Source organism: Streptomyces sp. NPDC048696 (assembly GCF_043198895.1).
GTDB lineage: Bacteria > Actinomycetota > Actinomycetes > Streptomycetales > Streptomycetaceae > Streptomyces.
Genome location: NZ_JBICVJ010000022.1, coordinates 1 through 56,229 on the forward strand (window position 1 = coordinate 1; position 56,229 = coordinate 56,229).

The following is a 56,229-nucleotide window of genomic DNA, read 5'->3' on the forward strand; positions in this document are numbered from 1 at the left end:
CATCCCCTTCCACCGCGCCGTCGTCACCGACCCCGCCTTCACCAGCGACCCCTTCACCATCCACACCCGCTGGATCGAGACCGAATTCGTCAACGAGATCAAGCCCTTCGCCGCCCCGGCCGACGCCGAGGCGGACGAGGAGGCCGGTCGCGAGACGGTCGTGGTCGAGGTCGGCGGCAAGCGCCTTGAGGTCTCGCTGCCCTCGTCGCTCGGCATGTCCCTGGCCCGTACCGGCCTCGCCGCCGGTGCCAAGCCCAAGCGCCGCGCCACCAAGAAGGCGGGCTCCGCCGTCTCCGGTGACACGCTGGCGTCGCCGATGCAGGGCACGATCGTCAAGGTCGCCGTCGAGGAGGGCCAGGAGGTCAAGGAAGGCGACCTCATCGTCGTCCTCGAAGCCATGAAGATGGAGCAGCCGCTCAACGCCCACCGCTCCGGCACCGTCAAGGGCCTGTCGGCCGAGGTCGGCGCGTCGGTCACGTCGGGTGCGACGATCTGCGAGATCAAGGACTGAGCTCCCGCGACTCCCGTACGGAGTTGACCAGTTGAGGCCCCCGCCGGTTCTTCCGAGCGGGGGTCTCGGCGTTCCGCGCGGCGGTACGCTGCGGCGGTGCCCGACCAAAACATCGATGCCACACGGCAGTTGATGGCCGGTGTCCATCTCGACGCCCGCTTCCGGGACGCGGTCATCGACGAGCTGTACGAGCATCCGGAGCGCGTCGCCGCCCCCGCCTACGACTTCGACGCGGTCCCCGTCCTCCTCGAAGCCCTACGCGCCCGCCGCACGGCCCGCCTCTGGGCGCTCCCGGTGGCGCTCCTGTGGATCGCCGGTTTCGTCCTGCTCGGCCGGCTCTTCGCGGTGTACGCGGTGGGGGCCTTGGCGCTGCTCGGCGCGGCCCGGGTGCTGGGCGACCGGGCGGCGCCGCTGCCCACGGCCGTGGTCGCCCGCCGCCCGCCGCCGACGCGCCGGGCGCGGATCTGGGGCGGGGTCCTGCGCGGCTTCGGCCGAGTGGCGCTCGTGCTGTACGCGATCCCGGTGGTGGGCTCCGTCTGGGTGGGCGATCCGGGTGCGTGGGGCGTGCCGCCCGTCGTGGTGGCGTTCCCCCTGGCCGTGCTGATGACGCTGATGACAGCGGGCCACCGGGCCTCGGTCGTGGAGCGGTTGACCGACGTCCAGTCGTCGCCCCGGCCGCGCCCGCCCGGCGCCTCTCCCACCCGGCTGGACCGGGCGCTGGGGCGGATCCCGCGTGAACAGCACTCGCGGCTCGTGGTGCACCCGCCGGGCGCCCCCTTCGTCGGGTCGGGCACGTCCCTGACCGCGGAATGCGTCACGGTCCGGCTGCGGCCGACCAACCGCCTCGACTTGGAGCGCTTCCTCGGGAACACCCTCCTGGACCGCGTCAAGGGCGCCGTCGAAGGCGTGCGCGGCCTGGCCCAACAGGTCGACCACTGCCTGTTCCTGGCGGACGACGATCTGCCGCACCCCGGCCCGGCGCACCTGCCTCTCGACCTGGACCGGCTCCTCGACAGCGCACTCGGGCGACCGGGCTCCGGCCCGGGCACCGAGATGCTGCGGATCGTCTGCCGGGGCCCCCGCTCCCAGCTGACCACCGTCTTCGTACGCCTCCGTCTCGACGCCCCGTACTTCAGTGTCGAGCTGCACACCCGCGTACTCCCGCCGGTGCGGGCCGACTTCGCGGCGGCGGGGCGGCGGAGCGGGTGGCACCCCGTCGGCCACCCGTTCCTGCCGCTCTCCCTGAACAAGTCGCTCTCCCTGGCGATCCTGCGCACGCCCTCGGCCGGTGCGGGCGTGCTCGCCGAGCCGGCCGCGTGGCCGGTGCGGCGGCTGCGGGCGGCGGCGCGCCTCGACGTGCTCCCAGCCACCGGTCCGGGCGTCTCGATCCGCGAACTCGCCGCCGAGCGGCGGCTGACGGAGCCGGAGCTCCTGGACTCCCGGCGGATCGCCGGGACCGTACGGCAGCTGGTGCTCGACACCGTACGGGAGACGCTGACCTCCGCCGGACTGTCGTCGCCCGGCCAGCACGAGCACGAGTCGTACGACATCCACGGCGGCATCCAGCTCGGCAGCATGACCGGCGGCGCCGTCGCGACCGGCTTCACCACCCGCTCGACCCGCCCGCTCGGCCACACCTCCCCCGGCCCCACCACCAACCCCGACGACGACTCCTGGGACCACGACCTTGGGTGACATCGCCAAGGGGGTGCTCGGCGGGGCCTGGACGCTGCTGGTGGGGTGGATACTGCCGACCGCCCTGAACCTCGGCGTCTTCGCGCTGGCGGTGGCGCCGAGCCTGCGCCGGACCGCCGTGGCCCGGCGGCTGTGGCCGGGCAGCGCGCCCGGCGCCATGCTGGTGCTGCTGACGGCCGCGCTCCTGTGCGGCCTGGTCCTGAGCGCGCTGCAGAACCTCCTCTACCGGTTCCTTGAGGGGTACGTGCTGTGGCCCGCGCGGGCGTACGAGGCGGGGTGCCGACGGGCGCGGGCCGCGCAGGGCGCGCTCGCCGACCGGCTGCTGCTGCTCGGCCTGGAGCGGCGCAGGCGGGACGGCACCGTACTGGCACCGCTCGCGGCCGCCGATCTCGTACGCGTGAGCACCGATCCACGGCTCGCTCGGGCCATGGGCAAGGACCGGCGGCGCACCTCCGCGCAGCGGGCGCTGCTCCAGGAGCGCCTGAGCCGGTTCCCGGTGGACTCCGCGCAGATCGCCCCGACCCGGCTCGGCAACGCGATCCGCCGCTTCGAGGAGTACGGGCACGACCGGTACCGGCTCGACACCCAGCTGCTGTGGAACGAGCTGACCGGGGCGGGGCCCGAGAGGCTGTGCCGTCAGGTCGAACTGGCCCGCACCAGCGTCGACTTCTTCGTCGCCCTGCTCACCGGGCACACGGCGGTCGCCCTGGTCGCGCTCGCCACGCTGCCCGCCGCCTCGGCGGACGTACCGCTGCTGCTGACGGCGGCGGTGGCGCTCGGCGTGCTGGTGCCGCTCTGGTACCGGGCGGCGGTGACCGCGACCGACGAGTGGGCGGCGTCGGTGCGCGCGCTGGTCAACGCGGGCCGCAAACCGCTCGCCGACGCGCTCGGCCTGGTGCTGCCCAAGGAGCTCGCCGAGGAGCGGAAGATGTGGACGATGGTGTCGCGCCTGTCCCGCATCCCGTTCCACGAGCGGGCCTCGGCCCTGGACCGGTACCGGGCGGCCCCGTGAGCGCGGCGTTCGGGCATCCTTGGAGCATGACGACGAGGCCCATGCGTGCCGACGCGCGGCGCAACTACGAGCGGCTCCTCGGCGTGGCCAGGACCGCGTTCGCGGAGCACGGGACGGACGCCTCGCTGGAGGACGTGGCCAAGCGCGCGGGCGTCGGGATCGGCACCCTGTACCGGCACTTCCCGAACCGGCACGCGCTGATGTGCGCGATCTTCCAGAGCGAGGTCGACGTACTCCTCACGCGCTCACGGGAGTTGCTGGACGCGGAGCAGCCGTGCACGGCGCTCGTGGAGTGGCTGCGCGCCATCATCACTCATACAGGTGAGTACCGAGGGGTCGCCCGCGCCCTCATGTCGGCCTCGCACGACGACAGTTCGGCCCTCGCACAGTGCAGCGTGCCGATGCGCGAGGCGGGCAGCGCGCTGCTCGTACGGGCCCAGCTGGCCGGGACCGTACGAGTCGATGTGACCATCGGCGATCTGATGCAGCTCACCAATGCCATCGCGCTGGCGGCCGAACAGGCCCCGGACGACCCGGAGTTGGCCGACCGCCTGCTCGCACTGACCCTGCGGGGCCTGAAGCCGTGACGGCCACGGCGGGCGCGGTGCGCCCCGAGCCGGAGCGCACGCGTCCGCACGTGGCCGAATAGCCACTAGCGGCGCCGCAGGTCGGCCACTCTCGCCCGGTCGCCGGGGCCCTGCTGGTCACCGAGCGCTGCCGCGCTGCGTAGCTGGGGTCCGGCACCCGGCACATGGCTGCGGCGCTGGCCGGGAAGCGGCACGTCCCGGCGGGGCTGGCGCCCCGGCGGGACGCCCTCGCTGCCCGAGCCCGTCCCGGCCACCGCGATCTGCACGCCCTGATCGGCCAGGGCCTGCAGTTCGGTGCCGGCCCGGTCGTCGTGACCGGGGGGCTCGTCGGTGACCAGGCGGGTGATCACGTCCGTCGGCACCGTCTGGAACATGGTGTCGGTGCCGAGCTTGGTGTGATCGGCCAGGACCACGACCTCGGCCGCGGCCTGGACGAGCGCGCGGTCGACGCTCGCGGAGAGCATGTTGGACGTCGAAAGGCCGCGCTCGGCGGTGAGCCCGCTCCCCGAGAGGAAGGCGCGGGAGACCCGCAGCCCCTGGAGCGACTGCTCGGCCCCGCTGCCCACCAGGGCGTAGTTGGAGCCGCGCAGGGTGCCGCCGGTCATGACGACCTCCACCCGGTTGGCATGGGCCAACGCCTGGGCCACCAGCAGGGAGTTGGTGACGACGGTCAGGCCGGGGACCCGGGCGAGCCGGCGGGCCAGCTCCTGCGTGGTCGTCCCCGCGCCGACCACGATGGCCTCGCCCTCTTCGACAAGACTTGCGGCGAGGTCGGCGATGGCCGTCTTCTCCGCGGTCGCGAGATGGGATTTCTGCGGAAAGCCGGACTCTCGCGTGAATCCGCCCGGCAGTACCGCACCGCCGTGCCGGCGGTCGAGGAGTCCTTCGGCCTCCAGTGCCCGCACGTCTCGCCGTACGGTCACTTCGGAGGTCTGGACGACGCGGGCGAGCTCCCGGAGCGATACCGCTCCGTTGGCGCGCACCATTTCGAGGATCAATTGGCGACGTTCTGCAGCGAACACGAAACTGACAGTAACCTGAGCGGCCGATTGTTTTCAGCAGTTTGCGCCGAATAACAGAAGGTGTGCACAGAGGTGTCCACGAAGTGGTATAGGCGCCCCCTCGGGCGCCTTGTCCCGCGCCGCCGCGCTCCGGCGCGCCTCTGTTACGCCTCGCCCGCCTTCTTGCGCGTGTGCAGCTGACGCGCGACCTCGGCGATCGAACCCGAGAGCGACGGGTAGACCGTGAACGCGTTCGCGATCTGCTCCACCGTGAGGTTGTTGTCGACCGCGAGCGAGATCGGGTGGATCAGCTCCGAGGCGCGCGGCGAGACGACCACGCCGCCGACCACGATCCCGGTGCCCGGGCGGCAGAAGATCTTGACGAAGCCGTCGCGGATGCCCTGCATCTTGGCGCGCGGGTTGCGCAGCAGCGGCAGCTTGACGACCCGGGCGTCGATCTTGCCGGCGTCGACGTCGGCCTGGGTGTAGCCGACGGTGGCGATCTCGGGGTCGGTGAAGACGTTCGAGGAGACCGTCTTGAGGTTCAGCGGGGCCACCGCGTCGCCCAGGAAGTGGTACATCGCGATCCGGCCCTGCATGGCCGCGACCGAGGCGAGCGCGAAGATGCCGGTGACGTCACCGGCCGCGTACACACCGGGCGAGGACGTGCGGGAGACCTTGTCGGTCCAGATGTGGCCGGACTCCAGGAGCTTGACCCCGGACTCCTCCAGGTTCATCCCGGCGGTGTTCGGGATCGCGCCGACCGCCATCAGGCAGTGCGTACCGCTGATGACCCGGCCGTCGGAGAGCGTGACCTCGACCCGGTCGCCGACGCGCTTGGCGGACTGGGCGCGGGAGCGGGCCATGACGTTCATGCCCCGGCGGCGGAACACGTCCTCCAGGACCGCGGCCGCGTCCGGGTCCTCGCCCGGCAGCACCCGGTCGCGCGACGAGACGAGGGTGACCTTGGAGCCGAGCGCCTGGTAGGCACCGGCGAACTCGGCGCCGGTCACACCGGAGCCGACCACGATCAGCTCTTCGGGCAGCTCGTCCAGGTCGTACACCTGGGTCCAGTTGAGGATCCGCTCGCCGTCCGGCAGGGCGTCGGGGATCTCGCGCGGGTGGCCGCCGGTGGCGATCAGGACCGCGTCGGCGGTGAGGATCTCCTCGCTGCCGTCGGCGGCGGTGACGATGACGTCACGGGTGCCGTCGATGCCCTGGGGTCCGCCGAGCTTGCCGCGGCCGCGCAGCACGCGTGCGCCCGCACGCGTGACGGACGCGGTGATGTCGTGGGACTGCGCCAGCGCGAGGCGCTTGACGCGTCGGTTGACCTTGCCGAGGTCGACGCCGACGACACGGGCCGACTGCTCGTTCGGCGGGGTGTCGTCGGCGACCAGGATGCCCAACTCCTCGTACGAAGAGTCGAAGGTGGTCATCACCTCGGCCGTCGCGATCAGAGTCTTCGACGGCACGCAGTCGGTGAGCACCGACGCCCCGCCCAGACCGTCGCAGTCGACGACGGTCACCTCCGCGCCGAGCTGGGCGCCCACCAGGGCCGCCTCGTATCCGCCGGGTCCGCCACCGATGATCACGATCCGGGTCACGAAATGTTCCGCCTCGCATTGTGGAAATGCAGTACGTAGCTCATTGTCCCGCACGCTTCAAGATGCTTCGTCCCCGGGGCGCCATCCGGCTGTCACACCCGTGTGCCATTCTCGCGCGAGCACCCGTGGGCCGCTGTCGTACCCTCGACACCATGTCGCTCTACGCCGCGTACGCCGGCAACATGGATCCGCGGCTGATGACGCGCCGCGCCCCGCACTCCCCGCTGCGCGGCACCGGCTGGCTCAACGGCTGGCGGCTGACCTTCGGCGGGGAGCAGATGGGCTGGGAGGGCGCCCTCGCCACGATCGTGGAGGCGCCGCGCTCCCAGGTCTTCGTCGCGCTGTACGACATCGCGTCGCTCGACGAGGACTCGATGGACCGCTGGGAGGGCGTCGGCCTCGACATCTACCGCCGCATGCGGGTACGGGTGGACACGCTGGACGGGGAGGAGCCGGCGTGGATCTACGTACTCAACGCGTACGAGGGCGGCCTGCCGTCCGCGCGCTACCTGGGCGAACTGGCCGACGCGGCGGAGTCGGCCGGGGCCCCTCATGACTACGTCATGGAGTTGCGCAAGCGCCCGTGCTGAACCTCTGCGGGCCGGTGGGGGCTGGTCGCGCAGTTCCCCGCGCCCCTGGGGGTTGGGCTCGCCGGGGTTGCGGGGATCGCCCCGCAGGGGCGCATGTAGGGGCGCGGGGAACTGCGCGACCAGCCCCCACCGCGCCGCAGACGAACCAGCAACCCACGACCACGCCGCACCCGCAGGTCCGCGCTGTCGTCGGAAACGACAAGACAACGATCCCACCCTTGTGCGCCAGTCATCTACGCGCGTAGGAATCCAGCGGTTACCCTCGTCGTCGTGAACGCATCTGTTATTCCGGACAACATCCAGGGCGACCCCCACGCCGCCGCCGACGCCGCCGCCGCGCGCCTTCGCGAGCTGACCGGCGCCGAGACCCACGACGTCGCCCTCGTGATGGGCTCCGGCTGGGCGCCGGCCGTCGACGCGCTCGGTGAGCCCGAGGCCGAGTTCCCCGTCACCGAGCTGCCCGGCTTCCCGCCGCCGGCCGTCGAGGGCCACGGCGGCAAGGTCCGCTCGTACAAGATCGGCGAGAAGCGCGCGCTGGTCTTCCTGGGCCGTACGCACTTCTACGAGAAGCGTGACGTCACCGCCGTCTCGCACGGTGTGCGCACCGCCGTCGCCGCGGGCTGCAAGACCGTCGTGCTCACCAACGGCTGCGGCGGTCTGCGCGCGGGCATGCGCCCGGGCCAGCCGGTCCTGATCAGCGACCACCTCAACCTCACGGCCGCGTCCCCGATCATCGGCGCCAACTTCGTGGACCTGACCGACCTGTACTCGCCGCGGCTGCGCGCGCTGTGCAAGGAGGTCGACCCGACCCTCGAAGAGGGCGTGTACGTCCAGTTCCCCGGCCCGCACTACGAGACCCCGGCCGAGATCAACATGGTCCGCGTGCTCGGCGGCGACCTCGTCGGCATGTCGACCGTCCTGGAGGCCATCGCCGCCCGTGAGGCCGGCGCCGAGGTGCTCGGCATCTCGCTGGTCACCAACCTGGCCGCAGGCCTGACCGGTGAGCCCCTCAACCACGAAGAGGTGCTCCAGGCCGGCCGTGACTCGGCGGCGCGCATGGGCTCGCTGCTGACCCGGGTACTCGACCGCATCTGACCCCGATCCGTACCGGAAGGGATTTCGACGTGACGCAGGACCTGATCGCGCGGGCCAAGGCCTGGCTGGCCGAGGACCCGGACGGCGAGACGCGCGAGGAGCTGGCGAAGCTCATCGACGGCGAGGACCTGACGGAGCTGGCCGCGCGCTTCGCGGGCACGCTCCAGTTCGGCACGGCCGGGCTCCGCGGCGAGCTGGGCGCCGGCCCGATGCGGATGAACCGCTCGGTCGTCATCCGCGCCGCCGCCGGCCTCGCCGCGTATCTGAAGGCGAAGGGCCAGGGCGACGGCCTGGTCGTCGTCGGCTACGACGCGCGCTACAAGTCCGCGGACTTCGCGCGCGACACGGCCGCCGTGATGACCGGCGCGGGCCTCAAGGCCGTGGTGCTGCCGCGCCCGCTGCCCACGCCCGTGCTCGCGTACGCGATAAGGCACCTGGGCGCCGTCGCGGGCGTCGAGGTGACCGCGAGCCACAACCCGCCGCGCGACAACGGCTACAAGGTCTACCTCGGCGACGGCTCGCAGATCGTGCCGCCCGCCGACGCGGAGATCGCCGCCGAGATCGACGCGGTCGCCTCGCTGCACGACGTCCCGCGCCCCGAGGACGGCTGGGAGACGCTGGGCGAGGAGGTCCTGGAGGCCTATCTGGCGCGTACGGACGCGGTGTTGACCCCCGGGTCCCCGCGCACCGCGCGCGTCGTCTACACGGCCATGCACGGCGTCGGCAAGGACGTCCTGACGGCGGCCTTCGCCCGCGCGGGCTTCCCGGCGCCGGCGCTGGTGGCCGAACAGGCCGAGCCCGACCCGGCGTTCCCGACGGTCGCGTTCCCCAACCCGGAGGAGCCGGGCGCGATGGACCTCGCCTTCGAGGCCGCGCGCGCCGTCGTCCCGGACATCGTCATCGCCAACGACCCGGACGCGGACCGCTGCGCGGTCGCCGTGCCGGACGCGTCGGTGGAGGGCGGCTGGCGGATGCTGCGCGGCGACGAGGTCGGCTCGCTGCTCGCCGCCCACCTCGTCGCCAAGGGCGTCTCGGGCGTGTTCGCCGAGTCGATCGTGTCGTCCTCGCTGCTCGGCCGGATCGCCGAGGCGGCCGGTCTGGGCTACGAGGAGACCCTGACCGGGTTCAAGTGGATCGCCCGCGTCGACGGCCTGCGCTACGGGTACGAGGAGGCGCTGGGCTACTGCGTCGACCCCGAGGGCGTCCGCGACAAGGACGGCATCACCGCCGCCCTGCTCGTCGCCGAGCTCGCGTCCGTCCTCAAGGAGCAGGGGCGTACGCTCCTGGACCTCCTCGACGACCTGGCCGTGGAGCACGGGCTGCACGCCACCGACCAGCTGTCGGTGCGCGTCGAGGACCTGACGGTCATCTCCGACGCGATGCGGCGGCTGCGCGAGAAGGCGCCGACCTCGCTCGCGGGCCTCGCGGTCACCAGGGCCGAGGACCTGACCGAGGGCACCGAGGAGCTGCCGCCGACCGACGGTCTGCGGTACTACCTCGAAGGCGCCCGCGTGATCGTCCGCCCCAGCGGCACCGAGCCCAAGCTCAAGTGCTACCTGGAGGTCGTGGTCCCGGTCGGCTCCGCCGACAGGCTGCCCGAGGCACGCGACAAGGCGGCGGTCCTGCTCGCCGGGATCAAGAAGGACCTGGCGGCGGCCGCGGGCATCTGAACGTCCTGCGGAGTCCGCCCGTACGAGTGAATCCCGTACGGCGCCCGACGCAGCTCCCGGCTCTTTCCGGATCATCCGAGAAAGGGTGGGCCGGTACCGTCCGCCGAGCCCAGGAGCAGCCGCAGTGCCCCCGATCGCCGCACCGGCGGCCCGTACGCGCACGCGTGCGGGCCGCCCTCCCGTCCCCGCCGCCCGCCGCCACCAGGCCCCGGGCGGCGGGGACGGTTTCCGTTCGCCGCCGGCCCGGTTGGGCGACGCGCTCGCCCGGGCCGCGCCCGCGCTGCTCGGCTATCTCGCGGTACGGCTGCTCGGCCTCGCGGTCCTGGCCAAGTGGGCGCACCTCAAGGGCCACGGCGTGTGGACGACGCTGGCCACCTCCTGGGACTCGCACTGGTACCTGGGCATCGCCGACCACGGCTACGACCACGTACTCGGGACCCAGCTCAACCACAACAACCTGGCGTTCTTCCCGCTCTACCCGGTCGTGGTCAAGGTGTGCGCGGCCGTCGCGCCCGGCTCTCGCGCGAGCGTCGGTCTTGTGGTCGCGGTGGTCTGTTCGGGAGCCGCCGCGTGGGGCGTGTTCGCGGTCGGCGACCGCCTTTACGGGCGGCGCGCCGCGACCGTGCTCGCGGTCCTGTGGGGCGCGCTGCCGGTGGCCGTGGTGCAGTGGATGGGCTACACCGAATCGCTCTTCACGGCGCTGGCCGCCTGGTCCCTGTACTGCGTCCTGACCGGCCGCTGGGCGGCCGCCGGGACGCTGGCCGCGCTGGCGGGCCTCACCCGGCCTACGGGGATCGCGGTGGCGGCGGCGGTGTCGCTGGCTGCCCTGGCGACGCTGTGGCGCTCGGGCTTCGCCCGCCGACCGCTCGCCGCGGCCCTGCTGGCCCCGCTGGGCTGGTTCGGATACGTGGCCTGGGTCGGGGCCCGGCTCGGCCGCTGGGACGGCTACTTCGCGGTCCAGAAGCTGTGGGGCAACCAGTGGGACGGCGGCGCCGACACCCTGCGCGAACTGCGCACGCTCCTGGTGTACGACCGCTCCCCCGCGCTCTTCCTGGTGGTGGTCTCGCTGGTGCTGATCCTGGCGGGCGTGCTGTTCCTGCTCTGCCTCGCCGACCGCCAGCCACTGGTACTGCTGATCTTCACGGGCATGCTGCTGGTGGTGGTCCTGGGCAGCGGCGGCGTCTACTTCCCCCGAGCCCGCTTCCTCATCCCCGGCTTCCCCCTGCTGCTCCCCCTGGCCCTCGCCCTGTCGAGAGCAAGACGCCACGTGGCGGTACTCCTGACGGTGGCAGCGGCCCTGTCCTCGGCCTGGCTGGGCGCGTACATGCTGCTGGTGTGGCCGGGCCCACCGTGATGTTCCGGGGCGCCGGGCCGCGCCCGACGGCGGGGGCGCGCCGGGATGCCTTCAGGGGCGCGGGGAACCGCGCGAGCAACCCAGCACGGTCCGCGGACACGAGACGGCCCGATAAGGGGCGCGGGGAACCGCGCGACCAGCCCCCACCGGCCCGCAGACGAAAGCGCACCTCCCGGGGTCAGCCAACGGCAAGCAGCACAACAAGAAGCACCGCGCCGGCGAGAGCAGGCGCAATGATCTCGTAAGCCCACCGCACCCCCACCGCACCCTGCGCCCCCTCACGCCCGCCATTGCGCTCAGCAAGCTCCCGAAGCTCACGGATGGTCCGATCCGCAGGGGCGAGCCGGGACTTCTCGTCATCGGCCCGCGTCGCGGTGGACGTACGCCCGTACGGATCGTTCGCCGCGTCCCGAACCTGCGCCCGGGCCGCCCGCTTCCGCTGCCGCAGCGAAACAGGAATGGACCAGAGCTGGTACTTGCGACCGCTCTGGTCGAAGACCTCGCTGGAGTACCCGGACCGCACGTCCGCGACGGCCGCCCAGGGCAGCGTGATCGTACGGAACGGGTTGCGGATCCGCAGCCGGTCGTCGTTGGCGTACACGGCCGGGCGCAGGGTGAACGCGAAGACCAGCGGGACCAGGCAGATCACCCCCGCCAGCGCGAGCCACGGCGCACTGCCGTGGCCGCGCACGATCGCGTCCCCGGCGAGCCACAGCCCGAGCCCGAGCAGCAGCACACCGGCGGCGATACCGCCGGATGACCGGTACACGCGGTCGGCGTAGGTGGGCTCGGCGGGCGGCGTGGGGCTCGTCATGGGGCCGATTGTGCACTACGTGTTCGAGCTCGGCCGAGAGAGGGCGCGAACGCGCCCGGCCGACCGTCCCGGAGCACGCACACGGGGGTGCCGCCACGAGCGTGGCAGCACCCCCGATGGGTGACGGACGTCAGCCGCGGGCACCCGCCCGGCGGCGCAGCGCGACGAAGCCGAGCCCGGCCGCGCCGGCCGACGCGAGGCCCGCGCCGCTCGCGACGAGCACGGTGTGGCCGTCCTTGCCGCCGTCCTCGACCTCGGCACCGGCCGCGACGGCACCCTTGGGAACGATCTGGACGCCGGTGGCGCCGGTCTGGGCGGCGGGGGCCGGGGCGGGCGTGCCCGTGCCGGTCTTGGCCGTGCTGTCCGTGCCCGTGCCGTCGGTGCTCTGGCCGCCGTGGCTCACCCAGGACGCCGTGAGCTCGCCGTAGGAGTCCAGGATCACCCGGACGCGGTCGCCGTTGGCGAGCTTGTAGACCATCTGGTGCGTTGTCGCCTGGCGGTGACCGGCCCGCAGCACGCCGAGCTGGTCGCCGTCCTTCTCCAGGATGTGGGCCGTGTAGTACACGGTCTTGCCCTCGCCGTGGGCGTAGACCTTGCCCTTCAGGCCGCCGAGGAGCAGCTGGGTGCGGATCAGCCGGCCGTCGTCGTTGCTCTCGCCCTGGCCGTCGCTGCCCCAGTCCCGCACGGAGGTGACGTCGCCGTCGGAGGTGAGGGTCACCTGGACTCCGGCGAAGACCTGCACGTCCTTCGTCCCGTAGCCGCCGCCCGCCTTGAGCTCGCCGAGCTCCTTGGCGCCCTTGAGGACGGTCGCCGTGTAGTAACGGTGCTGGTCGCCGCGGTGGTAGACCTGTGCGGTCAGGCCGTCCTTGAGCGCGACCGTACGGACGGGCTTCGCCGGGTCCTGGCCGTCGTAGACCCGCTGCGGGAAGGCGACCCGGGTGTTGATGCTGCCCTTGCCCGAGACGACCAGCTGCGGCACGTCGCCGCCGCGCTCCAGGTAGAGGCTGATGCCGTCGACCACGGCGCTCAGCTTCGTCCGGTCCAGCTCCGCCACGACCTTGACCATGTAGTCGTCGCCGGGCTTCCAGTTCGGGCCCACGGCGCGGATCCACGCCTCGGGGCCGCCGTCGCTGCTGTGGTTGCGGAGCACGGCCACGTACCCCTTGCCGATGTAGACGGGCGTGCCGGAGTAGCGGTCGTTCTTGGCGGCGGGCGCGTCCGAGGAGGCCGCCTTCGAGACGGACGGCGCGGCGAGCGCGGTGGTCGCGGCGACGACCGGGGTGAGGGCGACACCGGCGACGACTGCGGTGGCGAGGGCGGTGCGAAGGGCGTGACGCATGACGACTCCCATGGAGACAAGTGGTGTGAGTGGGAAGAGCCGCATGCCGCTGTGTTCTCGTCCGAGTGGGGCGGTTGAGGTTTCGGCGGGCTGCATCAATGAATTTAGTGATCTTGTTCTCCGGAGCTGTCCGCTCCCTGTCACGACGCCGTGACAGGGAGCGGAGGCACGCCTTCCAAAGAGACCGGAGGCATGGGTTCCAAAGGGCCCCTGGTCAGCGGGGCTGTACAGGACGCTACGCGCGTAGATATGCTCATCTGGTGACCATGCCCACCAATGCACCTGCAGCTGCCCTCGCCGACGCGACCGCGTCGGACGCGGCTCTGCGCCGCTTCCTCCACGGGCTCCCCGGCATCGATCCGGTGGGCCTGGAAGCGCGCGCCGCGTCCCTCGGCACCCGTTCGATCAAGACGACGGCCAAGGCGTACGCCATCGACCTGGCCATCTCGATGATCGACCTGACGACGCTCGAAGGCGCGGACACCCCGGGCAAGGTCCGGGCGCTCGCCGCCAAGGCCGTCCACCCCGACCCGCTGGACCGCACCACCCCGGCCACCGCCGCCGTCTGTGTCTACCCCGACATGGTGGCCACCGCCAAGGAGACCCTGAAGGGCTCGACCGTGAAGGTCGCGTCCGTCGCCACCGCCTTCCCGGCTGGCCGCGCCGCCCTCCCGGTGAAGCTCGCGGACGTCCGCGACGCCGTGGCCGCCGGGGCCGACGAGATCGACATGGTGATCGACCGGGGCGCGTTCCTGGCCGGTCACTACCTCAAGGTGTACGAGGAGATCGCGGCCGTGAAGGCCGAGTGCGGCGTCAAGGCCCGTCTCAAGGTCATCTTCGAGACCGGCGAGCTCTCCACGTACGACAACATCCGCCGCGCCTCCTGGCTCGGCATGATGGGCGGGGCCGACTTCATCAAGACGTCGACCGGCAAGGTCGCGGTGAACGCGACGCCCGCCAACACCCTGGTCCTGCTTGAGGCCGTGCGCGACTACCGCGCCCAGACCGGTGTCCAGGTCGGCGTGAAGCCCGCCGGCGGCATCCGCTCGACCAAGGACGCCATCAAGTTCCTGGTCCTGGTCAACGAGACCGTGGGCGAGGACTGGTTGGACAACCACTGGTTCCGCTTCGGCGCCTCCTCGCTGCTCAACGACCTGCTGATGCAGCGTCAGAAGCTGGCGACCGGCCGCTACTCCGGCCCCGACTACGTGACGGTGGACTGATCACCATGGCATCTTCTGTATTCGAGTACGCGCCCGCCCCCGAGTCGCGCTCGGTCGTCGACATCGCGCCCTCGTACGGCCTGTTCATCGACGGCGAGTTCGTCGACGCGGCCGACGGCAAGGTCTTCAAGACCGTCTCGCCGAGCTCCGAGGAAGTCCTCTCCGAGGTCGCCCAGGCGGGCGAGGCGGACGTGGACCGGGCCGTGAAGGCCGCCCGCAAGGCGTTCGAGAAGTGGTCGGCGCTGCCCGGCTCCGAGCGCGCCAAGTACCTGTTCCGTATCGCCCGGATCATCCAGGAGCGCTCGCGCGAGCTGGCCGTCCTGGAGACCCTGGACAACGGCAAGCCGATCAAGGAGACCCGCGACGCGGACCTCCCGCTGGTCGCCGCGCACTTCTTCTACTACGCGGGCTGGGCCGACAAGCTCGACCACGCCGGTTACGGGCCGAACCCGAAGCCGCTCGGCGTCGCGGGCCAGGTCATCCCGTGGAACTTCCCGCTCCTGATGCTGGCGTGGAAGATCGCCCCGGCGCTCGCGACCGGCAACACGGTCGTCCTCAAGCCCGCCGAGACGACCCCGCTGACCGCCCTGTTCTTCGCGGACATCTGCCGCCAGGCGGGTCTGCCCAAGGGTGTCGTCAACATCCTCACCGGGTACGGCGACGCGGGCGCGGCCCTCGTCGAGCACCCGGACGTCAACAAGGTCGCCTTCACCGGCTCGACCGCCGTCGGCAAGGCGATCGCCCGGTCGATCGCGGGCACCGACAAGAAGGTCACCCTTGAGCTGGGCGGCAAGGGCGCCAACATCGTCTTCGACGACGCCCCGATCGACCAGGCCGTCGAGGGCATCGTCAACGGCATCTTCTTCAACCAGGGCCAGGTCTGCTGCGCGGGCTCGCGCCTGCTGGTCCAGGAGTCGATCCAGGACGAACTGCTCGACGCCCTCAAGCGCCGTCTGTCCACGCTGCGCCTCGGCGACCCGCTGGACAAGAACACCGACATCGGCGCCATCAACTCGGCCGAGCAGCTGGCCCGTATCACCGCGCTCGCCGAGACCGGCGAGGCCGAGGGCGCCGAGCGCTGGTCCCCGGCGTGCGAACTGCCGGAGAACGGCTACTGGTTCGCGCCGACGCTCTTCACGAACGTGACGCAGGCGCACACCATCGCCCGCGACGAGATCTTCGGCCCGGTCCTGTCGGTGCTGTCGTTCCGTACGCCGGACGAGGCCGTCGCGAAGGCCAACAACAGCCAGTACGGCCTGTCGGCGGGCATCTGGACCGAGAAGGGCTCCCGCATCCTCGCGGTCGCGGGCAAGCTCCGGGCCGGTGTCGTCTGGGCCAACACGTTCAACAAGTTCGACCCGACCTCGCCGTTCGGCGGCTACAAGGAGTCGGGCTTCGGCCGCGAGGGCGGCCGGCACGGTCTGGAGGGCTACCTCGATGTCTGAGTCTTCGTCTGCGACGCGTCTGAGTGTCTTCAAGACCTACAAGCTGTACGTGGGCGGGAAGTTCCCGCGTTCCGAGAGCGGCCGGGTGTACGAGGTGATCGACTCCAAGGGCAACTGGCTGGCGAACGCCCCGCTGTCCTCCCGCAAGGACGCCCGTGACGCGGTCGTCGCCGCGCGCAAGGCGTTCGGCGGCTGGTCGGGCGCGACCGCGTACAACCGCGGTCAGGTCCTGTACCGCGTCGCGGAGATGCTGGAGGGCCGCCGCGAGCAGTTCGTGCGCGAGGTGGGCGAGGCCGAGGGCCTGTCCAAGTCGAAGGCCGCCGCGGTCGTCGACGCCGCGATCGACCGCTGGGTCTGGTACGCGGGGTGGACCGACAAGATCGGCCAGATCGTGGGCGGGGCGAACCCGGTCGCGGGGCCGTACTTCAACCTGTCCACGCCCGAGCCGACCGGCGTCGTGACCGTCGTCGCGCCCCAGGAGTCGTCGTTCCTCGGCCTGGTGTCGGTGATCGCCCCGGTGATCGCCACCGGCAACACGGCCGTCGTGATCGCCAGCGAGAAGTCCCCGCTTCCGGCGCTGTCCCTCGGCGAGGTGCTGGCCACGTCCGACGTCCCGGGCGGTGTGGTCAACATCCTTTCGGGCCGGACCGCGGAGCTGGCGGTGCCGCTGGCCTCGCACCAGGATGTGAACGCGCTGGATCTGGCCGGGGCGGACGCCGCTCTCGCGCGGGATCTTGAGATCGCCGCGGCGGACAATCTGAAGCGGGTGCTTCGGCCTGCCGCCGTGGACTGGTCGGCGGACCAGGGGACGGGGCGGATGACCGCGTTCCTGGAGACGAAGACCGTGTGGCACCCGACGGGGTCGCTGGGCGCGTCTGGCTCCGCGTACTAGGTCGGCCACGCACGAGAACCCTGCCCCGGGCTCAGCCCGGGAGCAGTCGTGAAGCGGCGCCCAGGACCGGTAGGTCCTTCAGGGCGCCGCTTTCGTGCAGGGGGGCCGTGGCGATCGCCGTGGAGATCGGCTTGAAGTCGGCGACCTGGGTGCCCACCGCGTTGTCCAGCGGGTCCACCGAGGTCTTGGCGAACGGGTTGAGGCTGAGCGTCTTCGCCGGGGCGAGCCCGTTCGTCACGCCCGCCGACAGGTCGCCCATCACGGAGCGTGTCGGCCCGTCCTGCGCGGCCGGGCCGGCGGCCGGGAGGCCCACCGGTCCCGGTCCCGGGACCGCCTCGGCCAGCGCGGCCGCGCCCACGAGAGCCGCTCCGGCCATCGTCACGGTGAGCCCGGCGCGCAGCAGTACGCGGCCCCGGCCGGCCCCTCCGGTGTGATTTCGTGCCATGGTCGTCCACTCTCCTCCGTATCGGTGCGAGCACGCAGCGTAGTTGAGGTGTGATGCTCGATACCAACGGGCTCCCCGAGGGGTCCACCTCCCGGGTGGATGCCTCAGACTGGTGTCCCGTGACCGCACACGCCATCCCGACCCGCGTCGTTCTGCTCGCCGGCCCCTCCGGTTCCGGAAAGTCGTCCCTCGCCGCCCGCACGGGCCTGCCCGTCCTGCGCCTCGACGACTTCTACAAGGAGGGCGACGACCCGACCCTGCCGCGTGTGCCCGGATCCACGGACATCGACTGGGACTCCCCGCTCTCCTGGGACGCCGACGCGGCCGTGGCGGCCGTCGTCGAGCTGTGCGGTACGGGGCGGACGGCGGTGCCCGAGTACGACATCGCCACCAGCTCGCGGACCGGGACGAGCCTGTTCGCCATCGACCGCACCCCGCTGTTCGTCGCCGAGGGGATCTTCGCGGCCGACATCGTGGCCCGCTGCCGTGAGCTCGGCGTCCTGGCCGACGCGCTCTGTCTGCGCGGGCGCCCCTCGACCACGTTCCGCCGCCGCCTCGCCCGCGACCTCAAGGAGGGGCGCAAGTCGGTGCCGTTCCTGTTGCGGCGCGGCTGGCGGCTGATGCGCGCCGAACGCGGCATCGTGGCGCGGCAGTCGGCGCTGGGCGCGTACGCGTGCGGCAAGGAGGAGGCACTGGGCCGCCTCGCCGCGGCGGCCGCGGGGCGGTGTGCGGCCGCGCCCAGGGCGCGGGTCTGAGCTCGTCAGCCCCCCGTAACAACACGAAAAGCGGGACCGTGGCCCCCCGGCCCCCGGTCCCGCTTTCCCGTTTCCCCCGTACCCGTACGCCCGACGTATCCCCCGAAGACGCCGGCCCCCGTACGTTCCCCCTGATCCCCGCACTCCGGTGGCTGCCACCACCGGCCAGACCTTCAGGCCACCAGCTCGCCGAAGGACTCTTCCTCGTCACGGCCGAAGGCGAGGACCTCGTCCTCGCGCAGCCGGCGGAGCGACCGCCAGATGCTCGACTTCACCGTGCCGACACTGATGTCGAGTATGTCCGCGATCTCCGGGTCGGTGCGGCCCTCGTAGTACCGCAGGACCAGCATCGTGCGCTGGAGTTCGGGCAGCCGCGCCAGCGCCTGCCACAGGACCGCGCGCAGCTCCGTGCCGCGCATCGCGTCCGTGTCGCCCGCCGTCTCCGGCAGCTCCTCGGTCGGGTACTCGTTCAGCTTGCGGCGGCGCCACGCGCTGATGTGCAGATTCGTCATGGTGCGGCGGAGGTAACCCCCGACCGCGGCCTTGTCGCTGATCCGGTCCCAGGCCCGGTAGGTCGAGAACAGCGCGCTCTGCAGCAGGTCCTCGGCCTCGTACCGGTCGCCGGTCAGGTGGTAGGCGGTGGCGTACAGGGAGGCCCGGCGCTCCTGCACATAGGCCGTGAACTCGGCCTCGGAGGCGGAACGCTCCCCCGTGGTCTCCCCGTACGCCGCATCCCCGCCGGTCGCCACGCCGCGCAGCGGCGTGACGGGCACCGTGTCGAGCACCGTCATGTACGTCTGGTGCTGACGCCCGGTGCCGCGAGCGCACCCCCGTCCGCTCACGGCACCGGACTTCTCGCTCCGCACGACGTCGTGGAGACGCGTGACAACTGCGCTTGAGGTGGTGCTGTGCAGTGCGTTCATCTCGCGCCCCCCGTCGGTGGAGTCTTGTTTCGGTCGGTACGAGGAAGACTCTGCCCGGCCAGTTTCATGGCGGTGTCTGTCGACTGTCACAGGCGCGTCACAGCGCGCGCCACAGCGGGCGGCGGGCGTCCTGCTGGGGGTCCGGGGGTCGCCCCCCGGATGGCAACAGCATGGCGGTGTCCGACGACTGTCACAGGCCTGTCACAGCGGTCTGTGAACGGCGTAGTACGAGCGATGTCCGGGGGAGGTCGAACTCCGGTCCCCCATGGGCCAGAATGACCTCCGTGCCTTTCCTGTTGCTGATCGAGGACGACGACGCCATCCGCACGGCGCTCGAACTCTCCCTGTCCCGCCAGGGCCACCGTGTGGCCACCGCGGCGACGGGAGAGGACGGCCTGAAGCTGCTCCGTGAGCAGCGGCCGGACCTTGTCGTGCTGGACGTGATGCTGCCCGGCATCGACGGCTTCGAGGTGTGCCGCCGTATCCGGCGCACCGACCAGCTGCCGATCATCCTGCTGACCGCGCGCAGCGACGACATCGACGTGGTGGTGGGCCTGGAGTCCGGCGCCGACGACTATGTGGTCAAGCCGGTCCAGGGCCGGGTGCTCGACGCCCGTATCCGCGCGGTACTGCGCCGGGGCGAGCGCGAGGCGACGGACTCGGCGACGTTCGGCAGTGTGGTGATCGACCGCGCCGCGATGACGGTCACCAAGAACGGCGAGGACCTGCAACTGACGCCCACCGAGCTGCGGTTGCTGCTCGAACTGAGCCGGCGGCCCGGTCAGGCGCTCTCCCGCCAGCAGCTGCTGCGCCTGGTCTGGGAGCACGACTACCTCGGCGACTCACGCCTGGTCGACGCGTGTGTGCAGCGGCTGCGCGCCAAGGTCGAGGACGTGCCCTCGTCCCCGACGCTGATCCGTACGGTGCGCGGGGTCGGCTACCGCCTCGACACCCCCTCGTAACCGCTCCCGGCCGACCCCAAGAAAGCAGCGTCTCGGAACGTGAAGAAGGCGATACTCGCCGGCCTCCGCTGGACCAGCCTGCGCCTGCGTCTGGTCGTCGTGTTCGCGCTCGTCGCGCTGACCGCCGCCGTCTCCGCGTCGGGGATCGCGTACTGGCTCAACCGCGAGGCCGTCCTGGTGCGTACGCAGGACGCGGCGCTCGGCGACTTCCGGCAGGAGATGCAGAACCGGGCGGCCTCGCTGCCGCTCCAGCCCACCGAGCACGACCTCCAGGTGACGGCCCAGCAGATGGCGGCGAGCAGCCGCTCCGGCTACCACGTCAGCTCCGGCTACCAGGTGCTCCTGGTGGACCAGCGCGACCCGGGCAAGCCGATCATCGGGGCGTCCGACGTGGACCGCTTCACGCTCGACGACGTACCGGCCTCGCTCCAGGAGGCGGTGGACAAGAAGCAGAAGGTCACCGACAGCAACGCGTATCCGTACCACCTGTTCTGGCAGCGCAGGACCCTGCGCGGCAAGCCGTACCTGGTGGGCGGCACGAAGATCATCGGGGGCGGCGCGACCGGCTACATGCTGGCCTCGCTCGACCAGGAGCGCCAGGACCTCAACTCGCTGGCCTGGTCGCTCGGCATCGCCACCGCCCTCGCGCTGCTCGGCTCCGCGCTGCTCGCGCAGGCCGCCGCGACGACCGTGCTGCGGCCGGTGCAGCGGCTCGGCGACGCGGCCCGCCAGCTCGGCGAGGGCAAGCTCGACACCAGGCTGCGGGTCTCGGGCACGGACGAACTGGCCGATCTGTCACGCACGTTCAACAAGACCGCCGAGAGCCTGGAGAAGAAGGTCAGCGACATGAGCGCGCGCGAGGAGGCGAGCCGCCGGTTCGTCGCCGACATGTCGCACGAGCTGCGTACGCCGCTGACCGCGCTCACCGCCGTCACGGAGGTCCTGGAGGACGAGGCGGACAGCCTCGACCCGATGATCGCGCCGGCCGTGCAGCTGGTCGTGTCGGAGACCCGGCGGCTCAACGTCCTGGTCGAGAACCTGATGGAGGTCACCCGCTTCGACGCCGGCACCGCCAGACTGGTCCTCGACAACGTCGACATCGCCGACCAGATCACCGCGTGCATCGACGCGCGCGCGTGGCTGGACGCGGTGGACCTGGACGCCGAACGCGGCATCATGGCGCGGCTCGACCCGCGCCGCCTGGACGTGATCCTGGCCAACCTCATCGGGAACGCGCTGAAGCACGGCGGCTCCCCGGTGCGGGTCTCGGTGCGGGTGGAGGGCGAGGAACTGGTGATCTCCGTACGGGACCACGGCCCGGGCATCCCCGAGGACGTGCTGCCGCACGTCTTCGACCGGTTCTACAAGGCGAGCGCGTCCCGGCCGCGCTCCGAGGGCAGCGGTCTGGGCCTCTCCATCGCCATGGAGAACGCCCACATCCACGGTGGCGACATCACCGCCGCGAACTCGCCCGAGGGCGGCGCGGTGTTCGTGCTGCGGCTGCCGCGCGGTGGGGGTGAGGAGGCGTGAGGAGACTGCTCAGACCGGCGCCGCCGTCCCGGCGCGCCCGGCTGCTCGGCGGGGCGCTCGCGCTGCTCGCGCTCGGCGGCGCCGCCACGGGCTGCGGCATCCGTCCCACGGCCGTTCCGGTGGACGCCGGGCCGGCCCCCTCCCGGGTCCCCTGCGAGCTCCCGGGCAACGCGGTGACGCCGCAGTTCGAGGGCGTGACCGTACGGGTCTATCTGGTCTGCGGGGCCCAGCTGGTCGCCGCCGAGCGGTCGGTGCGGATCCCGGAGGGCCGGGCCTCGGCGGACCGGCTGCGCTTCGCCGAGGCGCTGCTGGGCGAGCTGGAGGTCACCCCGGCCGGCGACGAGAAGGCCGCCGGGTACACGACGGACGTGCGGGGCCCGCTGACGGTCACCGGCGCGCGCAAGGGCGACCCGGCGGGCGCGCTGCGCCTGAGCCGCCGCCCCGAGGACCTGCCGGCCCTCGCGCTCTCGCAGATCGTGTGCACGTACGCGGAGAACACCCCGACGTCGTCGGGCACCCAGCAGGTGGTCCTGGGCGGCCCCGGTGAGGACCCCGCGCGCGGCTACGCCTGCACGGCGGAGATGAAGACCCGCCCGGACGCCTCCCCGACCCTGGGCGACGCGCTGCACACCTGAGCGGGGCGGGACGGAGTCCCGGGCCAGGGCTCGGCTCCGGCGGCCCCCAGCAGCCGCCGCGCCCCCTTCCAGGGATCGGAAAGGGGCTCCGGGAACGCCGTACCCCGGAACGCGGAACCGATCGCGCGACCCGGCGCGTCTTGGGGGGCGTGCAACAGCGTCATGGTCTCGGCGGCAGCGCCGCCATCCAATTCCGCGTGGTGGGATGCGCTCTCCTGCTCGCGCATCTGGTGCTCGTGGCGTGGCTCACGCTGCGGCCCCGCGACGTCATGTGGGTGACCGCTCCCAATCTCACCCCGCTCGCCGGGATCCGGGCCGATCTGGCGCTCGGGCCCCTGGAGGCCGCGCGGCAGCTCGGCGAGGGGCTGCTGCTGCTCGCGCCGCTGGGCGTGCTGCTGCCGCTGGTGGGCGGGCGCCTGGACGTCTCCCCGGTCGCCTCCCTGCTCCGTACGACCGCCGCGGGCGCGCTCGTCTCGCTCGGCATCGCGCTGCTGCAGACCGGGGTGCCGGGCCAGGTCGCGGACGTGGACGCGCTGCTCCTGAACACCGCCGGGGTCGCCTTCGCGCACATCGCCGTGGTGCCGTTCGGGCGCATCGCGCTGCGGCACCGGCAGGAACGGGACGCTCCCGTCCCCGTCCCCGTACCGGCTCAGGGTCGGACCCCGACGATTCCCAGGGTCGGGATCGCCCCCTAGTCCGAGGCTTTTGCCCGGTTCGGGCCCCAGGATTGAGGCATCGCACCACACCACCTCACTCCTGAAGGAGCCCCACGATGACCACCCTCGCCCGACCCCGTGACGGACGGATGATCGGCGGGGTGTGCGCGGCGCTGGCCCGGCGCTTCGGCACCTCGGCGACCACGATGCGCGTGATCTTCCTGCTGTCGTGCCTGCTGCCCGGCCCGCAGTTCGTGCTCTACATAGCGCTGTGGATCCTCTTCCCGGCCGAGAAGCGCCCCAGCGCCGCCTGGTGAGCCCCGGGGTGCGGGCGGGCTCTCAGCCCAGTACCTCGCGCACCTTCGCCAGCTGCTTGTCGGCCACGTCCCTGGGCACCTCGACCAGCTCCTGCGCCTTGCCGCGCACGGGCGCCCCGAGGTTGATCGTCATGAACCGCACGATGACGGGGCCCTGGCGGACGACGACGATGTGCACCGGCGTCGTGACGTTCACCTGCGTGGACGCCGCGGACCAGCTGACCGACTCGTCGCCGCCGATCCGGTACGGCCGCGCCTTCACCTGTGCGTACGTACTGCTGGCGCCGCCGAGCGCGGCGGTGAAGCCCGGGCATCCGGCGACGGCCGTGCGCAGGTCCTTGATCAGGCGCTGCGCGTCGCTCTCGTTGTACGAGCTGAGCGAGGCGGCGACGGCGAGGCCGAGCGCGCGCTGCGAGCCGAGGCCCCGGTTGACGGTCTCGCGTGCCTGCGGGTTGGGCTCGTCGCCCATGATGTCGGCGAGCGGCTGACAGGCTTTCCTGTCGGCCTGCGGCCGGGCCCGGTCGGTCGCCGCGGAGTCGGCGGAGACCTGGTAGCCGGGGACGTCGCCCTGTTCGAGGGCGGCCATCTGGAGTCTGGTGCGGGTCTTGGCCGAGGACGAGGCGCCGTTCGGCCTGGCGGTGGCGCCCCGGTTGTCGGAGCCGCCGCCGGACGAGCCGCCGCAGGCGGCGGTGAACAGCAGCGCCGACACCGTCAGTACGGCAAGTCCAGTCGCCTTCACACGCATCGTCGCAACCCTACTCACCTGTCAATTCCCCGCGTACGAGCCGCGATCCTGACACATACGCGGTGGGGCGCACACCCGGAACCGGATGTGCGCCCCACCACAACGCCTCAACACGCCGCGAAACAGCGCGATTCGGCCATCGGGCCGTCAGCCGCCGAGAGGCAGCCCACCGCCCAGCGCGCCGCCGACCGGCAGCCCGCCGAGGAGACCGCCCACCGGGTCGGCGCCACCGGTCGGCAGCGCGGACGCGCCCTTGGCCAGGGCGTTCTGACCGGCCGCCAGGGACTGGGGAGCCCCGGGCGAGAGCTTGTTGGTGACGGCCTGGAGGGGCAGCCCATTGGTGAGCCCGGACACGGCCGGGAGGTCGGGGACTCCGGCCACGGCGGGGGCGGCCGAGGCCGTACCCGCGGCGGCGGCGGCGAAGGCGACACCGAGGGCGGCGGCACCGAGAGTCTTGACGGCAGACTGCTTCATCTGGAATTCATCCTAGGGAAGGGGATGTGAGCGGCTATGCAAGCTAGTCACGGCGCCGCGCGCCCCGCAAACCCGCGAATATGACAGAAACGGCCGGGAAAGGTGATTCCCGGCCGCTTCGGCGGTTTACCAGATCAGCCCATGGATGCGGAGGATCCGCTGGTCGCAGAGGTCTGCTGGAACAGCCATTCGGATTTCAATTCGGCGTAACCCGGCTTGATCACGTCATTGATCATGGCGAGGCGTTCGTCGAAAGGAATGAACGCTGATTTCATCGCATTGACAGTGAACCACTGCATGTCGTCGAGCGTGTAGCCGAACGCCTCGGTCAACCGCTCGAATTCCTCGCTCATGCTGGTGCCGCTCATCAGCCGGTTGTCGGTGTTCACGGTCGCCCGGAAGTGCAGCTTGCGCAGCAGTCCGATGGGGTGCTCGGCGTACGAGGAGGCGGCGCCGGTCTGGAGGTTGGAGGTCGGGCACATCTCCAGCGGGATGCGCTTGTCCCGGACGTACGCGGCGAGCCGCCCCAGCTTCACCGAGCCGTCCTCGGCGACCTCGATGTCGTCGATGATGCGCACGCCGTGGCCCAGCCGGTCGGCGCCGCACCACTGGAGCGCCTGCCAGATGGACGGCAGGCCGAACGCCTCGCCGGCGTGGATGGTGAAGTGGTTGTTCTCCCGCTTCAGATACTCGAACGCGTCGAGGTGGCGGGTGGGCGGGAAGCCCGCCTCGGCGCCCGCGATGTCGAAGCCGACCACGCCCGAGTCCCGGTAGGAGTTGGCCAGTTCGGCGATCTCCAGGGCGCGGGCGGCGTGCCGCATGGCGGTCAGGAGCGCCCCCACGCGGATGCGGTGGCCGTTGGCGCGGGCCCGCCGCTCGCCCTCGCGGAAGCCCTCGTTGACGGCCTCCACGACCTCCTGGAGGGTCAGCCCCGCCTCCAGGTGCTGCTCCGGCGCGTAGCGCACCTCGGCGTAGACGACCCCGTCCTCGGCCAGGTCCTCGGCGCACTCGGCGGCGACGCGGAAGAGCGCGTCGCGGGTCTGCATGACGGCGCAGGTGTGCGCGAACGTCTCCAGATACCGCTCCAGGGAACCGGAGTCGGCGGCTTCGCGGAACCAGATGCCGAGCTTGTCGGCCTCGGTCTCCGGGAGACCTGAATACCCGGTCTCTTGGGCGATGTCGATGATGGTTCCCGGACGCAGACCGCCGTCGAGGTGGTCGTGGAGCAGCACCTTCGGGGCACGGCGGATCTGGTCCGGGGTCGGTACGTCGGTGGTCTGGCTCGTCATCTGCGCATGCTAGCCCCTACGCGCGTAGATCACCGGGAGTCCACGGGTTGCCGATACGTAACAGTGACCGTGCGGACGGGTGGCGTACACCTCGCCTTCTGAGACTGTTCTGCCATGGCTCAGCTTGCGATCCCCCAGCCTGCCGCCAGGCTCGGACGGGCCGTCAGCGCCGCTGGCGCCGGCTCGTCGGTCGACGGCGTGGCGCTGGTGCTGCCCGACGGCGATCCCGTCTCGGCGCGCCGCCCTTCGCGTCTTTCGTACGCCTCGGCACTGCCGTTGGCCCGCCGACTGGCCCGCGCGGGCCGCGACGACGGCCTGGTGGCGCACCTCGTCCACTACCGGGGCCGGGGCTGGAACGGCGGCGACGCACGGCTGGCGGCGGACGCCGAGTGGGCGCTGGACGAGGTGGTCCGGCGCTACGGAGACGTGCCGGTGTGCCTCGTCGGGCAGGGGATGGGCGGCCGGGCGGCGCTGCGCGCGGCGGGCCACCCGGCGGTCAACTGCGTGCTCTCCCTTGCCCCTTGGCTCCCGGAGGACGATCTGGCGGCGACGTCGGAGCCGGTGAAACAGCTGGTGGGGCGGCGGGTGATGATCGTGCACGGCACCAACGACCGGCGCAGCGACCCGGAGTTGTCGTTCCGGCTCGCGGCGCGCGCGAAGAAGACGAACCGCGACACCTGCCGCTTCGAGGTCCACTCCGACGGACACGCGTTACGTCAGCACCGCTTCGAAGTCCTCAATCTGGCGGCCGACTTCGTCGCCGGTTCGCTCTTCGCGCACCCGTACGCGCGCCCGGTGGCCGACGCGCTCGCCGCGCCACCGCCGCTGGGCCTGCGGATGCCGCTGGCGGCGGGGTTCGGCAAGTCGCTGCGGGCGTGAGGGCCGAGGCGCCCCCTACGCGCGCGTGAAGGGCCGTACGACCGCCACGCGCGCGTACGTACGCGTAGGCGCTCACTCCGGCAGCAACTGCCCCCGCCGCGACAGCAGGAACGCCTTGAAGGCGGCCACCGGTGGGGTGTCCGGGTGCCCGTCCAGCCAGGCCACGCCGATCTCGCGGACCGCGCGCGGCGCCGTCACCGTCAGCTCGACGACGCCCGGGCGGGCCACGGCGGGCGGCGGCAGCAGGGCCACCCCGAGTCCGGCGGCCACCAGACCGCGCAGGGTCTCCGCCTCCTCCCCCTCGAACGCGACCCTCGGCGTGAACCCCGCCTCGGCGCACAGGTCGTCCGTGATGCGACGCAGCCCGTAGCCGGGCTCCAGGGTCACGAACGTCTCGTCGGCGGCCTCGGCGAGCCGGACGCGCTTGCGGGCCGCCAGGCGGTGGTCGTCGGGGACGACGAGCCGCAGCCGCTGCTCGTCCAGGCGCCGGGCCACGAGGTCGGGCGCGTCCGGGACGGGCGAGGTCAGACAGAGGTCCAGCTCGCCCGCGCGCAGCCGCTCGATCATCGCCTCGCCGTAGTTCTGCACGAGCGTGAAGCGCACCCGGGGGTGGTCGACGCGGAAGGCGCGGATGAGGCCCGGGACGGTCTCCGAGCCCATGGTGTGCAGAAAGCCGAAGGCGACCTTGCCGGTGGCCGGGTCCGCGTCGGCCCGCACCGACTCGGCGGCCCGTTCGACCTCGGCAAGCGCGCGCTCGGCCGAGCCGAGGAAGGTGCGGCCGGCCGGGGTGAGCGAGACGGTGCGGCCCTTGCGGGCGAACAGCGCGACCCCCAGGTCCTCTTCGAGGCGCACCATCGCGCGCGAGAGCGTCGACTGCGGCACGCCGAGCTCGTGCGCCGCGCGCGTGACGTGCTCGTGCCGGGCCACCCCGGCGAAGTACGCGAGGCGGGGCGCGAGCACCGTGACAATGTCTTCTTCGTTACTGTTCAATGACAGACACCCGCCTGAGCTGTGCTTATGCGTACGTGAATCGATTATGGCCACTTTTCGCATTGGACGCATAAATACCGGCGGGCCTACGGTCGAGACATGCCTCCTGCCAGTACCGGGGCACCCACCACCGTGGGTGCCTCCACCGCGCCGTCCCCCGTTCAGCTCGCCCCGGGCGCCCCCGGCTACCGCCGGATGAGCTTCGCGCTCTTCGCCGCCGGGGTCGCCACCTTCGCCCTCCTCTACTCCACCCAGGCCCTGCTCCCGCTGATCTCCGGCGACTTGGGGGTCTCCGCGTCGGCGGCGAGCTGGACCGTGTCGGCGGCGACCGGCGCGCTGGCCCTGTGTGTGCTGCCGCTGAGCGCGCTGTCCGAGCGGTTCGGGCGGTCCCGGATGATGACGGTGTCGCTGGTGGTCGCGGTGGCGGTGGGGCTGCTCGTCCCGTTCGCGCCGAACGTCGGCTGGCTGGTGGCGCTGCGCGCGGTCCAGGGCGCGGCGCTCGCGGGGCTGCCCGCCTCCGCCATGGCCTATCTCGCCGAGGAGGTGCGGCCCAAGGCGCTGGTCGCGGCGATCGGCCTGTTCGTCGCGGGCAACTCCATCGGCGGCATGAGCGGCCGCATCCTGACCGGCTGGGTGGCCCAGGCGTGGGGCTGGCGCGCGGCGCTGCTCGCGGTGGGCGCGCTCGCCGCCGTGTGCGCGGTGACCTTCCGGCTGCTGCTCCCCAAGTCCCGTAACTTCACGGCGGTCCCGCTCGACCCGCGCGCCCTCGCGGCGACGGTGCGGGGACACCTCGCCAACCCGCTGCTGGTCCGGCTGTACGCGATCGGCGCGCTCTTCATGACCGTCTTCGGCGCCGTCTACACGGTGATCGGCTACCGGCTCACCGCCGCGCCCTTCCACCTCCCGCAGGGCGTCGTCGGCTCGATCTTCCTGGTCTATCTGGTCGGTACGGTCTCGTCGGCCGCCGCCGGTCAGCTGGTCGCACGCCTCGGCCGCCGGGGCGCGCTGTACCTGGCCGTCTCGACGACGGCCGCCGGGCTGATGCTGAGCCTGCTCGACGCGCTGGCCGCGATCCTGGCGGGCCTGGTCCTGATCACCGCCGGGTTCTTCGCGGGCCACGCGGTGGCCTCCTCCTCGGTGAGCCGCACCGCCGAGCGCGGCCGCGCGCAGGCCTCCGCGCTCTACCAGAGCGCGTACTACCTGGGCAGCAGCGCGGGCGGCACGCTCGGGGCGATCGCCTTCCACGCGGGCGGCTGGCCCGCCACGGTCCTGCTCGGCCTGCTCGCGGTCCTCGGCGTGGTCTCGGTGACGCTGTACGGCAGCCACGCGGCCAGGGTCGAGCGCCGACTCGCCACGCCTCATGTGACCTGCTGAAACGTCCGCCCGAGGCGCGATTGTCAGTGGGCTCCTGTAGCTTCCGAAGAGCTGGAGCACATGGGCGACCTGGGGTGGACGCGATGAGTGATCTGTCAACGACGACGGACCTGGACGCACGCTTGGAGAGGCACCGGGTCGAGCTGACGGGGTACTGCTACCGGATGCTCGGCTCGGCCTTCGAGGCGGAGGACGCGGTACAGGACACGCTGGTACGGGCGTGGCGCAGTTACGACAAGTTCGAGGGCCGCTCGTCCCTGCGGTCCTGGCTCTACCGGATCGCCACCAACGTCTGCCTCGACATGCTGAGCGCGAGCGGCAAGCGGGCCCGCCCGATGGACCTCACGGCCCCGCAGACGGCGTCCTCGGCGGTGCTGAACTCGCGGCCGGAGGTGACCTGGCTGGAGCCGGTGCCGGACGCGCGCGTGCTGCCGACGGCGGTCGACGACCCGGCCGAGACGGCGGTCGCGCGCGAGAGCGTGCGGCTCGCCTTCGTCGCGGCCCTCCAGCATCTGCCGCCCCGGCAGCGGGCGGTGCTGATCCTGCGCGAGGTGCTGGCCTGGAAGGCGAGCGAGGTCGCGGAGCTGCTCGGGACGACGGTCGCGTCGGTCAACAGCGCGCTCCAGCGGGCGCGTTCGACCCTGGCGGAGTCGGAGCCGCGCGCCTCGGACGCGGCGGACCCGCTCGACGAGGACCAGCAGCGGCTGCTCGCCCGCTATGTGGCGGCGTTCGAGGGGTACGACATGACGGCCCTGACCGCCCTGCTCCACGAGGACGCGACGCTGTCCATGCCGCCGTACGACCTGTGGCTGCGGGGACAGGAGGACATCGTGGCGTGGCATCTGGGGTGCGGTAGCGGCTGCCGGGGGTCGCGGCTGGTGCCGACCGTCGCCAACGGCACCCCGGCGTTCGGGCAGTACCGGCCCAGTGGCCCCGGCGGGCGGCATGAGCCGTGGGCGCTTCAGGTGGTGGAGATCGCGGACGGGAAGATATCCGGGCTCAACGCGTTCCTGGACACGGCCCGGTGGTTCCCGCTGTTCGGGTTGCCGGAGCGGCTGGATGACGAGCGGTAGGTCGTTGTTCGCCTGCGGTACGGCTACTCCACCAACCCCACAAGGGTCAGCAACGCCACAAGCCCCGGTCCCGCGTTGCGTATCGTGAGCCGCCCACCCGCCCTCGCGGCGGTCAGGCGCAGCCGGGCGACCGTCTCCACCGCCGTCAGGTCGGCCCGGATCAGCGCGCCCAGGTCGCAGACCACCTCGGCCGATCCCGCCGCGTACAGCGCCTCCAACTGGGCGCACAGCGGCGGGACATCGATGAAGGCCAGCCGGGCCGGCATGACCAGCACGGGGGCGGGATCGGTGGGGTGCACACGAGTCAGACCCGGCGCCGTCGGAAAACTCATCGGCCGGACCCGGTGGACGGACCGGATCCGGCCGAGGGCCGGGCCCGGCGGCGGGGAGGCGCGCCGGGCTCGTGGAGGGTGGTACGGGGGTGTCAGGCGATCCGGTCGAGCACGATCGGGTTCGCGGTGAACGCGGTGCCCGCCGGGGCGATGTCGTACGACGCGCCCAGCGTCTGAAGCGCGTAGTCGAACTTCTCGGGGGTGTCCGTGTGCAGGGTGAGCAGCGGCTGGCCGGCCGTGACCGTGTCGCCGGGCTTGGCGTGCAGCTCGATGCCCGCGCCCGCCTGCACCGGGTCCTCCTTGCGGGCCCGGCCCGCGCCCAGGCGCCAGGCGGCGACGCCGATGTCGTACGCGTCGAGGCGGGTCAGGACGCCCGAGCTCGGGGCGGTCACGACGTGCTGCTCGCGGGCGACCGGCAGGGTCGCGTCCGGGTCGCCGCCCTGGGCCGCGATCATCCGGCGCCAGACGTCCATCGCCGAGCCGTCCGCGAGGGCCTTCTCGGGGTCGGCGTCCTTGATCCCGGCCGCGTCCAGCATCTCGCGGGCCAGCGACAGGGTGAGGTCGACGACGTCCTGCGGGCCGCCGCCGGCCAGCACCTCGACGGACTCGCGCACTTCGAGGGCGTTGCCGGCCGTGAGGCCGAGCGGGGTGGACATGTCGGTGAGCAGGGCGACCGTCTTCACACCGCTGTCGGTGCCGAGCGCGACCATGGTGGAGGCCAGTTCACGGGCGTCCTCGATGGTCTTCATGAAGGCGCCGGTGCCGACCTTGACGTCCAGGACCAGCGAGCCGGTGCCCTCGGCGATCTTCTTCGACATGATCGAGGAGGCGATGAGCGGGATCGCCTCGACGGTGCCGGTCACATCGCGCAGCGCGTACAGCTTCTTGTCGGCGGGGGCCAGGCCGTCGCCCGCCGCGCAGATGACCGCGCCGGTGGTGTCCAGGACGTTCAGCATCTCCTCGTTGGAGAGCAGCGCGCGCCAGCCGGGGATGGACTCCAGCTTGTCCAGGGTGCCGCCGGTGTGGCCCAGGCCCCGGCCCGACAGCTGCGGCACGGCCGCGCCGCACGCGGCGACCAGCGGGGCGAGCGGCAGCGTGATCTTGTCGCCGACGCCGCCGGTGGAGTGCTTGTCGGCGGTGGGCCGCGAGAGGGCGTCGAAGTTCATCCGCTCGCCGGAGGCGATCATCGCGGCGGTCCAACGGGCGATCTCGGTGCGGTTCATGCCGTTGAGCAGGATCGCCATCGCCAGCGCCGACATCTGCTCGTCGGCCACGACACCGCGCGTGTACGCGTCGATGACCCAGTCGATCTGCTCGGGGCTCAGCTCGCCCCGGTCTCGCTTGGTGCGGATGACGGAGATGACGTCCATGACATTCCTTCCGGCAAGTGCGGTTCGTCCGTACGGTACACGCGACTCTACGCGCATAGAGAGGGGTGACGAGGGCGGCCCCTCCATCGCCGATCGGCAACGAAGGGGCCGCCGTGGTCAGTTGAGCGGGCCCGTCCTGAGATGGTCCGGGCCGAAGGCCTGCGGGAGCATCGCGGAGAGCGGCAGGATCCCTTCCGGGGTCTCCACCAGCAGCTCCGGCCCGCCGTGCTCGAACAGGAGCTGGCGGCAGCGGCCGCAGGGCACCAGGGCGGCGCCCTGGCCGTCGACGCAGACGAAGTGCGTCAGCCGGCCGCCGCCGCCCAGGCGCAGCGCCGAGACCAGGCCGCACTCGGCGCACAGCGCGAGTCCGTACGAGGCGTTCTCGACGTTGCAGCCGGTGACGGTGCGGCCGTCGTCGACCAGCGCCGCCGCGCCGACCGGGTAGCCCGAGTACGGGGCGTACGCGCGGGACATGGCGTCCCGGGCGGCCTCGCGCAGGGCTTCCCAGTCGACGGCGGGCGTACTCACTTGCCCTGGCCCTTGCGGTAGCGCATGCCGTCGGCCTTGGGCATCCGCAGGCGCTGCGCGGACAGCGAGAGCACGAGCAGCGTGACGACGTACGGCGTGGCGCCGACGAAGTCGCCGGGGACCGTGTCGGTCATCAGGTACCAGACCAGGATGACCACGGCGACGACCGCGCTCACACCGGCCTGGACCAGGGCCTTCTTGTACGCCTTCCAGGCCGCCAGGAGGCCCAGCAGGACCACCAGGAGCAGCAGCAGCGCGTGGACGGTCTCGCCGCCGTTGCGCAGCTGGAGGGCGTCGGAGAAGCCGAACAGGCCGGCGCCCATGGCGAGTCCGCCCGGCCGCCAGTTGCCGAAGATCATCGCGGCGAGACCGATGTAGCCGCGGCCGCCGGTCTGGCCCTCCAGGTAGATGTGCGAGGTGACGAGCGCGAGGAACGCGCCGCCGAGCCCGGCGAGACCGCCGGAGACGGCGACCGCCGCGTACTTGTACGAGTAGACGTTGACGCCGAGGGACTCGGCGGCCACCGGGTTCTCACCGCAGGAGCGCAGCCGCAGACCGAACGCGGTCTTCCACAGCAGCCACCAGGTGCCGACGAAGAGTGCCACCGCGAGGACGGTGACCCAGGAGACGTCGGTGACCAGGCCGCCGAGGATGCCGGCGAGGTCCGAGACCAGGAACCAGTGGTGCTTCTCGATCGAGTGGAGACCGGACGACAGACCCGGGATCGTGAAGCTGGGCAGCGCGTCGGCGGGCGGCGACTGCTTGGGGTTGCCGCCCTTGGTCGCCGCGTCGCCCTCGTTGAAGAAGAGCTTGGCCATGTACTGCGTGGCGCCGAGCGCCAGCAGGTTGACGGCCACACCGGAGACGATGTGGTCGACGCCGAAGGTGATCGTGGCGACCGCGTGGACGAGACCGCCGAGCACGCCGAAGCCGACACCGGCGAGCAGGCCGAGCCAGGGGCTGGTCTGCCAGCCGACCCAGCCGGCGCCGAACGTGCCGAGGATCATCATGCCTTCGAGGCCGATGTTGACCACACCGGCCCGCTCGGACCACAGGCCCGCGAGGCCCGCGAGGCCGATCGGCACGGCGAGGCCGAGGGCGGCGCTGATCTGGCCGCCGGAGGTGAGCTGGTCGGCGCCGGTGATGATGCGCACGGCGGAGACCAGGAGCAGGGCGCCCGCGACGATCAGCAGGATCTGCGCGAGGGACGCCTTGCGCTTCATGTTGCCGCGCTTGACCCCGGCCGGAGGCGGGGTCGTGGTCGTGTCGGTCGTGACGCTCATGCCGTCACCTCCTGCTGGTCGGACTTGGCGGCCTGGGCCGCGAGCTCGGCGCCGACGCGCTGCTGCTGGCGCTTCAGGCCGTAGCGGCGGACGACTTCGTAGGCGATGACGACGCACAGGACGATGACGCCCTGGATCACGCCGAGGATCTCCTTGTCGAAGCCGATGAACTCAAGGTGGCTGGTGGTGCGCTCAAGGAAGCCCCACAGGAGCGCGCCGAGCGCGATGCCGAGCGGGTGGTTGCGGCCGAGCAGCGCGATCGCGATACCGGTGAAGCCGAGGCCGACCGGGAAGCTGTTGTCGTACTGGTGGCTGTCGTTGAGCAGGGTCGGCAGACCGACCAGACCCGCGACGGCACCCGAGATGACCATGCTGGTGGCGACCATCTTCTTGACGCTGACGCCGCTCGCGGCGGCCGCCGACTCGGACTGGCCCACCGCCCGCAGGTCGAAGCCGAAGCGGGTGCGGCCGAGCACGAACCAGTAGGCGACGCCCGCGAGGGCGGCCACGAAGATGAAGCCCCAGAGCGTGCCGGCGGCGCCGGTGTCGATGGTGAAGAACCAGGAGTCCTTCGGCAGCGGCTTGGTGGAGACCAGGGTCCCCGCCGAGTCGAGCTGGCCGAGGCGGTCCGGCTGGAGCAGATACGCGATGACGGCGGTCGCGATCGCGTTGAGCATGATGGTCGAGATGACCTCGCTGACGCCCCGGGTCACCTTGAGGATGCCCGCGACGCCCGCCCACATGGCGCCGACCAGCATCGCCACGATGATCATCAGCGGGATGGCGAGGAAGCCCGGCAGGGACATGGCACCGCCGGCGACGGCCGCGAAGAACGCCGCCATACGGTACTGACCGTCCACACCGATGTTGAACAGGTTCATCCGGAAGCCGATGGCCACCGCGATGCCCGCCAGGTAGTACGTGGTCGCCTTGTTCAGGATGTAGATCTGGCTGTCACTGGCCGAGCCGTACGACAGCATGTCGTTGAAGGCCGTGAACGGGTTCTTGCCGGTGATCAGGATGACCACGGCCGTCACGACGAGCGCGGCGACCACCGCGAGCACCGGGGCCGCGATCGCGAGGAGCAGGCGCTCCTTGTCGATCCTGGAGGTGAGCTTCTTCATCGGTCCTCTCCCCCGTCCGTACCGGACTCTTCGCCCTCAACGTGCTCCAGGTGGCCGGAGGCCGCACCCGTCATCGCGGAGCCGAGTTCCTCGGGGGTGATCGTGGCGGGGTCGGCGTCGGCGACCAGGCGGCCGCGGTACATCACCCGCAGGGTGTCGGACAGGCCGATCAGCTCGTCCAGGTCGGCGGAGATCAGCAGCACCGCGAGGCCCTCGCGGCGGGCCTCCCGGATCTGGTCCCAGATCTGCGCCTGCGCGCCGACGTCCACGCCCCGGGTGGGGTGCGCGGCGATCAGCAGCTTGGGGGTGTGGCTCATCTCGCGGCCGACGATCAGCTTCTGCTGGTTGCCGCCGGAGAGCGAGGCCGCGGTGACGTCGATGCCGGGGGTGCGCACGTCGTACTCGCGCACGATCCGCTCGGTGTCGACGCGGGCCGCCCGGTTGTCGAGCAGGCCGCCCTTGGAGTTGGGGCGCTCGGTGACATGGCCGAGGATCCGGTTCTCCCACAGCGGCGCTTCCAGGAGCAGGCCGTGGCGGTGGCGGTCCTCGGGGATGTAGCCGACGCCGCTCTCGCGGCGCTTGCGGGTCGGCGCGTGCGAGATGTCGATGTCGTCGAGGGTGATGACACCGCCGTCCGGGTCGCGCATGCCCATGATGGCCTCGACGAGCTCGGCCTGGCCGTTGCCCTCGACACCGGCGACGCCCAGCACCTCACCCTTGTGGATGGTGAACGAGACGTTGGAGAGAACATCGCGCACGACCCCGTCGGGGTCGGTCGCGGCCAGCTGGAGCCCGGCCACCTTCAGCATCGCCACATCGGTGACGGTCGACTCGCGGGTCTCCGGGGACGGGAGCTCGCTGCCGACCATCAGCTCGGCGAGCTGCTTGGAGGTGGTGGTCCTCGGGTCGGCGGTGCCCACCGTCGTACCGCGCCGGATGACGGTGATCTCGTCGGCGACCTTGAGGACCTCGCCCAGCTTGTGCGAGATGAAGATGACGGTCAGGCCCTCGGCCTTGAGCTCGCGCAGGTTGTCGAAGAGCGCCTCGACCTCCTGGGGCACCAGGACGGCGGTCGGCTCGTCGAGGATCAGCGTGCGGGCGCCGCGGTAGAGGACCTTGAGGATCTCGACGCGCTGGCGGTCGGCGACACCCAGGTCCTCGACGAGCGCGTCGGGGCGCACGCCGAGGCCGTACGCGTCCGAGATCTCCTTGATCTTGTTACGGGCCTTGGCACCGATGCCGTACAGCTTCTCGCCGCCGAGAACCACGTTCTCCAGGACGGTGAGGTTGTCGGCGAGCATGAAGTGCTGGTGCACCATGCCGATTCCGCGCGCGATGGCGTCGGCGGGGCTGTGGAAGACCGCCTGCTCGCCGTCGACGGTGATGGTTCCCTCGTCCGGCTTCTGCATGCCGTAGAGGATCTTCATCAGGGTCGACTTGCCGGCACCGTTCTCACCGCACAGCGCGTGGACGGTGCCCTTGGCGACGGTGATGTCGATGTCCTTGTTGGCGACGACGCCGGGGAATCGTTTGGTGATGCCGCGCAGTTCGACGGCGGGAGGGCTGGACGCGTTGATGGCGCACTCTCCTACGAGAAGGAGGGGGGTGGGGGCAGAGGGCGTGGTGACGCTAGCGCGCCAACTCCCGCCTACGCGCGTAGAGTTGACACATCGTTATGGGCTCGGCGGGGAGGGGGCTCACCCTCCCCGCCGAGCCCGTGCACTACAGGTGCCGTGACCGGAGCCGGCCCCCGCGAGGAGGCCGGGTCACGGACCGGGTCACGGGGTGGTCTTGACCTTGACCGTGCCGTCGACGATCTTCTTCTGGGCCGCGTCGAGCTGGGCCTTGATGTCGTCGATGAAGCCGCCGCTGGTGGCGAGCGAAACGCCGCCCTTGGCCAGCGAGTAGCTGTTGGTGCCGGTCAGCGGCTTGCCGTCCTTGACGGACTTGACCAGGTCGTAGACGCCGACGTCGACGTTCTTGACGACCGAGGTCAGGATCGACGCCTTGTACTTGCCGAGCGACGCCTGGTTGTACTGGTCGGAGTCGACGCCGATCGCCCAGGCGCCCTTCTTGCCCGCGACGGCCTCGATGGCGCCGGTGCCGGAGGAGCCGGCGGCGGTGTAGATGACGTCCGTGCCCTTGTCGAGCATGCCCTGGGCGGCTTCCTTGCCCTTGTCGGGGCTGGCGAAGCCGGAGGTGTCCGAACCGTGCGACAGGTACTGGACCTGGACGTCGTCGGACGGCTTGGTGTCCTTGACGCCCTGGACGAAGCCCGCCTCGAACTTCTTGATGAGCGGGACGTCCACACCGCCGATGAAGCCGACGTGGCCGGACTTCGACTTCAGCGCCGCGGCGACACCCGCGAGGTAGGAGCCCTGCTCCTCGGTGAAGGTGATGCTGTCGACGTTCGGCGCGTCCACGACGGAGTCGACGATGCCGAAGGTGACCTTCGGGAACTTGCCGGCGACCTGCTTCATCGAGTTGGCGTAGGCGTAGCCGATGCCGATGACCGGGTTGTAGCCCGCCTGGGCCAGGTCGGTGAGGCGCTGGATGCGGTCGGCCTCGGTGTCCGTGGTCTTGGCGGTCAGCTCCTTGATGTCACCGCCGAACTCACCCTTGGCCTTGTCGATGCCGCGCGCGGCGGAGTCGTTGAACGAGTGGTCGCCACGGCCGCCGACGTCGTACGCGACACCGACCTTGACACCCTTGCCGCCCGCGCTGGACGACGCGGAGGAGCCCTTGTCCTTCTCGGAGGACGTGCTGCCACACGCGGTGGCGGAAAGCGCGAGCGCGGCGGTGGCGATACCGGCCGCAGCGATCTTGGATACCCGGCGCACGAGGAGGTCCCTTCAAAACGAACCGAGAGCGCCCCTACCGGCGCTGGTTTCGCGTCGGATCGTAACGCGCGTAGATGTCGCGTAAAGACCTGTTCGGAAGCCGTTATCGGATCGTCGCGAACAGGGGATGAAGTGTCCGGTTACGAACGGTGTCCTTCCAGCAGCGCAGCGGCAGTGAACAGCTCGACTCCGACCTCGATGGCCGCCTCATCGGCGTCGAAATCACCCCTATGCAGGTCAAGGCGGGCATTGGAGCCCGGGGTCCGCACGCCGAGGCGGGCCATCGCACCCGGCACATGCTCCAGGTACCAGGAAAAGTCCTCGCCACCCAGACTCTGCTCGGTGTCCTCGATCGCGAACGCCCCTCGGCGCGCCGTCTGAGCCTCGCGCAGGAGTTCGGTCACCGCCGCGTCGTTGACGACCGGCGGCACCCCTCGTACGTACGTGATCTCCGACTTGGCCCGGTGCAGGGTGGCGATCTCGTCGATGGCGGCGTGTACCAGGTCGGGCGCGTCGCGCCAGGCGTCAAGGTCCAGGCACCGAACAGTTCCGGCCAGCTCGGCACGCATCGGGATGACGTTGCAGGCGTGGCCCGCGTCGATCCGGCCCCAGGTCACCGCGAGCCCGGCGCGCGCGTCGATCCGGCGGGCCAGCAGCGCGGGGACGTCGGTGACCACGCGGGCGGCGGCGGTGACCAGGTCGGTGGTCAGATGCGGCCGGGCGGTGTGGCCGCCGGGCCCGGCCAGGGCGATCTCCAGGCGGTCGCAGGCGGAGGTGATCGCCCCGACCCGCAGCCCGATCCGGCCCGCGTCCACGCGCGGGTCGCAGTGCACCGCGATGATCTTCCCCACGCCGTCGAGCACGCCGCCCAGGATCGCGTCGGCGGCGCCGCCGGGCAGCACCTCCTCGGCGGGCTGGAAGATCAGCCGGACCGGGTGCGGCAGCAGGCCCTGCCGCTCCAGCGCGGCGAGCACCAGACCGGTGCCGAGCACCACGGTGGTGTGGATGTCGTGGCCGCAGGCATGCGCCCGATCGGGGACGGTCGAGCGGTACGGCGTGTTGACTTTGGCGTCCGGGATCGGCAGCGCGTCGATGTCCGCCCGGATGGCGAGCATGGGCCGCACACCGCCCGCCCGTCGCCCGCCACCACCCTTATCCGAGCTTCGCGCCCCTTCCGTGCCGATGTCGCACACGAGTCCGGTCCCGGTCGGCAGCACCCGTGGCTTGAGCCCGTCCGCCTCAAGGCGCTTCTTGATCGCCGCAGTGGTCCGGAACTCCTGGTTCCCGAGCTCGGGGTGCATGTGCAAGTCCCGGCGGAATGCGATGAGTTCGGCGCGCAGCGACTCGGGCAGCACGCCGGGAAGCGGAGCTTCCCCGGGCAGATCGGCTTCGGACTCGTCGGAGGCGCGCGACATCAACTGGTTCACCTGTTGAAGGGTAGGCCCCTTCAGGGGCCAACTAACCGGCGATCAACAAAAGTTCAGCCCGATAGGGGAAAGAATCCTGGCCACCGGACGCATATCGCCCGCGCGGGCTGGGTAAACTCGGCGCCCGGTTCTCAGCTCCGTGCCAGCCATGTCGCAGCCCCCTCTCAGCGGGCTCTCAGCGCCGTCTCAGGCCCCGGCCGCACCCGGTTCGCACAGGCGTTCACGCTGTACGGGTGTTCAGGCGGTCAGGCAGTCCGGCGGCCGGGCCGCCACCATGCGCAGGCCATGGGCGTCGCGGGCCGTGCCGGTCACGTCCGCGAGGAAGCCCTGAGCGCGCGGGGACGCCTTCTCGGTGAGCCATTCGGGGTCGATGTCGCAGACGAGCAGGCGCACGCCGGTGCCGGCGAGCGCGGGCGGCAGGGTGTGGACGACGGTGGACGGGAAGCTCAGGACGGTGCCGCCCACCGGGCCCCGGCGGGCGATGAGTTCGAGCGGCAGGTCCGGTCGTACGATCTCCAGACCGGTACGGGCGTGCAGCGTGCGCAGCTTCTCGGTGGACTCGCGGCGGTGGGCGAAGTAGCGGGTCACGCCATGGGTGCGGGCCAGCGACGCGACCGCCTCCAGATAGCGCTCGGGGTCGACCACGCCCGTCTCCACCAGCGAGGTGCCCACCAGGTCGGCGCCCTTGGTGATGCGCGGCGGGCCGAACCGGGCGCGGGTCCAGCCGAAGGTGTTGCGGGTGACCGTGACCGCCTCGGGGGCCTGAACGGGCATCGCGCTGAACACCTCGACCGTACGGCTGCGCGACGGGGTGAGGCGGCGGCGCGCGGAGGCCGCCACCGGTGCGAAGAGCAGATCGCGCGCCCCGGCCCGGCTGCCGCGCCGGTGCCAGCGCACCAGCCGCTCGCCACTGGCCAGTTGGGAGACGAACTCCATGGTGGCCGTGCCGTCGTCGACGACGACCAGGTCGCGCGAGCGCGCCACGGTCAGCAGCAGCTGCACATAGCGCGAGAACGGGTCGCCGATGACGATCCGCTCGGCGCCGCGCAGCAGCGAGGAGAGCCCGCCGATGGTGCGCAGCGGCGCGAGCGCCCCGTCGCGCGCCTCCTCCCAGCGCACCCGCATGCCCTCGTCACGGGCCAGCTCCGCCATCCGGCGCAGCTGGCCGCGCGACATCGGGTCGGTGGGCGACAGGACGACCACGGTGAGGTCGTCGTGGACGGCCGCCGTGTCCTCGGGGCCGGTCCGCTGGGCCGGCACACCGTTCAGGAGCGGGCGCGTCGAATGGGCCCACTCCAGCACGTTGAGCAGCTGGACCGGGCTCTCCACGAAGGCGATCGTGGCGCAGGTGTCCCGAGGAGGCACGGCGGCCGGCCCGGCTCAGACCGCGACCGGCGCGCGGTCGGCCTCGGCGGCCTCGGCCTCGGCGACGACGCCCGCGACCCGGCGCAGCTTCTTCATCGGGGCGCGCTCCGACTCGTACACCTTCTTGACGCCGTCGCCGAGCGCGGCCTCGATGGTGCGGATGTCGCGGACCAGGCGCTGCAGGCCGCCCGGCTCGACGGAGGCGGCCTGGTCCGAGCCCCACATCGCGCGGTCCAGGGTGATGTGGCGCTCGACGAAGGCGGCGCCGAGGGCGACCGCGGCCAGCGTGGTCTGCAGGCCCGTCTCGTGGCCGCTGTAGCCGATCGGGACGTTGGGGTACTCGGCCATCAGGCTGTTGATGACCCGCAGGTTGAGCTCCTCGGCCTTCGCCGGGTACGTGGAGGTGGCGTGACAGAGCAGGATGTTGTCGCTGCCCAGGACCTCGACGGCGTGGCGGATCTGCTTCGGGGTGGACATGCCGGTGGAGAGGATGACCGTGCGGCCGGTGGCACGCAGGGCGCGCAGCAGCTCGTCGTCGGTGAGCGAGGCGGAGGCGACCTTGTGGGCCGGCAGGTCGAACTTCTCCAGGAACGCGACAGCCTCGGTGTCCCACGGGGAGGCGAACCAGTCGATCCCGCGCTTCTTGCAGTGCTCGTCGATGGCGCGGTACTCCGACTCGCCGAACTCCACCCGGTGGCGGTAGTCGATGTAGGTCATCCGGCCCCACGGGGTGTCGCGCTCGATGTCCCACTGGTCGCGCGGGGTGCAGATCTCCGGCGTGCGCTTCTGGAACTTGACGGCGTCGCAGCCCGCGTCGGCGGCGGCGTCGATCAGGGCGAGGGCGTTGCCCAGGTCACCGTTGTGGTTGATGCCGATCTCACCGGTGACGTACACCGGCTGACCCGGTCCGGCGGTGCGGCTGCCGAAGGTGCGCAGACGGTTGCTCATGAGGGTGATTCCTTACTGGGCGGGGGAGTTGTGGAGCTGCGAGGAGGGGGTGGGGTGGTGCTGAGGGGTGTGGTGGAGCTCGGGTCCGAGGAGCCAGGCGGCGATCTCGCGGATCGCGCCCTCGCCGCCGGGGGTGGCGGTGACCGCGCGCGCCGCGGCGCGTACGGAGTCATGGGCGTCGGCGACCGCGACCGGCCAGCCGACGAGGGAGAAGCAGGGCAGGTCGTTGACGTCGTTGCCCGCGTAGAGCACCCGCGCCGGGTCGATCCCCGCCTCCTCGCACCACTGCTTGAGCGCGAGGTCCTTGCGGTCGATGCCGTGCAGCACGGGGATCTTGAGCTTGCGGGCGCGGGCGGCGACCACCGGGTTCTGCTCGGTGGACAGGATCAGCAGCTTCAGACCGGCGCGGCGCAGGGCCGCGATCCCGAGCCCGTCACCCCGGTGCACGGCGACCAGTTCGCGGCCGTCGGCGTCGATGAGCACCCGGTCGTCGGTCTGGGTGCCGTCGAAGTCCAGGACGACCGCGTCGACGTCCTCGCGGACCGGGGTGCGGACCGGGTCGAGCAGCGGCGCGAGCGCCCGCGCGCGGGCCAGGTCGTGCGGGTCGTCGATCTCCAGGACCCGCGCGGGGTCGGTGCGTACGAGCGCGGTGCGGCCGAAGAAGCGGTGCTTGTGGGTGCGGAATCCGGCCGCGTCCATGGCGTACGCGGCGCCGGTCTCCAGGAAGTCCTGCGGGCGGTCCTGGCGGCGCGGGCGGAACGCCTTGTCGTGGCCCAGGCCCTCGCCGCCCCGGCCGCCCTCCTGTGCCGACTCGCGCCAGACGAAGCCGTGGAAGGGGGCGACGGTGACCGCCGTGTCGGCGCCGTCCACGACGACGGCCTCGGCGACGCCCTCGACGTCCTCGTGGCTGAGGAACGGGCTGGTGCACTGGACGAGCAGGACGACTTCGGCGTCCGCGTGGCCCTCAAGCGCGTGCAGCACGGCCGCCTCGCTGGAGGCGGTGTCCCCCGCGATGGCGGCGGGCCGCACCACGACGTGCGCCCCGGCGGCGGCGGCCGCGGCCGCGATGCCCGGGTCGTCCGTGGAGACGGCGACGTCCGTGACATACCGCGCGGCGAGGCAGGCCTGTACGGCCCGGACGACCAGCGGGACGCCGCCGACCGGGGCGAGGTTCTTGCCGGGGACGCCCTTGGAGCCGCCGCGGGCGGGGATGACGGCGAGGACCTTGCGGCGCGCGGGCGTTGCCTGCCGCGGCGCGGCCGTGGTCGGGGTCGTGACGGGCGAGGTCTCGTAAGGCGGGGTCACAGTTCTCCCATCCGGCGGATGACCGGGGCCACGCGCTGGACGCCGTGGCGGTAGGCCCCGCGGGCCGCGTCCCGTACCGCGTCGCGCACCAGACGGCGTACGCCGGTGGCCTCCGCTTCGGGCGCGGCGCCCGGCAGCGGGGTGCCGTCGGGGGCGAGGTGGTGGCGGGCGAGAAGGCCCGGGAGGTATCCGGGCGCGGTGGCGGGTGTGTAGTAGGGCTGTACGGGCGGGAGTCGGTGCCGGGACACCAGGTCAGCGATCCGCTCGCGCACGCCGTCGAAGGCGGTCGCGTACGCGGCGCCCGGGGCCACTCCCTGCGCCGCGAGCCAGCGGGCGTCGGGGGCGGGGCGGTGTCCGGCGTCCAGCTGGTCCCAGGAGGCGAGGCAGCCGGAGCCGATGAAGTGGTGGTTGCCCAGGTTCTCGCGGACGCCCAGATCGGTGAGGACGGCGGTCGGCACCGAGCGGTGCAGGGATTCCAGGGCGGCGGTCGAGGAGACGGTGACCAGCAGGTCGGTGCGGTCCAGGACCTCGCCCATGTTCCCGTACACCAGACGGAAGTTGGGCGGCAGGTCGAGGGACCGGGCCAGCTTCTGGTACGGCTGCTCCTCGATGTGCGTGGTGTGCTCGCCGGGCTTGGAGCGCAGCTTGAGCAGCACCTCGCGGCCGGGGTGGCGGCGGGCGTGCCCGACCAGGCGCCGCAGCAGATACATCCGGTCGGCGCGGCTCTCCGGCACCGACGGCTGGGCGGCGAACACGACGGTCTCGCGGCCGGGTTCGGGACGGTAGGGCGCGCCGCCCAGGAACGGCAGCGCGGCCTCGGTCACCGCCGACGCGTCGGCGCCCACGCCCTCGTACACCGCCCGGAAACGCTCCGCGTCATGGCGGGAGTTGGCGAGGACGACGTCGGCGCCGTGCCGCAGCAGCAGCCCGTCCGCCAGCTTCTCGTAGACGACGCCCACATAGCCGGTGACCAGGACGGGTCTGGAGGTGTGGCCCGGCCATAGCCGGGCGAGGCCGTGCAGTGCCGCCTGGGCCGCGCCGCCGACCAGCGCGAGGACCACCACGTCGTACGGCTCCCGCTCGACGGCCCGCAGGAACGCGGCCATCGTCACCTCGCGCAGCGCGTCGGCGGCGACCCCGACCTCACCCACCTCGGCGAGCTGCCGGGCGGTGGGCGTGGCCCGGCCGCGCAGCAGGAAGCCGCTGAGCTCGGGTGCGCGCTCGGCTATCCGGCGGGCGGTGAGGGCGCCCCATTTCCACCGGGTGTCGGAATCCGCGACAACGGCGATCCGGAGCGGGGCGTCGGCGGGACGGGTACGTGATGGCACGTCGACGAAACTAGGAATCCATTCCGTTTGATGGCCCAACTGGACCGCAACAGATGGTTAACAGCGCGACTACTCAAGGGGAAAGAGCCCGCAATGCGAACCGGTTAACAATCCGGCCGCCCAGTGTTCACCCACCGTCCCTCGCCCGGCCAGGGCGAATGACGCGGCGGCACTTAGCGTCACGCGGGTGGTCAAGCTCTCCGTGGTAGTGCCGTTCTACAATGTGCGGACATATGCCCCCGACACCCTGAGAAGTCTGCGCGACAACGCGCGCGACGACTTCGAGTTCCTTCTGGTCGACGACTGCTCGTCGGACGGGACGGCCGAACTGCTCGCCCGCGCCGAGCGCGAGCTGCCGGGGGCGGTGGTCCTCAGACACGAGAGGAACGGCGGCCTCGCCACGGCGCGCAACACCGGCATCGACGCGGCGCGCGGCGAGTACGTCACGTTCCTCGACGGCGACGACTGGCTCGCGCCCGGCCACTACTCCCAACTGGTCGCCATCATCGATGAGTTGGGCTGCGACTTCCTGCGCACCGACCATGTGCAGTGCACCGGCAAGGAGCGCACGGTGCAGCGGGTGCCGCACGGGCGGCGCGGCGAGGTGCTGAACCCGCGCGAGGCGATCCTGCCCACCACCCGCTCCACCTCGGTGGACTACGCGTTCGCCTGGGCCGGGATCTACCACCGCCGCCTGGTCGAGCGGGGCCTGCTGCACTTCACGGACGGGCTGCGCACCGCCGAGGACCGGCCGTGGATCTGGCGGCTGCACCGCGAGGCGGAATCGTTCGCGGTGGTGGGTCTGCTCGGTGTCTTCTACCGCCGCGGAGTGGCGACTTCCCTGACGCAGATCGGTGACGTACGCCAGCTCGATTTCATCAGGGCATTCGACCAGGTAATCGAGGAAACAGCTCAAGATCCAAATTCCGCGGAACTGCTCCCGAAGGCGGTACGGACGTACTGCGCCATTATTTCCCATCACCTGGGGAACAGCGAAAGGTTCGAACCCGCCGTGGCACGGAAACTGCGGACGATGAGCGCGGGTGCGCTGAAAAGGATGCCGCAGGACGTACTGAACGAGGCGCTGGGCGCGATGGACGCGGCGCGCGCCTCCCGGCTGCGGCGGCTGCGCGGCCGCGCCGCCTCGACGCCGTCCGCCGCCGCCGTCCGGACCGCGGGGGCCGCGGCCTGATGCGTACGACGCAGATCTTCCTCGCGACCACGCTGTACGGGATGGCGACGCTGGCCGCCGCGATCGACAGCGACTGCTTCGCCCCGGCGGACCGGCGACTGCTGCTGATCAGCAACAACGCCCCGATCCCGGAGACTTCGCCCGCGCTCGACACCATGCCGGGCTTCGCGCTGCTGCGGGAGCGCTTCGACGGGGTGCTGTCGTGGAACGCCACGATCGCGCCGCTGCACCCGGGCGGCTGGGCGCCGCGCGCCGACGACGTACCGCTGTGGGAGCGGCAGCTGCGGCGCGAGTGGCACCTCGGGGACGACCGGATCGAGCTGGCCGTGGAGTCCATCCAGGTCAACCCGGCGGGCGCGGTCGCCCAGCTCTTCCCGGACGCGCCGCTGCACGTGTACGCGGACGGCCTGATGAGCTACGGCCCCACCCGCAACAAACTGGACCCGCTGGTGGGTTCGCGGGTCCGCCGGGTGCTCCACCTGGACCTGGTGCCGGGCCTCGAACCCTTACTCCTGGGCGAGTTCGACACCCCGGCGGAGGTGATCCCGACGGCGGCGTTCACGAAGGTGGTGAACGAACTGGCGGCGGAATCAGGTGAGTTGGACGTCCCCGAGGGCGCGGCCCTGCTCCTCGGCCAGTACCTGGCGGCCCTCTCCATCCTCACCGAGGCGGAGGAGGAGGAGCTCCACCTCAGCATGCTGAAGGGGGCGGCCGGGCGGGGCCACCGCCGGATCGTCTTCAAGCCGCACCCGTCGGCCCCGCCCGCCTGGTCGCACTCGCTGCGCGCGGAGGCGGCGAAGCTGGACGTCGAACTGACGGTCCTGGAGAGCCCGTTGCTGGCCGAGGTGCTGTACGAGCGGATCGGCCCCGAGCTGGTGGTGGGCTGCTTCTCGACCGCGCTGCTCACGGCGTCGGCGTTCTACGGCATCCCGGCGGCCCGCACCGGCACCGAGCTGCTGCTCGACCGGCTCACGCCGTACCAGAACAGCAACCGGGTGCCGGTGACGCTGGTGGACGCGCTGCTGCCACCGCTCACGGGCCCGGCCCCCGAGCCGCCGGCGGATCTCGCGGCCCTGGTGTCGGCGGTCGGCTACGCGATGCAGTCCGAGATCCGCCCGGACCTGCGCACCCCGGCGGAGCGCTACCTCTCCCACCACCTCACCGACCACACCTGGCGCTACTTCAAGCGCCGCCGCCTGACCACCCTGGCCCTCCCGGGCGCGATCCCGTCCCAGCTGTCCTTCATCCCGAGAAACGCGACGGTACGCAGGCTGGCCCGCCGGGCCCGGTCGGTGGCACGGCGGGCACGGCGGGCACGGCGGGCACGGGCGATGTAGCCGGATTACACACCCCACATACCCGCAGGTGTGTACAGTTTTGCCATGGAGACCTATCCGCTCGTAGAGGCGCGCAATCAGCTCGGCCAGCTCGTGGGCCGAGTCCGGCACGGTGGCGAACACATCCTGATCAGCGAGTACGGCAAGCCGGCGGCGGCCCTGGTCCCCATAGAGGAACTGGAAGAGCTCGAACGCCTCCGGGACCAGGCCGACCTGGCCGAAGCGCGAGCCCGCGACGCGGCCCCGACCGGACCCCCCATGGGCCATGACGAGTTCATGACCCAGCTGGAGGCCGAGGACCGGCAGGCCGGACTGTGACGTACGCGGTGGTGTGGGAGGCCAGGGCGATGGACGAGTTCCGCCGCCTGCGCCAGGCCGAGCCGGTGGGCGCGAAGGCCTGTGCGGCGGCGGTACGGGAGTTAGCCGAGTCCCCTCGACCAGCGGCCGCCCGAGCCCTCGGCGGCTCGGGCTACTACCGGCTGCCCGTGGGCACCTGGCGGGTGCTCTACCGGCTGGAGGAAGCCGCCATGTCCGTTCACGTCGTCAAGGTCGGGCAGGTCACGTGAGCGCGACACCGCACCGCGCCAGATAGTCGGCCAGCCCCTCGGCCGTCTGACCCGCCCAGCCGATGTAGCCGTCCGGGCGGATGAGGAACAGGCCGCGCCCGTACGTCTCGTACGCGCTCAGGGTGTGCACGTGGACCAGCTCGTTCGCGATCTGCGGGGCTTCGGTGCCGATGGCCAGCAGGGTGAAGTGCGGGCCGCTGAAGAGGTCGAAGAGGCGGCCCTCGGGCAGTACGCCGTCGGGGGCGCGGTCGCCTGCCTCCAGCGTGCCGGCCCGGCCCGAGGAGAGCGGGCCGCCCCGGTAGCCGATGCCGAGCTGCTTGACCACGTTGCCGCGCTGGCTGTCCCCGCCGAGCAGGGCCTGGCGGTGCAGCCGGGTACTCATGCCGAGGACGTCGGCGGCGACCGGCTGCCGCTCCTGCTCGTAGGTGTCGAGCAGCGCGGCCGGGGCGCCGTGCCGCAGCACCTGGCCGAGCTTCCAGCCGAGGTTGTAGGCGTCCTGGACACTGGTGTTGAGGCCCTGGGCACCGGCCGGCGAGTGCACATGCGCGGCGTCCCCGGCGAGGAAGACCCGGCCCACCCGGAACCGCTCGGCCATCGCGGCCCGCGGCCGGAACTCCGAGGCCCAGACGACCTCGCTGATCTCGTCGGCGGCGACCGGCGTACGCGTGGCGATCAGCTTCCGTACACCCTCGGGGGTGGCGTCCGGCACCGCGGTCACGTCCTCGTACTGGGCGACCAGCTGGAACAGCCGGGGGGCGCCCGGCAGCGGGCAGAGCACCACGGCGCCACCGCTCGCGCCCGTCCACGCATGCCAGTTGTTCGCGTCGACGAACGCGTCCGGCGCGACGATCACATCGGCCACCAGCATCGGCTTGGGGTCGACCGACTCGCCGTTCATGGCGACGCCGAGCAGTCGGCGCACGACGGACTTGCCGCCGTCGGCGGCGACGAGATAGCGGGCGCGGAGCTCGCGGCCGTCCGCGAACCGGGCCGTGACCGCGTCGGCGTCGGCGTCGGCGGCCTGGTCGAGCCCGGTCAGCTCGGCGTCGAAGACGACCTCGCCGCCGAGGGCGCGCAGCTCGTCGTGGAGCAGCGCCTGGAGGTCCGCCTGCCCGATGATCAGGCCGTTCGCGTACGGGGTCTGCTCGGTGGGCTCGGAGCGCTCCATCATGTCCCACTCGCGCCCGCGCGTCCTGCCGTCCGGGCCCTCCCAGGCGAGCATCCGGGGGTACTCGCTCCCGGCCGCGCGGACCCTGTCCAGGATCCCGAAGTCGTGCAGCACCTCCTGGGTGCGCGGCTGGAGGCCCTTGCCGCGCGAACCGGGGAAGAGCCGGTCGCCCTTCTCGACGAGCAGCGCGGAGACGCCGCGGCGGGCGAGGTCCATGGCGAGCACCAGGCCGGTGGGGCCGGCGCCGCAGATGAGTACGTCGGCGTCGAAGGCTTCCTTAACGCTGTTAAGTTCCATGCCGCCGAGAATGCGCTTAACGGTGTTAAGTTGTCAAGGTGGCTACGACGAGAATCGACCGCGCGCTGGTCGCCGAGACCGCGCTGCGGCTCCTGAACGAGGTGGGCCTCGACGGCCTCACCCTCCGCGCGATCGCCAAGGAGCTCCAGGTCCAGGCGCCCGCGCTGTACTGGCACTTCAAGAACAAGCAGGAGCTGCTTGACGAGATGGCGACGGTGATGCAGCGCCGGATGACGCTGCCCGGGGGCGGTGTTCCGGGGGTGTCCCCCGACGCCCCCTGGCAGCAGCAACTGGCCGGATTCAACCGGGCGTTGCGGGCCATGCTGCTGAGCTATCGCGACGGGGCGAAGGTGTACGGGGGCGCGCGCTTCACCGGCACCGACCACGCCGGGTCGCTGGAGCAGCTGCTCGGCGCGATGCGCGCGGCGGGCATCTCACCGTACGACGCGGCGCTGGCCGGGACGACGGCGTACGCGTACACGATGGGCTTCGTGGCCGAGGAGCAGGGCATGGGGCCCGAGCCCTTCGACGTCTCCGCACGCGCGGAGCGGCTGTCGGAGTACCCGCTGGCCGCGGCGGCGGGCCCGGCGCTGTTCGAGGGGTACGAGGAGCGGTTCGAGGCGGGGTTGCGGGTGGTGATCGCGGGAATCGAGACGGTGTACGGGTCGCCTGCGGCGGGCTGAGCCGGTTTTCGCCCGCGGGTGGGTGGGGGTTGCTCGCGCCCACGCGGCGGAGGGGGCGACCAGCGAGGGGCGCCCGCAGGGCGCATTCAGGGGCGCGGGGAACTGCGCGACCAGCCACGCACGGTCCGCAGACGACCAACTCGCGCCGCAAGGCGCTTTAGGGGCGCGGGGAACTGCGCGAGCAACCCAGCACGGTCCGCAGACGAAGAGATCGCCCCGCAGGGGCGCATTCAGGGGCGCGGGGAACTGCGCGACCAGCCACGCACGGTCCGCGGACAACCGACCCGCTCAGAACACCTCGTCCGGGACATACGACCCCCACACCTCCCGCAGCGCCCCGCACACCTCCCCCACCGTCGCGCGAGCGGACAGCGCCGACTTCATCGGGTACAGGACGTTGTCCGTGCCCGCCGCCGCCCGGCGCAGGTCGGCGAGGGCCGCCGACACCGCCCGGGCGTCGCGCGAGGCCCGCAGCCGCTCCAGCCGGGCCGCCTGCCGCGCCTCGATCGCCGGGTCGACCCGCAGCGGCGCATACGGCTCCTCCGCATCCATCCGGAAGCGGTTGACCCCGACCACCACCCGCTCACCGTCGTCCGTCTCGCGCGCGATCCGGTACGCCGACCGCTCGATCTCGCCCTTCTGGAAGCCCTGTTCGATCGCGGCGACCGCCCCGCCCAGATCCTCGACCCGCCGCATCAGCGCGAGGGCCGCCGCCTCCACGTCGTCCGTCATGCTCTCGACCGCGTACGAGCCCGCGAACGGGTCGACGGTCGCCGTCACGTCCGTCTCGTACGCGAGCACCTGCTGCGTACGCAGGGCCAGGCGCGCGGACTTGTCCGTGGGCAGCGCGATGGCCTCGTCGAAGGAGTTGGTGTGCAGGGACTGGGTGCCGCCGAGGACCGCCGCGAGGCCCTGGACGGCGACCCGGACGAGGTTCACCTCGGGCTGCTGGGCGGTGAGCTGCACCCCGGCCGTCTGCGTGTGGAAGCGCAGCATCAGCGACTTCGGGTTCCGCGCGCCGAAGTCCTCCCTCATCACCCGCGCCCAGATCCGGCGCGCGGCCCGGAACTTGGCGACTTCCTCAAGCAGCGTCGTGCGCGCGACGAAGAAGAACGACAGGCGCGGGGCGAAGTCGTCGACGTCCATCCCGGCCGCGACGGCGGTGCGTACGTACTCGATCCCGTCCGCGAGCGTGAACGCGATCTCCTGCGCGGGCGAGGCACCGGCCTCCGCCATGTGGTAGCCGGAGATCGAGATCGTGTTCCACTTCGGGATCTCGGCCCCGCAGTAGCGGAAGATGTCGGCGGTCAGCCGCAGCGACGGCTTCGGCGGGAAGATGTACGTGCCCCGGGCGATGTACTCCTTGAGCACGTCGTTCTGGATGGTCCCGGTCAACTGCCCGGCCGATACGCCCTGTTCCTCCGCCACCAGCTGGTACATCAGCAGCAGCAGCGCGGCCGGCGCGTTGATCGTCATCGAGGTGGAGACCCGGTCCAGCGGGATGCCGTCGAAGAGCACCCGCATGTCGTCGACCGAGTCGATCGCCACGCCCACCTTGCCGACCTCGCCGTGCGCCAGCGGCGCGTCGCTGTCGTGGCCCATCTGGGTGGGCAGGTCGAAGGCGACGGACAGGCCCGTCGTGCCGTGGGCGATCAGCTGCCGGTAGCGCGCGTTGGACTCGGCCGCCGTGCCGAACCCGGCGTACTGGCGCATCGTCCAGGGCCGCCCGGTGTACATCGTCGGGTACACGCCCCGCGTGAACGGGTACGCCCCCGGCTCGCCGAGCCGGTCCCGCGGGTCCCAGCCCGCCAGGGCGTCCGGCCCGTACACCGGGTCGATGGGCAGCCCGCTCTCGGTGCGCCGGGCATCCTCCGCGTCACGCGCCATGTGCGCCTCGCTTTCCTCGCGGCTTCTCTGCAACCGTTCGGCCCGCGAAACAGTCTCTGGGTGCACCAGAGACTCATCAGGGGGGCGACGATGCGCCGGATCCATCTCACCACTGTCATAGCCAGGACGCTCGCCGCGGCGACCGTGCTCACGGTCACAGCCGCGTGCGGCGCCGGGTCGGACAAGGCCGCGGTGGGGGTCGCTCCGGCCACACCGGCGGCGGCCGCGGCCAACTCGGCGGCGGCCGACAGCGCCGCCGACGACAACCAGGCCGACGGCTCCGCGAGCCCGGCCGCCTCCGCCGACCAGGCCGTCGCCAAGACGCCCGGCAAGGTCCTGCTGGCGGCCGGCGCCAAGGGCGACCAGGTCAAGGACCTGCAGGCCCGGCTCGCCCAGGTCGGCTGGTTCGACGACACGCCGTCCGGTACGTACGGCAGTGTCACCTCGGCCGCCGTCAAGGGCTTCCAGGACAAGCGCCAGCTGCCCGCCACCGGCTCCATGGACACCGCGACCTGGCAGAAGCTGTCCGCCATGACGACCAAGCCGACCCGCGAAGAACTCGCCGGGACGGCGGTCAACAAGCCGAAGACCAAGCTGGACAAGCGCTGTATGACCGGCCGCGTGCTGTGCATCAGCAAGACCACCCGCACGCTCAACTGGGTGGTGAACGGCAAGGTCCTGTCGTCCATGGACGTGCGGTTCGGCGCGCAGTACACACCGACCCGCGAGGGCACCTTCAAGGTCTTCCTGAAGAGCAAGAACCACGTCTCGTCGATCTACCACACGCCGATGCCGTACGCGATGTTCTTCAGCGGCGGCCAGGCCGTGCACTACTCCTCGGACTTCGCCAAGCGCGGTTACGCGGGCGCCTCGCACGGCTGCGTCAACGTGCGCGACAAGAAGAAGATCGCCGCGCTCTTCGACCAGGTGCGGATCGACGACAAGGTCGTCATCTACTGGTGAGCGGGGCCGCCCACCCCTGAACACGACAGTGCCCCCACCGGATCACCGGTGGGGGCACTGCCGTACGGGAGAGGGCGCGGGCGGGATCGGGGGAACGTGTCCCGCCCGCGCCATTCGCGCCGAGCCGTGGGTACGGGGGGAACCCCGGCTCTGTGCGCCGCCGATGACCAGTCGGCTCACTTCTTACTGCGCCACCGGGCCGAAAAGTGTCACACCCACCGGTCGAGGCCGCTGTCGAGCCGCCGGTCGGCCGTCCGCGCGGCCGTGTCCGGCGTCGCCGTCGGGTACGCGGCGAGGGTCGTCCGGGACGCCGGCGGGATCAGCGGGACCTCCACCGGAAGGCTCGGCGAGGCGTCCGCGCCGCCCGGCGTGACGGGCAGCCAGGGGTTCGCCGAGGGCGCGCCCGCAGGCGGCCTGCTCCAGCTCACGGTGGGCAGCTTCAGGACCGAACCGTCACGTCCGCCCAGGCCGCCGGGGGCCCCATGGCCGTCCCCCTTGTCGTCGCCGGAGCCGCCCTTGCCGCCGGAGTCCTTGCCGCCCGAGTCGCCGTCGCCACCCGAGCCGCCCTTGCCGCCGGAGCCGTTCTTGCCGCCCTTGTCCACCTCGTCGATCACGCGGTCGCACAGCCGTTTCACATTGGCGGCGCCCTGAGCGGCGTTTTCCAGCCAGTGCCGACGCGTCTGGTCGAGCCGCCCCGAGGTGTAGTCGCGGCACGCCTCGACGGTCTTGCCGGCCCAGTCGGTGCCGGGCGCATCGCCCTTGGTCGTCGGGTCGGGCGTGGCCGACGGGTGCTGTTCCGTCCCGCCGGACGCGGTGGCGCTCGGCGAGCCGGGCCCGCCCGAGGGCGTACGGCTCGGCGTCGGCGACTTCGGCGGCTTCGACCCGCCCGTGCTCGCGGGCGAGTCCGAGGAGATCGGCCCGGGGGTCGCGGGCGACACCGAGGAGACGGGCTCGGGGTCGGCGGTGCCGAGGCCGGGCAGCACCCCGGTCCCGGCGGCCACGGCCACCCCGCCCAGCGCGCACCCGGCCAGGGCCGCGGCCAGACCGAAGCGGACGGGCCGCAGGCGGCGGCCGCGCGCGGGCTCGCGGGACTTCTTCGGGCCGCGGCCGACCCGTACGACGTTGTCCGCCGTGACGGCGGTGGGCGCGGCACCGCGCTGGGCGCGCGCCTGCCGGAAGGCGGCCAGCGCGGCGGCCTCACCGGGGAGTTCACGGGTGGCGGAGGCGGCCGGGGCGGGCGCGGCGTCCTGCCGCGCGATCGCGCGCAGCACCGCGGAGAGCCGTTCGGCCTGCTCGCGTGCGTGACCGTCGGCGGGTACGACCGGTTCGCCGCGGAGCAGCCGCTCCGCGGCGTCCTCGTCCAGCCACTCGTGGCGCTCGTCGGCCATCACATGTCCTTCTGCGTCGGCGCGCCCGATTGCGTCACACCGCACGACCGATTGCGTTGCGGCGGCACACCACCGAGATCCGGGCCGTTCTCCGAGCCGAGCAGCTCGGCCAGCCTCTTGAGGCCGCGGTGGGCGGCCGTGCGCACCGCGCCGGGCCGCTTGCCCAGCGTCTCGGCCGCGCTCTTCGCGTCGAGGCCGACCACCACGCGCAGCACCACGGCCTCGGCCTGGTCCTGCGGCAGTTGCGCGATGAGCGCCATCGTACGTCCCGTGGCGAGGGACTCCATCGCCTCGCCCGCGGTGTCCGAGTCGGCGGCGCGGCCGGTCAGCTCGCTCTCGTCGCCGCCGACGGCGGGGCGCCTGCCCCGCATCCGTATGTGGTCCAGCGCCCGGTTGCGCGCGATGGTGGCGGCCCAGCCCCGGAAGCGGTCCGCGTCGCCGCTGAACCGCTCGATGTCGCGCGCTATCTGGAGCCACGCCTCGGAGGCCACGTCCTCGGCGTCGGCCTCGCCCACGAGTGTGCGGGTGTAGCCGAGCAGCCTCGGGTGCACCGCGCGGTACACGGCACGGAACGCGTTCTCGTCGCCGTCCTGTGCCGCGAGTATCGCGGTGGTCAGCTCCGCGTCTTCCCCCTGCACTCTCCGCACCCTGCCCTGGTGTCGCAGCCGGTCCCGCTGCCGCGCCGAGCGGCGCGAAGGAGCACGCTACGGCCTGTACGGCGGTTAAGTCCATTACTTGTACAACCCGCAACAATCCACTGACTCAGCGCGGTGTGACAGAAAACGCAGCCATGGCGCTGAGAGGAGTACGGGGTCGCCACACGGCCCCGACGGAAGGCGACCGGGGCCTCTCCTGTGGGGGGTGGCGGCCCCGGTCGTCCTCCCGCTCCCGACCCCCGCTCCCCGCGCGCCCGTCACGGCGCCGCACCCGACGGCGGTCACGGGTCCCCCTCCGGCGACAGGCGCGCCCCGAGACGGCGCAGCCCCCGGTGCGCGGCGGTGCGGACCGAACCCGGGCGCTTGCCGAGCACCCTTCCCGCCGCGGCGCCGTCGAGCCCGGCCACCACCCGCAGCAGCACCGCCTGGGCCTGGTCGCGCGGCAGGGTGGCGATCACCTCCAGGACCCAGCGGGTCGCCAGCGCCTCCAGGGCCGCCTCGGCCGTGTCCTGGCCGCCGGGCAGCTCCAGCGCCTCCTGGTCGAGCGGCACGCCCCGAGGTCTTCGGCGCTGGCGGCGCAGATGGTCCATGGCGCGATGGCGGGCGATGGTCGCGCTCCAGCCCCGGAACCCGGCCCCGTCACCCCGGAACCGCGCCAGATCACGGGCTATCTCCAGCCACGCCTCGGACATCACGTCCTCGGCGTCGGCCCCCACCAGAGAACGTACGTAGGCGAGCAGCCCCGGGTGAACGAGCCGGTAGGCGACCGCGAAGGCCCGCTCGTCCCCTTCCTGGGCACGCGCGACGGCCGCTCCGAGCTCGGCGTCGTCGCTCCGGTTCCGGCCACGGCGCTGGTCCCCACCCCTGCCCATGGTCTGTTCTGCGCACGGGCGCGCGGAAGTGTCACTTCCGGGTACGGAACGGGATCACTTCCGGGTCCGGACGGGCCCACATCGAGCTCCCGGACGGGGCTCGCGGGGTACGGGCTCACGGGCTCACGGGCTCACGAGCTCAGCCCAGCTTGTCCGCGAGCTCCTTGAACGCCTCCCACTCCAGGGCGGGCGTACGCGGGTCCCACAGCTTCTGGGCGAGGGCCCGCAGCGGCATCCGGATGCCCTTGGCCACCTGGTCCGGGGTCTGCGCGTCGGCCCGGTCGCACCACACCGCGAGCCGGGCGCCCAGGATCTGCTCCGAGTAACGGGCGGGCACCGGCGCGGTGCCGCGCAGCACCAGCGGGGTCCACTCCTGGTAGATGCGGCGGCCGGTGGGGTACTTGAAGTCGTTGGGCTCGCCGAGCACGTAGTACAGGTACTCGTCGTTGAGGTTGACCGTCTTGCGGCCCTCGGCCAGGTATTCCTCCGGCGGGCGCGCGCCGAGCTCCTTGCCGGTCCAGTACTCGACCTGGCGGGCCGGGTCGGGGGCGACGTGGGTGCCCTTGAAGTAGCCGTCGTTCCACGCCTTGAACGTCTTGCCGAACGGCCGCAGCGTCGCCGCCCGGTCGTTGAGCCAGCCGGTCGCCAGGTCCGCTATGCCGCCCTCGGGCCCGTACTTGGCGCGCGCCGCGGCGGCCAGGCCCGGGTAGGCGGCCGCCGGGTCCTTCGCCATCAGCGCCAGGTACTCGTCACCGCCGAGGTGCCAGTAGGCGCCCGGGAAGAGGTCCGCGTACTCGCGCAGCAGATCGTCCACGAGCTTCGCCGCGTCGGGATTGGCGATGTCGACCGCGCCCTTGGTGACCTTGCCCGTCGCGTCCCGCAGCTGCAGATCGGGGTGCGCCGCGAGGACCGCGCCCAGGTGCCCCGGCGAGTCGATCTCCGGGACCACCTCGATGTGCAGCCGGCGGGCGAGCGCCACGATCCGCTCCACCTCGCGCTTGCTGAGGTGGTCGCGCGAGACGACCTCGGGGTGCGAGGCGGACTCGATGCGGAAGCCCTGGTCGTCGGAGAAGTGCAGCCCCAGCTGGTTCAGCTTGAGGTCGGCCATCTCGCGCAGCCGGGCCTCTATCCAGGCCGCGGTGAAGGGCTTGCGCGCGATGTCGAGGTTGAGCCCCCGCTGCGGGCGGTCGGGCTTGTCCTCGACGGTGCCCTCGGGCATCACCCCGCCGCCGCGCAGCGCCTGCTTGAGGGTGCGGGTGCCGTAGAAGACCCCGGCCTCGTCGGGCCCGGTGATCTTCACCGTACGGTCGCGGGCGGTCAGCGTGTACGACTCGGGGGCGGCCTGCGGGGTGGGGGTGAGCGCCAGCTCTATGTCCCCGGCGCGCGGCGCCTGGCCCTGCGCGTACTGCGCGTCCAGCTCCCCGGCGAGCAGCTGCCCCTCGTCGGACAGGGCCTCGCTGCCGGTGGCCACGACCACCCGGGTGGAGGCGA

Annotated in this window: 54 protein-coding genes (1 of these 54 only partly in view); 26 read left to right on the plus strand and 28 right to left on the minus strand. The window is 72.1% G+C overall.

Going from position 1 to position 56,229, the window contains the following annotated elements:
• The 4 genes from ACGFRG_RS32445 to ACGFRG_RS32460 form a co-directional block, all read left to right on the plus strand.
• Positions 1-511: biotin/lipoyl-containing protein (locus ACGFRG_RS32445; protein ID WP_393269753.1), on the plus strand; the 511-nt coding region annotated here is incomplete at its 5' end.
• Positions 512-607: 96 nt separating this feature from the next.
• Positions 608-2,206 (plus strand): hypothetical protein, encoded by a 1,599-nt coding sequence (locus ACGFRG_RS32450; RefSeq protein ID WP_393269756.1) that lies wholly within the window; start codon positions 608-610, stop codon positions 2,204-2,206.
• Entirely contained in the window at positions 2,199-3,218 is a 1,020-nt protein-coding gene (locus tag ACGFRG_RS32455) for a hypothetical protein (protein WP_393269759.1), read from the plus strand. Before ACGFRG_RS32450 ends, ACGFRG_RS32455 begins: the two co-directional genes overlap by 8 nt.
• A 41-nt stretch (positions 3,219-3,259) precedes the next feature.
• A complete protein-coding gene (locus tag ACGFRG_RS32460) occupies positions 3,260-3,805 on the plus strand; it encodes a helix-turn-helix domain-containing protein (protein ID WP_361429789.1) in 546 nt (181 codons plus the stop codon).
• A 65-nt stretch (positions 3,806-3,870) separates the two neighbouring features.
• Here the strand turns inward: ACGFRG_RS32460 and ACGFRG_RS32465 are convergent, their stop codons facing one another.
• On the minus strand, positions 3,871-4,827 hold the full coding sequence (locus ACGFRG_RS32465) for a DeoR/GlpR family DNA-binding transcription regulator (protein WP_393269761.1): 957 nt from the start codon (positions 4,825-4,827) through the stop codon (positions 3,871-3,873).
• 143 nt (positions 4,828-4,970) lie between these two features.
• The gene (locus tag ACGFRG_RS32470; protein ID WP_361429761.1) at positions 4,971-6,410 is read right to left on the minus strand and encodes an NAD(P)H-quinone dehydrogenase; all 1,440 of its coding nucleotides are present in this window, start codon (positions 6,408-6,410) and stop codon (positions 4,971-4,973) included.
• 152 nt (positions 6,411-6,562) lie between these two features.
• Between ACGFRG_RS32470 and ACGFRG_RS32475 the strand changes: the two genes are divergently transcribed.
• The 4 genes from ACGFRG_RS32475 (at position 6,563) to ACGFRG_RS32490 (ending at position 11,119) form a co-directional block, all read left to right on the plus strand.
• A complete protein-coding gene (locus tag ACGFRG_RS32475; protein ID WP_361429759.1) occupies positions 6,563-7,000 on the plus strand; it encodes a gamma-glutamylcyclotransferase in 438 nt (145 codons plus the stop codon).
• A 270-nt stretch (positions 7,001-7,270) separates the two neighbouring features.
• Complete coding sequence (locus ACGFRG_RS32480; protein ID WP_361429757.1) at positions 7,271-8,095, plus strand: purine-nucleoside phosphorylase; 825 nt, start codon at positions 7,271-7,273, stop codon at positions 8,093-8,095.
• 29 nt (positions 8,096-8,124) lie between these two features.
• Complete coding sequence (locus tag ACGFRG_RS32485; RefSeq protein ID WP_361429755.1) at positions 8,125-9,765, plus strand: phospho-sugar mutase; 1,641 nt, start codon at positions 8,125-8,127, stop codon at positions 9,763-9,765.
• Between the two features lie 124 nt (positions 9,766-9,889).
• Positions 9,890-11,119 (plus strand): mannosyltransferase family protein, encoded by a 1,230-nt coding sequence (locus ACGFRG_RS32490; protein ID WP_393269767.1) that lies wholly within the window; start codon positions 9,890-9,892, stop codon positions 11,117-11,119.
• Positions 11,120-11,297: 178 nt separating this feature from the next.
• On the opposite strand, the gene ACGFRG_RS32495 is transcribed toward ACGFRG_RS32490, so the two are convergent.
• Positions 11,298-11,933 (minus strand): PH domain-containing protein, encoded by a 636-nt coding sequence (locus ACGFRG_RS32495; protein WP_361429751.1) that lies wholly within the window; start codon positions 11,931-11,933, stop codon positions 11,298-11,300.
• Between the two features lie 130 nt (positions 11,934-12,063).
• Complete coding sequence (locus ACGFRG_RS32500) at positions 12,064-13,272, minus strand: hypothetical protein (RefSeq protein ID WP_393269771.1); 1,209 nt, start codon at positions 13,270-13,272, stop codon at positions 12,064-12,066.
• Positions 13,273-13,532: 260 nt separating this feature from the next.
• Between ACGFRG_RS32500 and deoC the strand changes: the two genes are divergently transcribed.
• The 3 genes from deoC to ACGFRG_RS32515 are packed head-to-tail and all read left to right on the plus strand — an operon-like array spanning position 13,533 to position 16,832.
• Positions 13,533-14,495: a deoxyribose-phosphate aldolase gene (gene deoC / locus ACGFRG_RS32505; protein ID WP_361429747.1), complete on the plus strand. Its 963-nt coding sequence runs from the start codon at positions 13,533-13,535 to the stop codon at positions 14,493-14,495.
• A 5-nt stretch (positions 14,496-14,500) separates the two neighbouring features.
• A complete protein-coding gene (locus tag ACGFRG_RS32510) occupies positions 14,501-15,940 on the plus strand; it encodes an aldehyde dehydrogenase family protein (RefSeq protein ID WP_361429745.1) in 1,440 nt (479 codons plus the stop codon).
• Complete coding sequence (locus ACGFRG_RS32515) at positions 15,933-16,832, plus strand: aldehyde dehydrogenase family protein (RefSeq protein ID WP_361429743.1); 900 nt, start codon at positions 15,933-15,935, stop codon at positions 16,830-16,832. The genes ACGFRG_RS32510 and ACGFRG_RS32515 overlap by 8 nt, the downstream gene beginning before the upstream one ends.
• Positions 16,833-16,863: 31 nt before the next feature.
• Here ACGFRG_RS32515 and ACGFRG_RS32520 read toward each other — a convergent pair whose 3' ends face one another.
• Positions 16,864-17,277, minus strand: coding sequence for a hypothetical protein (locus tag ACGFRG_RS32520; RefSeq protein ID WP_361429741.1), 414 nt, complete (start codon positions 17,275-17,277; stop codon positions 16,864-16,866).
• Positions 17,278-17,330: 53 nt separating this feature from the next.
• On the opposite strand from ACGFRG_RS32520, the gene ACGFRG_RS32525 reads away from it, so the two are divergent.
• On the plus strand, positions 17,331-18,032 hold the full coding sequence (locus ACGFRG_RS32525; protein WP_361429739.1) for a uridine kinase: 702 nt from the start codon (positions 17,331-17,333) through the stop codon (positions 18,030-18,032).
• 173 nt (positions 18,033-18,205) lie between these two features.
• Here ACGFRG_RS32525 and ACGFRG_RS32530 read toward each other — a convergent pair whose 3' ends face one another.
• Positions 18,206-18,955 (minus strand): SigE family RNA polymerase sigma factor, encoded by a 750-nt coding sequence (locus ACGFRG_RS32530; protein ID WP_361429737.1) that lies wholly within the window; start codon positions 18,953-18,955, stop codon positions 18,206-18,208.
• A 284-nt stretch (positions 18,956-19,239) separates the two neighbouring features.
• On the opposite strand from ACGFRG_RS32530, the gene afsQ1 reads away from it, so the two are divergent.
• The 5 genes from afsQ1 to ACGFRG_RS32555 all read left to right on the plus strand — a co-directional run bounded on the left by afsQ1 (position 19,240) and on the right by ACGFRG_RS32555 (position 23,055).
• A complete protein-coding gene (gene afsQ1 / locus ACGFRG_RS32535) occupies positions 19,240-19,917 on the plus strand; it encodes a two-component system response regulator AfsQ1 (RefSeq protein WP_188276234.1) in 678 nt (225 codons plus the stop codon).
• Between the two features lie 39 nt (positions 19,918-19,956).
• Complete coding sequence (locus tag ACGFRG_RS32540; RefSeq protein WP_361429735.1) at positions 19,957-21,447, plus strand: HAMP domain-containing sensor histidine kinase; 1,491 nt, start codon at positions 19,957-19,959, stop codon at positions 21,445-21,447.
• Positions 21,444-22,082, plus strand: coding sequence for a hypothetical protein (locus ACGFRG_RS32545; protein WP_361429734.1), 639 nt, complete (start codon positions 21,444-21,446; stop codon positions 22,080-22,082). Before ACGFRG_RS32540 ends, ACGFRG_RS32545 begins: the two co-directional genes overlap by 4 nt.
• A 200-nt stretch (positions 22,083-22,282) precedes the next feature.
• Positions 22,283-22,777, plus strand: a complete 495-nt coding sequence (locus tag ACGFRG_RS32550; protein WP_393269778.1) for a VanZ family protein — start codon at positions 22,283-22,285, stop codon at positions 22,775-22,777.
• Positions 22,778-22,854: 77 nt separating this feature from the next.
• Positions 22,855-23,055, plus strand: coding sequence for a PspC domain-containing protein (locus ACGFRG_RS32555; RefSeq protein ID WP_361429730.1), 201 nt, complete (start codon positions 22,855-22,857; stop codon positions 23,053-23,055).
• A 22-nt stretch (positions 23,056-23,077) separates the two neighbouring features.
• Here ACGFRG_RS32555 and ACGFRG_RS32560 read toward each other — a convergent pair whose 3' ends face one another.
• From ACGFRG_RS32560 to ACGFRG_RS32570, 3 genes are all read right to left on the minus strand, one after another.
• Positions 23,078-23,800: a hypothetical protein gene (locus ACGFRG_RS32560; RefSeq protein ID WP_393269781.1), complete on the minus strand. Its 723-nt coding sequence runs from the start codon at positions 23,798-23,800 to the stop codon at positions 23,078-23,080.
• Between the two features lie 147 nt (positions 23,801-23,947).
• Entirely contained in the window at positions 23,948-24,274 is a 327-nt protein-coding gene (locus tag ACGFRG_RS32565) for an ATP-binding protein (protein WP_361429726.1), read from the minus strand.
• Positions 24,275-24,408: 134 nt separating this feature from the next.
• Complete coding sequence (locus ACGFRG_RS32570) at positions 24,409-25,563, minus strand: adenosine deaminase (protein WP_361429724.1); 1,155 nt, start codon at positions 25,561-25,563, stop codon at positions 24,409-24,411.
• A 114-nt stretch (positions 25,564-25,677) separates the two neighbouring features.
• Here ACGFRG_RS32570 and ACGFRG_RS32575 point away from each other — a divergent pair, with 114 nt between their 5' ends.
• A complete protein-coding gene (locus ACGFRG_RS32575; protein ID WP_361429722.1) occupies positions 25,678-26,442 on the plus strand; it encodes an alpha/beta hydrolase in 765 nt (254 codons plus the stop codon).
• Between the two features lie 72 nt (positions 26,443-26,514).
• On the opposite strand, the gene ACGFRG_RS32580 is transcribed toward ACGFRG_RS32575, so the two are convergent.
• Positions 26,515-27,495 carry a LysR family transcriptional regulator gene (locus ACGFRG_RS32580; protein ID WP_393269786.1) on the minus strand — a complete coding sequence of 327 codons (981 nt, stop codon included), beginning with the start codon at positions 27,493-27,495 and terminating at the stop codon, positions 26,515-26,517.
• Between the two features lie 36 nt (positions 27,496-27,531).
• On the opposite strand from ACGFRG_RS32580, the gene ACGFRG_RS32585 reads away from it, so the two are divergent.
• Together ACGFRG_RS32585 and ACGFRG_RS32590 are read left to right on the plus strand one after the other, a co-directional pair.
• Positions 27,532-28,806 carry an MFS transporter gene (locus tag ACGFRG_RS32585; RefSeq protein ID WP_361429718.1) on the plus strand — a complete coding sequence of 425 codons (1,275 nt, stop codon included), beginning with the start codon at positions 27,532-27,534 and terminating at the stop codon, positions 28,804-28,806.
• An 83-nt stretch (positions 28,807-28,889) separates the two neighbouring features.
• Positions 28,890-29,879 (plus strand): sigma-70 family RNA polymerase sigma factor, encoded by a 990-nt coding sequence (locus ACGFRG_RS32590; protein ID WP_393269789.1) that lies wholly within the window; start codon positions 28,890-28,892, stop codon positions 29,877-29,879.
• A 23-nt stretch (positions 29,880-29,902) separates the two neighbouring features.
• On the opposite strand, the gene ACGFRG_RS32595 is transcribed toward ACGFRG_RS32590, so the two are convergent.
• The 12 genes from ACGFRG_RS32595 to ACGFRG_RS32650 form a co-directional block, all read right to left on the minus strand.
• A complete protein-coding gene (locus ACGFRG_RS32595; protein WP_393269792.1) occupies positions 29,903-30,211 on the minus strand; it encodes an STAS domain-containing protein in 309 nt (102 codons plus the stop codon).
• Between the two features lie 92 nt (positions 30,212-30,303).
• Positions 30,304-31,581 (minus strand): thymidine phosphorylase, encoded by a 1,278-nt coding sequence (locus tag ACGFRG_RS32600; protein WP_393269795.1) that lies wholly within the window; start codon positions 31,579-31,581, stop codon positions 30,304-30,306.
• Positions 31,582-31,698: 117 nt separating this feature from the next.
• On the minus strand, positions 31,699-32,109 hold the full coding sequence (locus tag ACGFRG_RS32605) for a cytidine deaminase (RefSeq protein WP_393269798.1): 411 nt from the start codon (positions 32,107-32,109) through the stop codon (positions 31,699-31,701).
• Positions 32,106-33,392 carry an ABC transporter permease gene (locus ACGFRG_RS32610; protein WP_393269801.1) on the minus strand — a complete coding sequence of 429 codons (1,287 nt, stop codon included), beginning with the start codon at positions 33,390-33,392 and terminating at the stop codon, positions 32,106-32,108. Before ACGFRG_RS32610 ends, ACGFRG_RS32605 begins: the two co-directional genes overlap by 4 nt.
• Positions 33,389-34,516: an ABC transporter permease gene (locus ACGFRG_RS32615; RefSeq protein ID WP_361429708.1), complete on the minus strand. Its 1,128-nt coding sequence runs from the start codon at positions 34,514-34,516 to the stop codon at positions 33,389-33,391. Before ACGFRG_RS32615 ends, ACGFRG_RS32610 begins: the two co-directional genes overlap by 4 nt.
• The gene (locus ACGFRG_RS32620; RefSeq protein WP_361429785.1) at positions 34,513-36,063 is read right to left on the minus strand and encodes an ABC transporter ATP-binding protein; all 1,551 of its coding nucleotides are present in this window, start codon (positions 36,061-36,063) and stop codon (positions 34,513-34,515) included. Before ACGFRG_RS32620 ends, ACGFRG_RS32615 begins: the two co-directional genes overlap by 4 nt.
• A gap of 231 nt (positions 36,064-36,294) precedes the next feature.
• A complete protein-coding gene (locus ACGFRG_RS32625; RefSeq protein WP_361429706.1) occupies positions 36,295-37,356 on the minus strand; it encodes a BMP family ABC transporter substrate-binding protein in 1,062 nt (353 codons plus the stop codon).
• Between the two features lie 140 nt (positions 37,357-37,496).
• Positions 37,497-38,771 (minus strand): amidohydrolase, encoded by a 1,275-nt coding sequence (locus ACGFRG_RS32630; RefSeq protein ID WP_361429783.1) that lies wholly within the window; start codon positions 38,769-38,771, stop codon positions 37,497-37,499.
• A 249-nt stretch (positions 38,772-39,020) separates the two neighbouring features.
• Positions 39,021-40,112 (minus strand): hypothetical protein, encoded by a 1,092-nt coding sequence (locus ACGFRG_RS32635; RefSeq protein WP_393269805.1) that lies wholly within the window; start codon positions 40,110-40,112, stop codon positions 39,021-39,023.
• Between the two features lie 51 nt (positions 40,113-40,163).
• Positions 40,164-41,096, minus strand: coding sequence for an N-acetylneuraminate synthase family protein (locus tag ACGFRG_RS32640; protein WP_361429702.1), 933 nt, complete (start codon positions 41,094-41,096; stop codon positions 40,164-40,166).
• Between the two features lie 12 nt (positions 41,097-41,108).
• Complete coding sequence (locus ACGFRG_RS32645) at positions 41,109-42,308, minus strand: acylneuraminate cytidylyltransferase (protein WP_361429781.1); 1,200 nt, start codon at positions 42,306-42,308, stop codon at positions 41,109-41,111.
• Positions 42,309-42,397: 89 nt separating this feature from the next.
• Positions 42,398-43,729: a DUF6716 putative glycosyltransferase gene (locus tag ACGFRG_RS32650; RefSeq protein WP_393269809.1), complete on the minus strand. Its 1,332-nt coding sequence runs from the start codon at positions 43,727-43,729 to the stop codon at positions 42,398-42,400.
• 187 nt (positions 43,730-43,916) lie between these two features.
• Here ACGFRG_RS32650 and ACGFRG_RS32655 point away from each other — a divergent pair, with 187 nt between their 5' ends.
• The 4 genes from ACGFRG_RS32655 to ACGFRG_RS32670 are packed head-to-tail and all read left to right on the plus strand — an operon-like array spanning position 43,917 to position 46,824.
• The gene (locus tag ACGFRG_RS32655) at positions 43,917-44,921 is read left to right on the plus strand and encodes a glycosyltransferase family 2 protein (RefSeq protein WP_393269812.1); all 1,005 of its coding nucleotides are present in this window, start codon (positions 43,917-43,919) and stop codon (positions 44,919-44,921) included.
• Entirely contained in the window at positions 44,921-46,258 is a 1,338-nt protein-coding gene (locus tag ACGFRG_RS32660) for an alpha-2,8-polysialyltransferase family protein (protein WP_393269815.1), read from the plus strand. The genes ACGFRG_RS32655 and ACGFRG_RS32660 overlap by 1 nt, the downstream gene beginning before the upstream one ends.
• 45 nt (positions 46,259-46,303) lie before the next feature.
• Complete coding sequence (locus tag ACGFRG_RS32665; RefSeq protein WP_361429694.1) at positions 46,304-46,576, plus strand: type II toxin-antitoxin system Phd/YefM family antitoxin; 273 nt, start codon at positions 46,304-46,306, stop codon at positions 46,574-46,576.
• Entirely contained in the window at positions 46,573-46,824 is a 252-nt protein-coding gene (locus tag ACGFRG_RS32670; protein WP_393269818.1) for a type II toxin-antitoxin system RelE/ParE family toxin, read from the plus strand. Before ACGFRG_RS32665 ends, ACGFRG_RS32670 begins: the two co-directional genes overlap by 4 nt.
• Here ACGFRG_RS32670 and ACGFRG_RS32675 read toward each other — a convergent pair.
• Positions 46,817-48,289 carry an FAD-dependent monooxygenase gene (locus ACGFRG_RS32675; RefSeq protein ID WP_393269821.1) on the minus strand — a complete coding sequence of 491 codons (1,473 nt, stop codon included), beginning with the start codon at positions 48,287-48,289 and terminating at the stop codon, positions 46,817-46,819. The two genes, ACGFRG_RS32670 and ACGFRG_RS32675, sit on opposite strands and share 8 nt — an antisense overlap.
• 38 nt (positions 48,290-48,327) lie before the next feature.
• Between ACGFRG_RS32675 and ACGFRG_RS32680 the strand changes: the two genes are divergently transcribed.
• Positions 48,328-48,972 carry a TetR/AcrR family transcriptional regulator C-terminal domain-containing protein gene (locus ACGFRG_RS32680; RefSeq protein ID WP_393269823.1) on the plus strand — a complete coding sequence of 215 codons (645 nt, stop codon included), beginning with the start codon at positions 48,328-48,330 and terminating at the stop codon, positions 48,970-48,972.
• Positions 48,973-49,260: 288 nt separating this feature from the next.
• On the opposite strand, the gene ACGFRG_RS32685 is transcribed toward ACGFRG_RS32680, so the two are convergent.
• Positions 49,261-50,859, minus strand: coding sequence for a methylmalonyl-CoA mutase (locus ACGFRG_RS32685; protein ID WP_393269826.1), 1,599 nt, complete (start codon positions 50,857-50,859; stop codon positions 49,261-49,263).
• A 60-nt stretch (positions 50,860-50,919) separates the two neighbouring features.
• On the opposite strand from ACGFRG_RS32685, the gene ACGFRG_RS32690 reads away from it, so the two are divergent.
• Positions 50,920-51,822, plus strand: a complete 903-nt coding sequence (locus ACGFRG_RS32690) for a L,D-transpeptidase family protein (protein WP_361429684.1) — start codon at positions 50,920-50,922, stop codon at positions 51,820-51,822.
• Positions 51,823-52,031: 209 nt separating this feature from the next.
• Here ACGFRG_RS32690 and ACGFRG_RS32695 read toward each other — a convergent pair whose 3' ends face one another.
• The 4 genes from ACGFRG_RS32695 to ACGFRG_RS32710 all read right to left on the minus strand — a co-directional run.
• Entirely contained in the window at positions 52,032-53,210 is a 1,179-nt protein-coding gene (locus ACGFRG_RS32695; protein WP_393269829.1) for a hypothetical protein, read from the minus strand.
• On the minus strand, positions 53,210-53,848 hold the full coding sequence (locus ACGFRG_RS32700; protein WP_361429680.1) for an RNA polymerase sigma factor: 639 nt from the start codon (positions 53,846-53,848) through the stop codon (positions 53,210-53,212). The genes ACGFRG_RS32695 and ACGFRG_RS32700 overlap by 1 nt, the downstream gene beginning before the upstream one ends.
• Positions 53,849-54,147: 299 nt before the next feature.
• Entirely contained in the window at positions 54,148-54,738 is a 591-nt protein-coding gene (locus tag ACGFRG_RS32705) for an RNA polymerase sigma factor (protein WP_361429678.1), read from the minus strand.
• A gap of 139 nt (positions 54,739-54,877) precedes the next feature.
• A protein-coding gene (locus tag ACGFRG_RS32710; protein WP_393269832.1) for a family 20 glycosylhydrolase crosses the window boundary here: on the minus strand, positions 54,878-56,229 show its 3' portion. The gene runs 292 nt beyond the window's last position; the window shows 1,352 of its 1,644 coding nt (coding positions 293-1,644); its start codon lies off the right edge, out of view; its stop codon occupies positions 54,878-54,880.

Coding starts and splice junctions, on each gene's coding strand:
- ACGFRG_RS32460 (WP_361429789.1), top strand. CDS start 3,260: ATGCGTGCCGACGCGCGGCGCAACTACGAGCGGCTCCTCGGCGTGGCC.
- ACGFRG_RS32475 (WP_361429759.1), top strand. CDS start 6,563: ATGTCGCTCTACGCCGCGTACGCCGGCAACATGGATCCGCGGCTGATG.
- ACGFRG_RS32495 (WP_361429751.1), bottom strand. CDS start 11,933: ATGACGAGCCCCACGCCGCCCGCCGAGCCCACCTACGCCGACCGCGTG.
- ACGFRG_RS32500 (WP_393269771.1), bottom strand. CDS start 13,272: ATGCGTCACGCCCTTCGCACCGCCCTCGCCACCGCAGTCGTCGCCGGT.
- ACGFRG_RS32510 (WP_361429745.1), top strand. CDS start 14,501: ATGGCATCTTCTGTATTCGAGTACGCGCCCGCCCCCGAGTCGCGCTCG.
- ACGFRG_RS32515 (WP_361429743.1), top strand. CDS start 15,933: ATGTCTGAGTCTTCGTCTGCGACGCGTCTGAGTGTCTTCAAGACCTAC.
- ACGFRG_RS32520 (WP_361429741.1), bottom strand. CDS start 17,277: ATGGCACGAAATCACACCGGAGGGGCCGGCCGGGGCCGCGTACTGCTG.
- ACGFRG_RS32525 (WP_361429739.1), top strand. CDS start 17,331: ATGCTCGATACCAACGGGCTCCCCGAGGGGTCCACCTCCCGGGTGGAT.
- ACGFRG_RS32530 (WP_361429737.1), bottom strand. CDS start 18,955: ATGAACGCACTGCACAGCACCACCTCAAGCGCAGTTGTCACGCGTCTC.
- ACGFRG_RS32555 (WP_361429730.1), top strand. CDS start 22,855: ATGACCACCCTCGCCCGACCCCGTGACGGACGGATGATCGGCGGGGTG.
- ACGFRG_RS32560 (WP_393269781.1), bottom strand. CDS start 23,800: ATGCGTGTGAAGGCGACTGGACTTGCCGTACTGACGGTGTCGGCGCTG.
- ACGFRG_RS32565 (WP_361429726.1), bottom strand. CDS start 24,274: ATGAAGCAGTCTGCCGTCAAGACTCTCGGTGCCGCCGCCCTCGGTGTC.
- ACGFRG_RS32570 (WP_361429724.1), bottom strand. CDS start 25,563: ATGACGAGCCAGACCACCGACGTACCGACCCCGGACCAGATCCGCCGT.
- ACGFRG_RS32575 (WP_361429722.1), top strand. CDS start 25,678: ATGGCTCAGCTTGCGATCCCCCAGCCTGCCGCCAGGCTCGGACGGGCC.
- ACGFRG_RS32580 (WP_393269786.1), bottom strand. CDS start 27,495: ATGCGAAAAGTGGCCATAATCGATTCACGTACGCATAAGCACAGCTCA.
- ACGFRG_RS32585 (WP_361429718.1), top strand. CDS start 27,532: ATGCCTCCTGCCAGTACCGGGGCACCCACCACCGTGGGTGCCTCCACC.
- ACGFRG_RS32590 (WP_393269789.1), top strand. CDS start 28,890: ATGAGTGATCTGTCAACGACGACGGACCTGGACGCACGCTTGGAGAGG.
- ACGFRG_RS32595 (WP_393269792.1), bottom strand. CDS start 30,211: ATGAGTTTTCCGACGGCGCCGGGTCTGACTCGTGTGCACCCCACCGAT.
- ACGFRG_RS32600 (WP_393269795.1), bottom strand. CDS start 31,581: ATGGACGTCATCTCCGTCATCCGCACCAAGCGAGACCGGGGCGAGCTG.
- ACGFRG_RS32610 (WP_393269801.1), bottom strand. CDS start 33,392: ATGAGCGTCACGACCGACACGACCACGACCCCGCCTCCGGCCGGGGTC.
- ACGFRG_RS32615 (WP_361429708.1), bottom strand. CDS start 34,516: ATGAAGAAGCTCACCTCCAGGATCGACAAGGAGCGCCTGCTCCTCGCG.
- ACGFRG_RS32630 (WP_361429783.1), bottom strand. CDS start 38,771: ATGTCGCGCGCCTCCGACGAGTCCGAAGCCGATCTGCCCGGGGAAGCT.
- ACGFRG_RS32640 (WP_361429702.1), bottom strand. CDS start 41,096: ATGAGCAACCGTCTGCGCACCTTCGGCAGCCGCACCGCCGGACCGGGT.
- ACGFRG_RS32660 (WP_393269815.1), top strand. CDS start 44,921: ATGCGTACGACGCAGATCTTCCTCGCGACCACGCTGTACGGGATGGCG.
- ACGFRG_RS32665 (WP_361429694.1), top strand. CDS start 46,304: ATGGAGACCTATCCGCTCGTAGAGGCGCGCAATCAGCTCGGCCAGCTC.
- ACGFRG_RS32675 (WP_393269821.1), bottom strand. CDS start 48,289: ATGGAACTTAACAGCGTTAAGGAAGCCTTCGACGCCGACGTACTCATC.
- ACGFRG_RS32685 (WP_393269826.1), bottom strand. CDS start 50,859: ATGGCGCGTGACGCGGAGGATGCCCGGCGCACCGAGAGCGGGCTGCCC.
- ACGFRG_RS32695 (WP_393269829.1), bottom strand. CDS start 53,210: ATGGCCGACGAGCGCCACGAGTGGCTGGACGAGGACGCCGCGGAGCGG.
- ACGFRG_RS32705 (WP_361429678.1), bottom strand. CDS start 54,738: ATGGGCAGGGGTGGGGACCAGCGCCGTGGCCGGAACCGGAGCGACGAC.